39 protein-coding genes, 1 pseudogene and 1 riboswitch (1 of these 41 running past the window's edge) are annotated in these 44659 nt (G+C 73.6%); of the genes and pseudogenes, 21 read left to right on the top strand and 19 right to left on the bottom strand.

From position 1 onward, the window contains the following. Positions 1-995 (bottom strand): annotated as a pseudogene (locus AB0J12_RS17835) (Toxic cation resistance protein); the annotation flags it as partial. Between the two features lie 232 nt (positions 996-1227). Here AB0J12_RS17835 and AB0J12_RS17830 point away from each other — a divergent pair. After that, positions 1228-3288, top strand: a complete 2061-nt coding sequence (locus AB0J12_RS17830; RefSeq protein WP_363265233.1) for a PhoX family protein — start codon at positions 1228-1230, stop codon at positions 3286-3288. A gap of 65 nt (positions 3289-3353) precedes the next feature. On the opposite strand, the gene AB0J12_RS17825 is transcribed toward AB0J12_RS17830, so the two are convergent. Next, positions 3354-4292 (bottom strand): LysR family transcriptional regulator, encoded by a 939-nt coding sequence (locus AB0J12_RS17825; protein WP_363265232.1) that lies wholly within the window; start codon positions 4290-4292, stop codon positions 3354-3356. A 177-nt stretch (positions 4293-4469) separates the two neighbouring features. On the opposite strand from AB0J12_RS17825, the gene snpA reads away from it, so the two are divergent. Beyond that, a complete protein-coding gene (snpA, locus tag AB0J12_RS17820) occupies positions 4470-5126 on the top strand; it encodes a snapalysin (RefSeq protein ID WP_363265231.1) in 657 nt (218 codons plus the stop codon). 85 nt (positions 5127-5211) lie between these two features. Here the strand turns inward: snpA and AB0J12_RS17815 are convergent, their stop codons facing one another. The 3 genes from AB0J12_RS17815 to AB0J12_RS17805 are packed head-to-tail and all read right to left on the bottom strand — an operon-like array spanning position 5212 to position 7383. Beyond that, complete coding sequence (locus AB0J12_RS17815; RefSeq protein WP_363265230.1) at positions 5212-6144, bottom strand: endonuclease/exonuclease/phosphatase family protein; 933 nt, start codon at positions 6142-6144, stop codon at positions 5212-5214. Between the two features lie 52 nt (positions 6145-6196). Beyond that, positions 6197-6541 carry a hypothetical protein gene (locus AB0J12_RS17810; RefSeq protein WP_363265229.1) on the bottom strand — a complete coding sequence of 115 codons (345 nt, stop codon included), beginning with the start codon at positions 6539-6541 and terminating at the stop codon, positions 6197-6199. A gap of 50 nt (positions 6542-6591) precedes the next feature. Further along, positions 6592-7383: an alpha/beta hydrolase gene (locus tag AB0J12_RS17805; RefSeq protein WP_363265228.1), complete on the bottom strand. Its 792-nt coding sequence runs from the start codon at positions 7381-7383 to the stop codon at positions 6592-6594. A gap of 76 nt (positions 7384-7459) precedes the next feature. Here AB0J12_RS17805 and AB0J12_RS17800 point away from each other — a divergent pair, with 76 nt between their 5' ends. Next, complete coding sequence (locus AB0J12_RS17800; RefSeq protein ID WP_363265227.1) at positions 7460-8794, top strand: PLP-dependent aminotransferase family protein; 1335 nt, start codon at positions 7460-7462, stop codon at positions 8792-8794. 557 nt (positions 8795-9351) lie between these two features. Here AB0J12_RS17800 and AB0J12_RS17795 read toward each other — a convergent pair. After that, entirely contained in the window at positions 9352-10236 is an 885-nt protein-coding gene (locus AB0J12_RS17795) for a hypothetical protein (RefSeq protein ID WP_363265226.1), read from the bottom strand. A gap of 321 nt (positions 10237-10557) precedes the next feature. Continuing rightward, on the bottom strand, positions 10558-11046 hold the full coding sequence (locus AB0J12_RS17790) for a hypothetical protein (RefSeq protein WP_363265225.1): 489 nt from the start codon (positions 11044-11046) through the stop codon (positions 10558-10560). A gap of 129 nt (positions 11047-11175) precedes the next feature. Between AB0J12_RS17790 and AB0J12_RS17785 the strand changes: the two genes are divergently transcribed. From AB0J12_RS17785 to AB0J12_RS17765, 5 genes are all read left to right on the top strand, one after another. Then, complete coding sequence (locus tag AB0J12_RS17785; protein WP_363265224.1) at positions 11176-12483, top strand: PP2C family protein-serine/threonine phosphatase; 1308 nt, start codon at positions 11176-11178, stop codon at positions 12481-12483. A 237-nt stretch (positions 12484-12720) separates the two neighbouring features. Further along, positions 12721-13800: a hypothetical protein gene (locus tag AB0J12_RS17780; protein WP_363265223.1), complete on the top strand. Its 1080-nt coding sequence runs from the start codon at positions 12721-12723 to the stop codon at positions 13798-13800. Positions 13801-13877: 77 nt separating this feature from the next. After that, a complete protein-coding gene (locus AB0J12_RS17775) occupies positions 13878-14234 on the top strand; it encodes a hypothetical protein (protein WP_363265222.1) in 357 nt (118 codons plus the stop codon). A gap of 4 nt (positions 14235-14238) precedes the next feature. Beyond that, positions 14239-16791 carry a substrate-binding domain-containing protein gene (locus tag AB0J12_RS17770; protein ID WP_363265221.1) on the top strand — a complete coding sequence of 851 codons (2553 nt, stop codon included), beginning with the start codon at positions 14239-14241 and terminating at the stop codon, positions 16789-16791. Next, entirely contained in the window at positions 16788-18188 is a 1401-nt protein-coding gene (locus AB0J12_RS17765; RefSeq protein ID WP_363265220.1) for an extracellular solute-binding protein, read from the top strand. Before AB0J12_RS17770 ends, AB0J12_RS17765 begins: the two co-directional genes overlap by 4 nt. Before the next feature lie 22 nt (positions 18189-18210). Here AB0J12_RS17765 and AB0J12_RS17760 read toward each other — a convergent pair whose 3' ends face one another. Further along, positions 18211-18483, bottom strand: coding sequence for a hypothetical protein (locus AB0J12_RS17760; protein WP_363265219.1), 273 nt, complete (start codon positions 18481-18483; stop codon positions 18211-18213). A gap of 82 nt (positions 18484-18565) precedes the next feature. Between AB0J12_RS17760 and AB0J12_RS17755 the strand changes: the two genes are divergently transcribed. Continuing rightward, entirely contained in the window at positions 18566-19948 is a 1383-nt protein-coding gene (locus AB0J12_RS17755; protein WP_363265218.1) for a helix-turn-helix domain-containing protein, read from the top strand. A 67-nt stretch (positions 19949-20015) separates the two neighbouring features. Here AB0J12_RS17755 and AB0J12_RS17750 read toward each other — a convergent pair whose 3' ends face one another. After that, positions 20016-20795 carry a hypothetical protein gene (locus tag AB0J12_RS17750; RefSeq protein ID WP_363265217.1) on the bottom strand — a complete coding sequence of 260 codons (780 nt, stop codon included), beginning with the start codon at positions 20793-20795 and terminating at the stop codon, positions 20016-20018. Positions 20796-20991: 196 nt separating this feature from the next. Here AB0J12_RS17750 and thrS point away from each other — a divergent pair, with 196 nt between their 5' ends. Together thrS and AB0J12_RS17740 are read left to right on the top strand one after the other, a co-directional pair. Next, a complete protein-coding gene (gene thrS, locus AB0J12_RS17745; protein WP_363265216.1) occupies positions 20992-22272 on the top strand; it encodes a threonine--tRNA ligase in 1281 nt (426 codons plus the stop codon). A 45-nt stretch (positions 22273-22317) separates the two neighbouring features. Continuing rightward, positions 22318-23283, top strand: coding sequence for a nucleoside hydrolase (locus AB0J12_RS17740; protein ID WP_363265215.1), 966 nt, complete (start codon positions 22318-22320; stop codon positions 23281-23283). Here the strand turns inward: AB0J12_RS17740 and AB0J12_RS17735 are convergent. Continuing rightward, positions 23280-24383, bottom strand: a complete 1104-nt coding sequence (locus AB0J12_RS17735) for a HoxN/HupN/NixA family nickel/cobalt transporter (protein WP_363265214.1) — start codon at positions 24381-24383, stop codon at positions 23280-23282. The genes AB0J12_RS17740 and AB0J12_RS17735 overlap by 4 nt on opposite strands. A gap of 27 nt (positions 24384-24410) precedes the next feature. Then, positions 24411-24596: riboswitch (cobalamin riboswitch) on the bottom strand. A gap of 77 nt (positions 24597-24673) precedes the next feature. Between AB0J12_RS17735 and AB0J12_RS17730 the strand changes: the two genes are divergently transcribed. Next, complete coding sequence (locus tag AB0J12_RS17730) at positions 24674-25033, top strand: metalloregulator ArsR/SmtB family transcription factor (RefSeq protein WP_363265213.1); 360 nt, start codon at positions 24674-24676, stop codon at positions 25031-25033. A gap of 83 nt (positions 25034-25116) precedes the next feature. Beyond that, entirely contained in the window at positions 25117-26760 is a 1644-nt protein-coding gene (locus AB0J12_RS17725) for a glycoside hydrolase family 13 protein (RefSeq protein ID WP_363265212.1), read from the top strand. Between the two features lie 35 nt (positions 26761-26795). Here AB0J12_RS17725 and AB0J12_RS17720 read toward each other — a convergent pair whose 3' ends face one another. Then, positions 26796-27506 (bottom strand): DUF4142 domain-containing protein, encoded by a 711-nt coding sequence (locus AB0J12_RS17720; RefSeq protein ID WP_363265211.1) that lies wholly within the window; start codon positions 27504-27506, stop codon positions 26796-26798. Positions 27507-27715: 209 nt separating this feature from the next. Here AB0J12_RS17720 and dnaK point away from each other — a divergent pair, with 209 nt between their 5' ends. From dnaK to AB0J12_RS17690, 6 genes are all read left to right on the top strand, one after another. Continuing rightward, on the top strand, positions 27716-29572 hold the full coding sequence (gene dnaK, locus AB0J12_RS17715) for a molecular chaperone DnaK (RefSeq protein WP_363265210.1): 1857 nt from the start codon (positions 27716-27718) through the stop codon (positions 29570-29572). Positions 29573-29747: 175 nt separating this feature from the next. Continuing rightward, positions 29748-30467 carry a carboxypeptidase regulatory-like domain-containing protein gene (locus AB0J12_RS17710; protein WP_363265209.1) on the top strand — a complete coding sequence of 240 codons (720 nt, stop codon included), beginning with the start codon at positions 29748-29750 and terminating at the stop codon, positions 30465-30467. Between the two features lie 115 nt (positions 30468-30582). Then, a complete protein-coding gene (locus AB0J12_RS17705) occupies positions 30583-31245 on the top strand; it encodes a DUF6445 family protein (RefSeq protein WP_363265208.1) in 663 nt (220 codons plus the stop codon). A gap of 181 nt (positions 31246-31426) precedes the next feature. Continuing rightward, on the top strand, positions 31427-33739 hold the full coding sequence (locus tag AB0J12_RS17700; RefSeq protein ID WP_363265207.1) for a LuxR C-terminal-related transcriptional regulator: 2313 nt from the start codon (positions 31427-31429) through the stop codon (positions 33737-33739). A gap of 334 nt (positions 33740-34073) precedes the next feature. Then, a complete protein-coding gene (locus AB0J12_RS17695; RefSeq protein WP_363265206.1) occupies positions 34074-35261 on the top strand; it encodes an FAD-dependent oxidoreductase in 1188 nt (395 codons plus the stop codon). Positions 35262-35276: 15 nt separating this feature from the next. Further along, entirely contained in the window at positions 35277-36158 is an 882-nt protein-coding gene (locus AB0J12_RS17690; RefSeq protein ID WP_363265205.1) for an RNA polymerase sigma-70 factor, read from the top strand. A gap of 80 nt (positions 36159-36238) precedes the next feature. Here the strand turns inward: AB0J12_RS17690 and AB0J12_RS17685 are convergent, their stop codons facing one another. The 8 genes from AB0J12_RS17685 to AB0J12_RS17650 all read right to left on the bottom strand — a co-directional run bounded on the left by AB0J12_RS17685 (position 36239) and on the right by AB0J12_RS17650 (position 41784). Continuing rightward, entirely contained in the window at positions 36239-36427 is a 189-nt protein-coding gene (locus AB0J12_RS17685) for a hypothetical protein (RefSeq protein ID WP_363265204.1), read from the bottom strand. Between the two features lie 99 nt (positions 36428-36526). Further along, positions 36527-36859 carry a TcmI family type II polyketide cyclase gene (locus tag AB0J12_RS17680; RefSeq protein WP_363265203.1) on the bottom strand — a complete coding sequence of 111 codons (333 nt, stop codon included), beginning with the start codon at positions 36857-36859 and terminating at the stop codon, positions 36527-36529. Positions 36860-36873: 14 nt separating this feature from the next. After that, positions 36874-37359, bottom strand: coding sequence for an SRPBCC family protein (locus AB0J12_RS17675; RefSeq protein ID WP_363265202.1), 486 nt, complete (start codon positions 37357-37359; stop codon positions 36874-36876). A 1-nt stretch (position 37360) separates the two neighbouring features. Next, entirely contained in the window at positions 37361-37642 is a 282-nt protein-coding gene (locus AB0J12_RS17670) for an acyl carrier protein (RefSeq protein WP_363265201.1), read from the bottom strand. A 34-nt stretch (positions 37643-37676) separates the two neighbouring features. Next, on the bottom strand, positions 37677-38909 hold the full coding sequence (locus AB0J12_RS17665; protein ID WP_363265200.1) for a ketosynthase chain-length factor: 1233 nt from the start codon (positions 38907-38909) through the stop codon (positions 37677-37679). Then, on the bottom strand, positions 38906-40177 hold the full coding sequence (locus AB0J12_RS17660; RefSeq protein WP_363265199.1) for a beta-ketoacyl-[acyl-carrier-protein] synthase family protein: 1272 nt from the start codon (positions 40175-40177) through the stop codon (positions 38906-38908). The genes AB0J12_RS17665 and AB0J12_RS17660 overlap by 4 nt, the downstream gene beginning before the upstream one ends. Continuing rightward, positions 40174-40581 (bottom strand): cupin domain-containing protein, encoded by a 408-nt coding sequence (locus tag AB0J12_RS17655; RefSeq protein ID WP_361634879.1) that lies wholly within the window; start codon positions 40579-40581, stop codon positions 40174-40176. Before AB0J12_RS17655 ends, AB0J12_RS17660 begins: the two co-directional genes overlap by 4 nt. 72 nt (positions 40582-40653) lie before the next feature. Then, the gene (locus AB0J12_RS17650) at positions 40654-41784 is read right to left on the bottom strand and encodes a SchA/CurD-like domain-containing protein (protein ID WP_363265198.1); all 1131 of its coding nucleotides are present in this window, start codon (positions 41782-41784) and stop codon (positions 40654-40656) included. A 218-nt stretch (positions 41785-42002) separates the two neighbouring features. Here AB0J12_RS17650 and AB0J12_RS17645 point away from each other — a divergent pair, with 218 nt between their 5' ends. Both AB0J12_RS17645 and AB0J12_RS17640 read left to right on the top strand, forming a co-directional pair. After that, positions 42003-43667 (top strand): FAD-dependent monooxygenase, encoded by a 1665-nt coding sequence (locus AB0J12_RS17645; protein WP_363265197.1) that lies wholly within the window; start codon positions 42003-42005, stop codon positions 43665-43667. A gap of 560 nt (positions 43668-44227) precedes the next feature. Next, positions 44228-44659, top strand: the 5' end (the start) of a protein-coding gene (locus tag AB0J12_RS17640) for a peptidoglycan recognition protein (protein ID WP_363265196.1). It continues 1815 nt past the right edge of the window; only the first 432 of its 2247 coding nucleotides appear in the window; its start codon is at positions 44228-44230; its stop codon lies beyond the right edge, outside the window.

The raw sequence follows: 44659 nt of genomic DNA, 5'->3' as shown, positions 1-44659 counted from the left end.
GGCTTGTCGGCCTCGGCTTCGCCTTCGGCCTTCTCGTTCCCACCCGCACCACCCGTGCGGGATTCGTTGTCGGGTGCGGGTGGCCCCTGTGGGGCGTCCTCGCCGTCGGCGGCTGCGGGTTCCGGGGCGGCGGCCGACTCCGTCGGCTTGTCCTCGGTTGCCGTCGCCTCGGGAGCGGCGGCCGGTGCGGGATCGTCCTCCGCGGAGGCGGGCTCCTCCGCCGTCGGCTCCGCCTCCGGCTCGGGCTTCTCTTCCGCCGTCGGCTCCGTCGGCTCCGTCGGCTCCGTCGGCTCCGTCGGCTCCGTCGGTTCCGGCGTGACCGTCTCCGGCTCCGCCGTCACGGCTTCCGCCGTCGGCTCCGGGGCCGCCTCGGGCTTCTCCTCCGTCGGCTCCGCCGTGACCGTCTCCGGCTCCGCCGTCACGGCTTCCGCCGTCGGCTCCGGGGCCGCCTCGGGCTTCTCCTCCGTCGGCTCCGCCGTGACCGCTTCCGGCTCCGCCGTGTCCTCCGTCGGTTCCGCCGTGGCCGTCTCCGGCTCCGCCGTGACCGCTTCCGGCTCCGCCGTGTCCTCCGTCGGTTCCGCCGTGACCGCTTCCGGCTCCGCCGTCACCGCGTCGGGCTTCTGTTCCTCCGTCTTCGGCGTGGTCGCTTCCGGTTCTGTCGGGCGGGTGGGCTTGGGGACCGCGACGTTGTCGAAGGCTGCTGCCACCAGGTCGTGGATGCGGCGGGGTTCCGGGATGCGGGGGGTGGCGTCCGGGGTTGCCGTGGCCGTCGGGGGCGTCGGCTCCGTGGGCGTCGGCGGCTGTGCGGGGACCGCTGCCGGGGTCGGCTCGGCCGCCGCCGGGGTCTCTTCGGTCACCGTCGGCTCCACCGGCTCCGACGGCTTCTCCGCCGTCGTCACCTCGTGCTCCGCCGTCGGTTCCGCACCCTCTGCCTCGGCCGTGCGTCCCTTGCGTGATCGGCCGAACGCGTTCCGCAGGAGAGTGAGAATGCCCATGTGCGCAACCCTTCGCGTGAGTTGATGCCCGTAGATCCCTGGCCAGGACGGACACGTAAGGTTAGCGGCCCCGAGTGGTGATCTTGGGGAGGGGTGAGCAGGGCGGAAGCCCCGGTGTCAACACCCCCTCGGCCCCGGCGGGTTCACCCTCCGTTCATCCGGTCGCAGCGCTTCCGCATGCGCACGCCCCTACCGTCACGATCACATCAAGGGCACGCAAGGGGAGAGTAAAGTGCGCAAGCTGCTGCCGCTCATAGGGACACCGTCCGTTTCGCATCCGGGCGGGCGGTCCGCTCTGACCTGCCGGTTCCGGTGCGGTGACGCCTGTTTCCACGAGGTGCCCAACACCAGCGCCAACGCGTACGTCGGTGACGTGATCGCCGGTGCCCTCAGCCGCCGCAGCGCTCTGCGTGCCGCCGCCGTCGTCACCGTGGCCGCCGCGGCCGGGAGCGCCGGTGTCGCCGCCGCCAGGCCGGCCGCCGCCGCCACCGCGTCGTCGGCGCACCACGGCCGCGCCGCCCGCGGGCTGCGCTTCACGCCGGTCGCGCCCAACACCGCCGACCAGGTCACCGTCCCCGGCGGCTACGGGCAGAACGTCGTCATCCGCTGGGGCGAGCCCATTTTGCGCGGTGCGCCCGCTTTCGACCCGGAGCGGCAGACCGCGGCCGCGCAGGCCGGGCAGTTCGGGTACAACAACGACTTCCTCGCCCTGCTGCCGCTGCCCGGTGACCGGCACCGGCAGCTCCTCGTCGCCAACCACGAGTACACCGACGAGGTGCTCATGTTCCGCGGCTACGACCCCGAGAACCCGACCCGGCAGCAGGTCGAGGTCGCCTGGGCCGCCCACGGTCTGTCGGCCGTCGTCGTGGAGGAGGACCGCCGGAGCGGGAAGCTGACCGCCGTCCCGCGGCACCCGCTCAACCGGCGCGTCACCGCCACGACCTCCTTCCGGCTCACCGGGCCCGCCGCGGGCTCCGACCTGCTCAAGACCTCCGCCGACCCCACCGGCGCAAGGGTCCTCGGCACGCTCAACAACTGCTCCGGCGGGACCACGCCGTGGGGGACGACCCTGCACGGCGAGGAGAACTTCAACCAGTACTTCGCGCACGGCAGCCGCGCCACCGACAAGCGGTACGGGATCGGCACCGGGGCCACCGAACGCAAGTGGGAACGCTTCGACAAGCGTTTCGACCTCGCGCAGGAGCCCAACGAGGTGCACCGGTTCGGGTACGTGGTCGAGTTCGATCCGTACGACCCCTCCTCCACGCCCCGCAAGCACACCGCGCTCGGGCGGTTCAAGCATGAGGCCGCCACCGTGCGGCTCACCGAGGACGGACGGCCCGTCGTGTACACCGGTGACGACGAGCGGTTCGACTACTTCTACAAGTTCGTCGGCAGCAAGCGGATGCGGCACGGCGGCTCCCGGGCCGTGCGCGAGCACAACCTGTCGCTGCTCGACGAGGGCACGCTGTACGTCGCCAAGCTGACCGGCGACTCCCCGGCCGCGGAGTTCGACGGCACCGGGAAGCTCCCCGAGGACGGGGAGTTCGACGGCGGCGGGCAGTGGATCCCGCTGGCCACGGCCACCGCCGACGGTGCCGTCTCGCACGTGGAGGGGATGAGCGCCGAGGAGGTGTTCGTCTTCACCCGGCTCGCCGGTGACAAGGTGGGCGCGACGAAGATGGACCGCCCCGAGGACATCCAGCCCTCCCCGCACACCGGCAAGGTGTACGTCGTCCTCACCAACAACTCCAACCGCGGTAAGGCCGGCTACGCGCCCGCCGACGAGGCCAACCCCCGCAACGGCAACAAGCACGGGCACATCCTGGAGCTGACCGAGCGTCGCGGCCGGGCCGACGCCACCACCTTCGCCTGGTCGCTGTTCCTGGTCGCCGGTGACCCGGACGACGCGTCCACCTACTTCGCCGGGTTCCCCAAGGACCGGGTCAGCCCCATCTCCTGTCCGGACAACGTGGCCTTCGACCCGCACGGCAACCTGTGGATCTCCACCGACGGCAACCAGCTCGGCTCGCACGACGGCCTGTTCGGCGTGGCGACGCGGGGTGAGCGGCGCGGTGAGCTCAAGCAGTTCCTGACCGTGCCCACCGGCGCCGAGACCTGCGGTCCGCTCGTGCAGGACCGGCGGGTGCTGGTCGCCGTCCAGCATCCCGGTGAGGTCGACGGGGCGTCGGTGGAGCAGCCGGCCAGCACCTGGCCGGACGGTCCCGGGAAGATCGTCCGCCCGGCCGTCGTCGCGGTGTGGCGGGCCGACGGCGAGGACATCGGCGTCTGAGGCGTCCGAGAGTCCGAGGCGTCCGACAGGCCCACCATGACGGCACCGTCGTCCGGCGCCGTGCCTCACGCCTGGGAGAACGCGAGCGCGGCAGCGCTGCTTTCCAGCCACTCCCGGTACGCCGGGGACTGGCGCGCCGCCTCCCAGTACGCCTCCCGCAGTGCCGGGCACACCCCGTCCAGTTCCGTCTCCGTGCGGGCCGCGAGCAGCAGCCGTACGCCGAGCGGGTCGCCCCGCAGCCGGCGGACGGCCGATTCCGGGCGGGACAGGGACGTGGGCTGGCAGACGGTGACGACCTCGCCGGTCGCCACCAGGGAGGCGGCCGTGTGGTAGTCGCCGTGCAGGACGCGGGGGCTCAGCCCGGCCAGCCGCAGCATGCGGCGGACGGCGTCCCACTCGCCGTCCACCGTGGGGTCGACCATCCAGCGGTCCTCGGCCAGGTCGGCGAGGTCGACGACCGGTTTCGCGGCGGCCGGGTGGTCGGCCGGCAGCGACACGAACTGCGGTTCACGCTCGACCAGGACGCGGGTGCGCAGCCCTTCGGGGACGCGCAGCGGACAGCCCTCGACCTCGTGCACGAACGCCACGTCGAGCTGGCCGTCGGCGACCATGCGCAGCAGGGCGTTGGGGGAGACGTCCATGTGCAGGCTGGGCTCCTGACAGCGTTGCCGCAGCCGGCGCAGCCAGCCGGGCAGGGCGCGGCTGGCGGTGGAGCCGATGCGCAGGTGGGGTCCGCCGACGGCGGCGGCGCGGGCCTCGGCGACCAGGGAGCGCAGGTCGGCGACCAGGGGGCGGGCCCGGCTGAGCACCAGCCGGCCGAGCGGGGTGGGGCGGCAGCCGGTGCGGGCGCGCAGGAACAGCGCGCCGCCGAGCTCCTGTTCGATGCGGCGCAGCTGGCCGCTCAACGAGGGCTGGGACACGCCGAGATGGCGGGCGGCACGGTGCAGGCTGCCGGTGTCCGCGATGGCGCACAGCGCGCGGAGGTGCCTCACCTCGAGCTCCATGCCCACGGAGAGTAAAGCGGAAGCCAGGGTTTCACCAGGGTTTCAACTACCGGCGTAAAAGGGCTGGTTGAGCGGGGATAGGGCCGGGCTATCGCCGGTTGCCATCATCACAGGCGCCGCAGCGGCGCAGAAACTCACGGATGGCAAGTGACTCGACCCCCACCCCAGGAGTCATCGATGCGCATGCGTATGCCCCTGTCCGCCGTCACGGCGGCCACCGCGATCGCTCTCGGCCTCGGCACGCCCGGCCTGGCCGCGGCCTCCCCGGCGCCGGCCCCGCAGCAGTACCAGGGCTACACCGGCTCGGCGGCCGAGGCCAGGGCGAACCAGGCCTTCTTCGACGCGGTGGTGAAGTCCGTCGCCGCCAAGCGGGCCGCGAACCCGAGCGGCACGGCCGCCGTCACGGTGGTCTACGACCCGTCCGGCGCGCCGTCGTTCAGCGCGCAGATATCCCGGGCCGCCCAGATATGGAACAGCTCGGTGTCCAACGTCAGACTCGCGGCGGGCTCGAACGCCGACTTCGCCTACTACGAGGGCAACGACTCCCGTGGCTCGTACGCCTCCACCGACGGCCACGGCAGCGGCTACATCTTCCTCGACTACCGGCAGAACCAGCAGTACGACTCCACGCGGGTGACCGCGCACGAGACCGGGCACGTCCTCGGGCTGCCGGACCACTACTCCGGCCCGTGCAGTGAGCTGATGTCGGGCGGCGGCCCCGGCCCGTCCTGCACGAACCCCTACCCGAACGCGACCGAGCGCTCGCGCGTGAACCAGCTGTGGGCGAACGGCTTCGCCGCCGCCCTCGACAAGGCCCTGCACAAGGCCCGTTAGTCCGCTGCCGCTCTCCCCACACCCCCCACCGGGACGCGGGTCGCCCTCCTGCACAGGGCGGCCCGCGTCGCCGTTGTCCGGGGGGTCACCGGCGGTGCAGGGTGATGTCGGTGACGAGTGCGCGGTGGTCGCTGCCGGTCAGTGTCAGGAAGCGGGCCCGGGTGACGGAGAAGTCGCCGGTCAGCAGCACGTGGTCGATCTGCACGCCGAAGACGGGCGTGGTCCGGGACGGCCAGCTCGGGGCGCGGTCGTGCCCGGCCAGCCGGGCGGCGTCGTACAGGCCGGTGTCGAGGATGCGGCGGAAGGCGGCGTGGTCCTGGGAGGCGTTGAAGTCGCCGGCGATGATCGTCGGCGTGCCCCGGCCGGCCGCGGCGAAGTCGCGCAGCCGCTCCAGCTCGCGGCGCCACGGCCCGAGGCCACTCGGCACCGGCGGCATGGGGTGAGCGAGCTGCAGTCGTACGGCGTGACCGTGGACGTCGGCGACCGCGCCGGGCATGCCCATGGCGGCGGGCACGCCGGGGGCGGGCTCGAGCGGGAAGCGGCTGAGGATGACGGAGCCCTGCGAGCCGGCGCCGTCCACGGACTGCCGGTAGGGGTAGGCGCCGGCGAGTTCCCGGCGCAGTGCGATGTCGCACCGCCGGTTGTCGCACTCCTGCACGAACACCACGTCCGGCCGCTGCTGCCGCACGGCCGCGAGCAGGGCGTCGGTGGCCCGGCCGAACTGTGTGTTCGAGGTCAGGACGCGGAAGGAGGCGACGGCCGGCCCCGAGGGCTCGCTGTCCTTGCCGTACGGCTCGACGAACCAGGCGAGCAGCGCCAGCACGACCACGCCCCACACCACACCCACCCACCACCGGCCCAGCAGCGCCAGCAGCAGCCCGGTGCCGGTCGGCACCAGCAGCCACGGCAGAAAGGCCAGCAGCTGGGGCACGGGCGTGACGGCGTCGGTGTCGGCGATCCGGCACCCGACCAGGACACTCACTCCGGCCAGCAGCAGCCCCGCGAACCAGGCGCTCATCCGCCGCCCCGAACCGCCGGCGCGAAGACGCCTGGCGGCGCCGGTGTCCAGGTCACTGGAAGACGCGCACGACCTCGATGCGCCCCACGATGTGCGCGTTGAACTCGTCCAGCTCCTCGGCAGGCACCCACAGCTCCAGGATCGTCTCTCCACCGGCCTGACGCACGGGGTAGCGCGCGAGAAACGCGCTGTCCACCGCGAACCGGGTCACATATCCGGAACCGGAGGCCGGCACGTTCCAGTCCCGGGCGATGCGGACGGCGTACTCCTCGTTCAGCACCGGGTAGAAGATCGGCTGCTCGGGCAGCCGCGGCGGCCACGCCGTCCACCCGGACGCCTCGACCAGGGCGAGCTCATCGGGGCCGGTGGGGCGGTAAAGGATCGTCGTGCCGGTCATGAGGGTGACGGTAGTGGCCGTCCCGGGAGCCCTGCCAGCGGTTTCCGTCCTCAGACGGCGGCCGGGACGTCCACCTTCGCCAGGAACGCGGCCAGCGCCGCGTTGAACTCCTCCGGGCGTTCCAGGTTGGGCAGGTGGGCCGCGTGGTCGATCACCACCAAGGTGGAGTCGGGGAGGGCGGCGTGCATGGCCTCGGCGTCGGCGACCGGCGTGTACGTGTCGTCGGCGCCGACCACCACCAGCGCCGGCACGGCCACCCGGGTCAGCAGGGCCCGGTAGTCGGGACGTTCGGCACGGCCGCGCAGGGCAGCGGCGGCGCCCTCGGGCGGTGCGGACGTCATCATGCGGTGCACGTGCCCCTTGACGGCCTCGTCCGCGTACGGGGCGACCATCTTCTCCAGCACCTCGTCGGCGTATCCGCGCATGCCTTCGCGCAGCAGACGGTCGGCCATCGCGTTGCGCGCCACCTTGCCCTCCGCGCTCTCCGCCGCCGGGAACGTGTCGGCGAGGACCAGGCCGCGCACCCGGTCACCGAAGCGGTCGTAGCACTCCATGGCGATCTGGCCGCCCATGGACAGCCCCGCCAGGACGAAGCCGTCCACCGCCAGCTCGTCCAGCAGCGCCTCGATGTCCCGCGCGAAGACGGACAGCGGTGTGCTGCCGGGCACGACCGGGGAGGCGCCGTAACCGCGCAGGTCGGGGACGATCACCCGGCGGTCGGACGCGAAGGCGGCGGCCTGCGGGGCCCACATCGTGCGGTCGAAGGGATGACCGTGGACGAGGACCAGGGGCAGCCGCGAGGAGGGCGCGCCGTGGTCCTCGTGGGCGAGGAAGGGAGGCATGGCAGCGACCCTAGGAGCGGCCGACTGCTCGGGGCAATAAAATCTTTGCCCTCGGTGCAATGACGGGAGAGGCGGCATGCAGGACTACCGGCGGATCGCCGACCGTATCGCTGCCGACATCACCGCGGGACGGCTGAGCCCGGGCCGGCGGTTTCCGCCCCAGCGGGCGTTCGCCCGCCGCCACGGAATCGCCGCGTCCACCGCGGAACGGGTGTACGGCGAACTGGTCCGGCGTGGACTGGTGGTGGGCGAGGTCGGCCGGGGCACGTTCGTCCGGGCCGCCCCCGAGGCGCCCGGCGGCCGCGCGCTCGCCGAGCAGGCCACCGCCGCGCCGGTCAACCTGGAACTCAACTACCCGGTCGCCGACGGCCAGGCAGACCTGCTCGCCCCCGCTCTCACCGCCCTGATGCACCCCGGCGCGCTCACCGAGGCGCTGCGTCCGGCCGCCGCCGACGGCACCGCCGAGGCCCGCGCGGCCGCCGCCGACCTGCTCGCCGTGCCCGGCTGGCGGCCCGACCCGGGGCAGGTGCTCTTCACCGGCAACGCCCGCCAGGCCATCGCCGCCGCGCTGGTCTCCCTGGTCCCGCCGGGCGGCCGCGCGGGCGTCGAGGAATTGACGTACCCGCTGGTCAAAGACATCGCGGCGGGCTTGGGCCGCACCCTCGTCCCCTTGTCCACCGACACGCTGGGCGTGCGCCCGGACGCGATCGCCGCCGCGCACCGCTCGACTCCCCTGGCGGCGCTCTACCTCCAGCCGACGCTGCACAACCCGACGTCCGTCAGCATGAGCGGCGAACGCCGCGAGCAGGTGGCCGACGTGATCACCGATCTGCGCCTTCCGGTGATCGAGGACCGGATCTGGTCCTTCCTCCGCCCCGCCCTGCCGCTGGCCGCGCACGCGCCCGAGCTGGTGCACCTCGTCGACGGGCTGTCCAAGCGGGTCGCCCCCGGCCTGACCGCCGGCTTCCTCGTCGTCCCGCCCGGCCGGGTCGCCGCCGTGGCCGACGCGGTGCGCGCGGGCGGCTGGAGCGCGGGGCGCTTCGCGCTCCAGGCGGCGGTGCAGTGGGCCGGGGACGGGACGGTGACCCGCCTCGTCGCGGCCAAGCGGGCGGAGGCGGCACGGCGGCAGCAACTGGTGCGGCGGGAACTGGCGGGGTTCACGGTACGGGCGGATCCGCGGGCGTGTTACGCCTGGTGGGAGCTGCCGGCGCCGTGGCGCGCGGACACCTTCACGGCGGCGGCCGCGGCGCACGGCATCGCCGTCACCCCGGGCACGGCCTTCGCGGTGGCGTCCCGCACGACCCCGAACACGGTCCGCCTCGGCCTGGCGTCATCCCCGGAACCCGATTTGCTGAGGGCACTGAGGGTCTTGGCGGAGGTGGCTCGAGGGGGCCCGAAGGAGAAGGGCTGAGCCCCCGGCGTTGGGCGGTGCACGTCGATTTTGTGCGGGCCGGGGGTGGGACGCACAGCCCGGCGCTGACGGGGCGCCGCCCGCGCCCACCCGTGCCGCCCTGGGGGTCCCCCCTGCTCGAAGGGCTTGGGGGAGGCACGCATGCCCGCGGCTTGGCAGGACCGGACTGCCCGCCCGCGGCCGCGTGGGTTGGCTGGACGAGCCGTCCATCCGCAGCCGCGCGGGTTGGCGCCTGCCCCCGTGTGGCGGCTCGACGCCAAGCCGACGACGGCCGGCACCCGCCGACGGCGGGAAGGGGACGGGGTGGGGGGTGTCCGCCCGCAGCGGCCGGCACCGGGCAAGGGTGCCCTCGTCGCGGACGGGCGGCCGGACCGAGGACGGACACCCCCCACCCCGGCCCCGACCCACAACGCACCGCAGGCGCTACCGCAACCGGCCACCGGACAGCAACGGGCCGCCGCAGGCACCAAAAGGGGCGCGGGGCTGTATTCGACATGCGGCTCCGCCGCGTGGGCGCGACCAGCCACAACGCACCCGCAGACGAACCGAAGAACCACTCACACCGGCGGAGCCACCGGCTCGGCCACCGCCGCCACCCCCCGCCGCCTCCGCCCCGCCCGGGCCAGCAGCCACGTCAGCCCCGCCACCGTCAGCCCCAACGTCAGCAGCATCCACGACGCCGTACGCAACGTCTCCGTCAGCGCGTCGTACACCGCCCCCGCCGCCTGCGCGGAGACCTCCGCCGGCAACCCCCGCAACGTCATCCGCCGCACCACCGCCACCGCACCCCCGAGCAGCGCCCCGCCCATCGCCGTGCCCAGGGCCGTCGCGGTCAGCGCCCGCCGCCGGCAGGCGGCGAGGCCGATCCCGGCGGCGGCCAGAGCGACGGCCGCGACGGGCAGCCAGAACCCCGCGACTTCCAGCACGTCATAACCCTTCCGCAGCCGCGACAGATCCTCCGCCGGCAACAGGGCGACCTCCGTGTGCCGCACGGGGATCCGCGCGGCGAGCGGCACATGGTCCTCGGCGAGCTGCCGCTTGACCTGCGCGGTGACCGGCGCGAGGTCGACGGTCACCGCCCGGTCGTCGTCCGCCCGCAGCGCCCGCAGCACGGCGTCGTGGGCGGACCGGTTCGCCGTGTCCCAGGCGGCACGGAACGCCACGGTCTGCGTGAACGACCGCACCGCGTCGTGCACGAACGGCCCCATCGCGCCCTGGGCCGTCCCTGTGTCGACCTGCCGCAGGATGCCCTCGCCGACGGAGTCGGCGATCTGCCCCTGCACGGCGGGATCACCGGCCAGCGGCGCCATCGTGGCGACATACCGCCCGGTGTCGGTCAGGCCGTACGCCGCCCACGCCGCCAGCGCGCCGAGCGGCACCAGCAGGCAGGACAGGACTATGAGGACGGCCGACAGAGCGGTCCGCAGACGTCGGGACGACACGCAATCAAGGCAACGCGCCCGGCGTGCGCGCCGCCAGCGGGCGTGGGCCGTACGGGTGGCCCGCGGCAACTCGGGACGGCGCCTGGAGCTGGGCATTCCGCTCCCCGGTGGAGGGTTCACCCGAACGGGTGTTTCCTGGTGCTTGCGGACGTTTCCGTTACGGGGGAGAAGGAAGCGCCGCGTGCGGTTCGTCCGAGTCCTCTCCGGACGCCAGGAACGGGGTTCCGGCGCCCGGTGAGTGGAGGGATGAGGGAAACGTGGGCCCCGGTGCAACACACCGGGGCCCACGTGCGCGCGCAGGACGCGGCGCCTGCGGCGGCCTCACCGGATGCGGTGGCCCTCCGCGTCCTCCCGTGTGTAGTAGCGGTAGAAGAACACGAGGTAGATGGCCGCCCCGGTGATCAGCCCCAGGGCCACGGACCGCATGATGCTGTCGCCGGTCTGGCTGTACAGGAAACCGATGGCGAGGCCGGCGAAGGCCGATTTCACGCCCGAGTGCAATTCGCGCATGAGCCGCGGGGCGAAGAGGGCGACGCCGATGCACAGCACGATGAACGCGACCGCGGTGACGAAGCCGAACAGCAGGTTCCAGCCCGTGACGGGCCCGCCGTCGCGCCGGTTGGCCGCGGCCCAGTAGCCGTAGACGAGCCCGAGGACGACGGGGATGCCGTACCTCGCCAGGGTGTGCGTCCGTTCGCTGAGGACGTCGGGCAGTCCGTTGGGCGCCCGGCGGGCGCCGAGCGAGCCGAGGCGGGTGCCGATCGAGCCGCGCGTACGGCCGCTCCCGGGCGCGGGTGCCGCATGAGCCATGAGAGCGCTCCTCTCTCTCCTCGCCCCCACCTTCCAGAGCACACCTGGCGGGGACCACCGGCAAGTCGACGTGTGCCCCCGTGGCGGACGCTGATGCGAGCCGCGCGGGCCCATGTTTCGCTGGGGTGCGTGAGCGGCGGCACGGACAGCGAGCACCCGGACGGCGCGGGCCTGCACGGCGGCGGCACGGACAGCGAGCACCCGGACGGCGCGGGCCTGCACGGCGGCGGCACGGACAGCGAGCACCCGGCAGGCATGCACAGCGGCGCCACGGACAGCCCCGGCCCGGACCGTCATGCCCGCTTCCCTCGCACCGGGCGCCGCCGGGACGTCGTGCACCGCCACCAGCTCCTGCAGATCCGCGGCCGCAGCGTGGCCTGGCTGCCGCTGCTGCTGCTGCTCGCGGCGATCGCCGTCGTCGACATCAACACGCCCGGCGAGTTCCGCATCGTCTCCTGGATCGTGCTGGTGCCCGGCATCGCCGCGGCGATCTGCGGGGTGTGGGGCACGGCCGCCTTCGCGGTGCTCGCGGTCATCACCTACGTCGTCGTGGACGGCGCCTGGCCGAACCGGTACCAGGCCGGTCTGGCGGACTTCGTCCTCGTCACCGTCGGCGGTGTCCTCGCCACGCTGGCCTGCGCGGTCCGGGTGCGCGACGAGCGGCGGATGCTGCACATGATGCAGATCGCCGACACCACCCGCCGTACCGTGCTGCGCCCGCTGCCCCCGCACTGGGGCGGCCTCGACCACGCCGCCGTCTACCTCGCCGCGGACACCGACGCCCGGATGGGCGGCGACTTCTACGACATCCAGCCCGGCCCGCACGGCACCCGGGTGCTGCTCGGCGACGTACAGGGCAAGGGGCTCGGCGCGGTGGAGGCGGCGGCCGCGCTGCTGGGCACGTTCCGGGAGGCGGCGTACCACGAGCCGGACCTGCTGACGGTCGCCCGGCACCTGGAGACCCGCATGGTGCGCCACCGCGGGCACACGGCCGCCCTCGGCCGCGCCGACGCCGACCGCTTCGCCACGGCCGTCCTGCTCGACTTCCCGCCCGAGGCGCCCGACGCCGTCGACCTGGTCCTCTTCGGCCATGAGCCGCCGCTCGCGGTGGGCCCCGCGGGCGTACGGCCGCTGCCGGAGGGCGACGGGCTCCCGCTCGGCCTCGGCGACCTCACCGGCGCCCCGCCCCGCGCGCGCCGTGTGCCGCTGTCCCCCGACGAGACGCTGCTGCTGGTCACCGACGGGGTGACCGAGGCCCGGGACGACACCGGCTGCTTCTACCCGCCGGCCGAGGACGTGGCCCGCACCGTCCGGGCCGACCCCCGCACCGCCGAGCCGGACCGCCTGGTCACCCATGTCCGCGACGCGACCCTGCACCACTGCGGGGGCCGCCTCGACGACGACACGACGGTCTTCGCCGTGCACCGCCGACGCTGACCGCACCCCGGACGGGTCGCCGGACACGAGTGGCTGACCGCCTACCGAATCCGGGCCTCCACCCCGGTACCGACCGGCGTTGCACGCGGCCGAAGTCCGGCCGCCGCACCCCCTTCCCGGTCGCCTCGCCCGTCACCGGCCAGGTCCTCGCTGCCGTCCCCCGGTCCCCCTTTGCACCCGCAGCCGTTACGGTGCTGCCGTACGTGATCCACCACAGTCGTCAGGGGGGAGTGGCCGATGGCCGGAACCGCGCTGCTGCTCGCGGCCTCGCCGGTGGGGCGGGGATGTCTGGTGGACGCGGCCTCCGTGCTCCCCGTCCTGGCCGCCGTGCCGCCCGCCGTGCTCGCCGGAACGGACACCGCGAACGTCGTCGAACTCGCCGACCCGCTGGAGCCGCAGGCCGTGCTGACCCGGCTGCGGGCCGCCGCGGCCGCGCCCGGGCCGCTGACGGTGTTCGTCACCGGGCAGCTCCAGCTGGACCGGCGTCAGCGCCTGCCCCATCTGGCGCTGGCCCGCACCACCGCGGCCAGCGTGCGCTACACCGCCTTCCCCTGGCACTGGTTCCGTGAGGAGCTGCGGCTGCGGGCCGGCGGCAGCACCACCCTCGTGGTCGATCTGCACGCAGAAGCCGAGTGCTGGCAGTGGCTGCGCAGCTCGCCGCTCGACTCGGGCCGCGGCACCGCCGTTTACGGTCGCATCGCACCGCCGCCCGGCCGGCGCAGCGTGGCGGCACCCGCGTACATGAAGGCCGTCGCGACGATCCTGCGCAGCGGGCGGCGGCCGCCGCTGCCGCAGCTGCACGAGCAGGCGCTGGCCCGGATCGCCGCGGACGGTTCCCCGCACGACCTGGTGCTGAGCGCGCCCGGACCGGCCCCCACCGACCCGCACGTGGCGCTCAGCACCGCCGTGCGCGAAGGACGGCACGCCGACGCCGACGCGCTCGCCGCGCAGTGGGAACAGGCCGCCCGGCGGGCCCACGGCCCCGGCTCCGACGAGGCGCTGCACTGGACGGAGGTCCGCGCCGACCTCGCGATGTTCGCCGGGGACCCGGTGCGCAGCTGCCGGACCTGGCTCGCCGTCGCCGTGGCGCGGCTAGCCGCCGGGCAGGCACCCGACGCGCCCGCGGTGGAGGCCGCGGTGGACCGCGCGCACCACCAGTGGGCGTCGATCCGCGACGCGGACCGGGCGCGGGACCTCGGAGCGGCGCTCGCCGAGGTGCGGGGCCGGGTGCCGGGACGGCGGGAGGGCGCACTGGATCATGTTCTGGGCCAGCTGCGGCAGTTGGACGGCCGCCCCCAGTCGCCTACCCGGGTGTGAGCGGCCGCGCACACCGAGTGCGCGAGGTCCGTCCAAGGTCTCCCTTCACCACCTGAGCCGGTGTCATGATGAGGCACATGGCTGAGGGGGACGCAGTGGCCGGGGCGGGCGTGCGGGTCAGTTTGGACGCGAGCGCGAGCAGAACCGACGCGGGAGCGCTTCAGGCGTGGCTGGAACAGGAACAGCCGCTCCAGGACCTGGTGCGCCGGGGAACGCTGCACATCGAGGTGCGGCCCAGCACGGACGCGGCCGAGGAGCACATGGGCTCCGTGTGGGAGATCGCTCTCCGCATCGCCGGGGACGTCACCACGGTCGCCGCGCTGGCCGAGTACACCGCGCGTGCAGTCAGGGTCTGGCAGGCCAACCGCCGGCGCGTCGAGGACGGCGAACCGCCGAGGACACGGGTCGAGCCACTGGACTCCGACGAGGACTAGACCGGTGAGCTTCGACCCACGGGGGACGGCCAACCGGGCGCTCATCGTCGGCGTGTCCGAGTACGACCACACCAGGGCCGACGCCCCGGACGGCGTGCCCGGACAGCTGCCCGCCGTCCGCTACAACCGCACCACCCTCACCGAGGCCCTCTACCGCGGCGGGCTCTTCCGCGAGGGGGAGGTCGTGCCGTGCGTCTCGCCGGCCCACGACGAGTTCGCGGCCGCCCTGCACCGGGTCGCGCGGGACGCGCGCGGGCTGCTGCTGCTCTACTTCGCCGGGCACGGCATCGTCACCGCCGCCGGGGACGAACTCTTCCTGCAGATGCGCAACGCGCGCGTGGCACGGGGCCGGCACGACGTGTTCCCCGGCGCCGTCCCGCTGACCGAGGTGCTCGCGGTGCTGGCCGCCAGCAGCGCCGAGCGGATCGTGGTGATCCTCGACTGCTGCTACGCCGGCAACGCCGCCGGCGTGTGGCACCGCTTCGAGCCGCGCGAACGGCAGAAGATCCTGCTGCTGATGAGCGTGCAGGCCAACCGGCTCATCCACCCCGGCGGCGGCAACCGGGCCACCCCCTTCACCCGGCACCTGGTCCGCGTCCTGGAGAAGAGCGGGACGGGGGGTGCCGGCAGCGGTGACGAACTGTGGCTGACCGAGCTGTACGCCGCGCTGAAGGAGCGGATGGGCAAGGCGCGGGTCCCCACCGGGGCCGGCGACCACCAGGACCCGCAGGCGGCGTGGGAACCCGGGCAGGACGTGCTGATGCGGGCGGTCGCACGCGAACCGGTACCCCGCCATGAGCCGGAGTCCTTCCGGCGGCGCGCGTTACAGGCGCTCGCGGCCCTCTGGCATGAAACGGTGGCCCGGCTGCGGCGCCGGCTGCGCCTGTGGCTGATCCTGCTGCTCGCCCTCGCCGCCACGGCCGCCGGGGGCTACGCCGTGGCGGTGCTGGTCGACGACGGCGCCCCCTGCGCCCCACCGCTGGAACTGCGCGTGCTGACCGACCCCGACCTGGAGCCGGCCCTGACCGCGGCCGCCGACGCCTACCTCGCCTCCGACACCGGCGACGGCTGCCGCCGCACCGGCATCACCGTCGACAGCGCGGGCGCCGCCGACGCGGTCGCAGCCCTGCGGGACCGCACCGACGCCTGGCAGCAGCCGCGCGACGACGACGATCCGCAGCGCGACGTCGGCCCGCAGCCGGACGTGTGGATCCCGGCCTCCCCCGCCGACGTCACCCGGGTGACCGCGGGACAGGAGGGACGGGTCTTCGCCCATGTGGAGCAGCTGGGAGAGCCGTTGGCCTACTCACCGGTGGTGCTCGCGGTGCCGGGCGGTTCGGCGCAACAGCAGGGATCAGCGCCCGGCGGCGGGCTGGCCGCTCTGGTCGCCCGCTTCGAGGCGCGCGGCGGCCGGGCCCAGGTCCTGCGGCCCGACCCCGAGTTCACCGACACCGCGCTCCTGGCCACGATGGGGCTGTATGCCCGCGGGGGCGACACCCGGGCCGTCGAACGGACCGTGCGGCAGAGCGGGTCGCCCGCGCCGACCGCCGGTGAGCTGCTGTGCTCGCTGCCCTACGACCCCGCCCAGGACCGGCGCACCGCCGTGCTCGCCCCCGAGTTCCTGCTCAAGAGCGGCGTCGGCTGCGCTTCGGAGATGGTGCGCGCCCAGCGCGTCGCGCAGTACCCCGACGACGTGCCCGCGCTGCAGCCGACGTTCGTACGGGTGCGCTGGGAGGACGGCGACCGGGACGCGAAGGCCCGGGACGAGGCCGTACAGCGGTTCCACGCCTGGCTCGGCGGCGAGGGCGGCCGCAAGGTCCTCGGCGACTACGGCTTCCGGTCCGCCGGCGCCCCGCACCGCCTGCTCGGCCCGGGCAAGGCCGCACCGGGCGTGCTGACCGACCCCGGCGCCCCGCGCGATGCCGCCGAACCGACCGCGATGAACGCGGCGCTGGAGCGCTACCGCAGCGCGGGCGGCCCCGGGCAGGTGCTGTTCCTGCTCGACAGCTCCGGCTCCATGGCCGGGCTGTGGGAGGGGCCCAGCGGCGGGCCCGGCCTGCTCAAGCAGTCCCTGGGCGGGCTCGGCGACCGGGACGAGTACGGCGTGTGGGCGGTGGCCGGCACCCCGGGGCCCACCCACAGCGAGCTGCTGCCGTTCGGCACCCACCGGCGCGCCGACGGCGTCCGCGCCCTCGACCCCGGCGGACCGGCCAGGGTGCGCGACGCCGAGGCCGACCCGCACGCGGCGCTGCTGGACGCGCTGGAGTTCCTGCACGGGCGCGGCACCGACGACCAGCGGCCGCAGCTGATCGTCTATCTCACCGACGACGAGGACGACAACCGGCTGACCGGACGCAACCTCGACGACGTCCTGAAGCGGGCGCGCACGGCGCGGGTACCGGTCGTCATGGTGTCGCTGGCCAACGGCGGCTGCGACGGCGGCCGGCCCGACGCGCGGATCGCCGCGGCGAGTTCGGGGCGCTGCCTGGACCCGGGGGACGACCTGGGGGCGGCGCTGCACGACGAGGTCGCGCGGACCGGGACGGGGGAGGAATGAGACTGCGACGGATCGCCGCCGTGCTGACGCTGCTGGCCGTGGCGGCCTGCACCGGCACGGCCGGCCCGGACGACGGCGCGACGCCCGGGTCCTCGTCGTCGTCCCGCTGGATCGTGGTCGCCAGCGGGCGGGACGTCACCGGCAAGGGCGGCATAAGGCAGCAGCTGATCGACGCGTGGAACCGCACGCAGCCCGCCGACGGCTACCGGGCCCGGCTGGTGGAACTGCCCGGCTCCGCCGACGCGCAGCGCAGCCAGCTGCTCGGCGCGCTGCAGTCGGGCAGTGCGTCGTACGACGTGGTCAACCTGGACGTGACCTGGGTGCCGGAGTTCGCCGCGGCCCGGCTGATCCAGCCGCTGCCGGACAGCGCCGTGGAGCGCACGTCCGACCTGGTGCCGTCCGTGGACGCCACCTCCCGGTGGGACGACGAGCGCTACGCGGTGCCGTTCAACAGCGACGTCGGGCTGCTGTACTACCGGCGGGACCATCTGGCGGCGGTCAGCGGGCGCAGCGATCTGGGCACCAGCGTCAGCTGGGACGAGCTGCGGGAGCTGATCGAGGCGCTCAACCGCAAGCGGCCGACGGGGTACGAGGCCGGGTGGACCACCCAGCTCGACGGCTACGAGGGGCGGACCGTCAACGCCGTCGAGGCGTTCGCGTCGGCGTGGGGCGACGACGTCCGGCTCACCGACTCCAAGGGGCGCTACCTGGGGGACGAGGAGCAGCTCGCGGCCGGGATCGGCGAACTGCGCCGGCGCACCGGCACGGCGTACACGCTGCGGGACGCCTACGAGTCCGACGAGGCGCGCTCGCTCGACGACTTCGCGCAGGGCCGTACGACGTTCCTGCGGCACTGGCCGTACGTGTACCCGACGCTGTACGGGACGTTCAAGGACGACCTCGGGGTGACGCGGCTGCCGGGCAAGGCGGTGCTGGGCGGGCAGGACCTGGCGGTCACGTCGACGACGTCCGGCGAGCGGGCGGCGCACGCGTACGACCTGATCCGCTTCCTCACCGGCCCCGACAGCGAACGCTGCCTGCTGCGCGCCGGGTTCGCGGCGACACGGACGTCCGCCTACGAGGACGGCGCGACGTGCACGCACGCGCCGGTGTACGCGGAGACGCCGTCGGCGTCCCCGACCGGCGAGAGCCCCGGCCGGACGCCTCCGGACCGGCTCGGCGGCCTCAGCTACCGCCGGCAGATCCTGCTGCCGGCCCTGCGGGAGGCCGTGCAGCGTCCGCGCACACCCCTGTACGGCGCGGTGTCCCGCACGCTGATCACCACCCTGGGCCCGCTGTACGACGTGGGGCCGCGGGGCGGGGGCGCGCAGACGCCGAGCGACCAGGAACTGGCGGAGTCGCTGAACCGGGCGCTGAAGCGGGAGCTGCCCCACTGAGGTGGGGGTCTGCGACGGGTGTCTAGGGGTGGCCCGGCCAGCGGGGCTGCACCGTGGTGGTGGGATGGGACGCCGCCTTCGCCGGGCAGGCGTTGGCCGCCGTGACCAGGGCCGCGACGGCGAGGACGGCCGCGACGACGCCCCGGGTGACGGGCGTCGTGCCGGGCGGCCGCAGGCGGGCATGGGTGAGCTGGGTGGGGAGCGGGGAGGACTGGTCGTGGCGTGCGGAGGGGCGGACGTGCACGGCAACCTCGCAGCGGCGGGCGGTGACAGCGGCGGGCGATGACAGTCGCATGTTAAGTGGGTTTAATACGCCGTTTAACCTAGGGGGTGCCGGAAGCCAACGGCAAGAGGGACCGGGGGAGTTGGGGGTCGGGATGGGTGTCTCGGATGGCGGGTCCGGTGGTGGCGGCGGTGCCGGTGGCGGGGCGCGGGAGCGGGATGCGCCCGAGGTCATCGGGCGGCGCGTGCAGCGGTTGCGGAGCCGGAGGGGGCTGACGCAGCGGCAGCTGGCCGAGCCCACGTACACCCCGGCGTACATCTCCACGCTGGAGGCCGGGCGGGTGCGGCCGTCCGACGCGGCCCTGCGGTATCTCGCCGAGCGGCTCGGCGTCGGCTTCGAGGAGCTGGCGACCGGGCGGTCCGCCCGGCTCGTCACCGATCTGCGGCTGCGGCTCACCGAGGCGCAGCGCACTCTGGTCGGCGGGGACGCGGAGGCGGCGGCGGCGCAGTACGCGGCGCTGCTGGCTCAGGCGGAGGAGCACGGGATCGCCGAGGTGGAGGCCGGGGCGCTGCTCGGGCTCGGGGAGTGCGGGATCGACACCGGGGATCTCACGGCGGCCCGCGGATGCTTCGAGCGGGCCGAGGCGCGGCTCGCGGACGCGCCGCTGCCGGCGCGGGTGCCCGCCGTGCGGGGGCGGGCGGTGACGCACTACCTCGCCGGGGAGCTGCGGTACGCCGTGTACCTGCTGGAGTCGGCGATCGACGAGCTGAACCGCGGTGGGTTGCACGACCCGGACGCGCTGCTGCTGCTGTACGCGTCGGCCATCGGGCCGTACATGGACCTCGGGGCACAGGTGCGGGCCGCGCAGGCCGCGGAGTTCGCGCTGGCGCTGGCGCCGCGGGTGGACGATCCGGCGCTCGTGGCGCGGATGCACCGGTCCGTGGCGCGGACGATGCTCGCGGAGGGGCGGCTCGCCGAGGCGGACGCCTCGCTGGCCAGGGCGGCCGAGCTGTACCGGCAGCTGCAGATCCGGACCGAGCTGGCCCACTGCCACTGGATGCGGGGATACGTCTGCGCGCAGAACGGGCAACTGGAACGGGCCGAGGCGGAGTTGCGCGAGGCGCGGGCCATGCTGACGGCGGGGCGGGCCGGGCTGTACAGCAGCCAGGTCGCCGTGGAACTGGCGGACGTGCTGCACCGGCGGGGACGGTCGGAGGAGGCGGCGGCGCTGTTGCGGGGGGTGCTGGGGGAACTGTCCAGCGAGCGGGGGGCCGTGCATGCCGCTGCCGCGCATCGGTTGCTGGGGATCATCGCGGAGGACGCGCGGGACAGTGAGGCGGCGGAGGAGCACTATGTGCGGGCGCTGAGTCTGCTGGAGCGGGCGGGGGCGGCGGGGGATCTGGCGGATCTGTGCCGGTTGCTGGGGGATCTGCTGCGGCGTACGGGGCGGGTGGAGGCGGCGCTGGACGCGTATCGGACGGGGCTGGGGCACCGGGCTGCGCTGGGCACGACGACGTGGGTGGCTCCGGCGGGGTGAGGTGGTGTTTTCGTCTGCGGGTGCGTGGTGGACCGGGACAACGCCGTGGCGCGTGACGCCGGGTCGATCACACCTGTGCTCGGCCCTGTTTGCGGACCTCCGCGAGGCGCAGTGCTCCCAGTTGGACCGCTGCCTGGGTCGCATCGGAGGGGACGTCCGAGAGGCCGCCGTTGGTCAAGGTGAACGCGTCGGTGCCCTGGCGGACCGCCGCTACGTCGAGGGTGAGGACCGTCGGCTCCTCCGTGTCCTCGGCCGGTGGGGCCGTCACCGTGACGCGCAGGCCTTGCCTCGCGTCCCCGACCGGGGGCAGGGAGGCGGTGGAGATCTGGACGTCCTGGGCCACGCCCCGTGCCGTCGCCGCCGTGAAGTGCGCGCATCTCTGCGGCACCGTCGCGAGCCACGCCAGCGTCCGGTCGACGTCGGCGCGCGGCTGGGCCGAGACCTGGTAGCGCAGTTGGGCTCCGGTGTCGGTGTCGTCGAGGCCGACGAGCGCGCGGGCCGGGGAGCCGAGGAGGGCGTCGGAGTACAGGGCGTCCAGGAAGCGGGCGCAGTCGCCGGGTGCGCCCGTCGTCTTCAGCATGCCGTCCCGCCAGGTCGCCGCGCCCCGCGTGGGCGTCCACCCCGGGCCGAGGTCGGTGTCGGTGATCAGGACCGCCTGGGCCTGCGCGGCGGTGAGCGCGGGGGCGGTGGTGGGGGAGGCCGGCGCGGAGCGGGTGGCAGACGACGCGGTGGTGGGGGCGGAGGTGGGGCCCTCCTCCATGTCGAAGTAGCGGCCCGAGCAGGCGGTGGCGGTCAGGAGGGTGGCGGCGGCGAGCGTCAGGGCTGCGGGGAGCGGAGGTCGGGGCATCGGGGCTCCTGGGCGGGGCGGGGTGCGTAGGTCCAGGTCAGCACCGTGATCGCCGGGCGACCAGCGCACAGGACCGTCCGGGCGACAAAAACGCTCGCGGGGGGAGGTGCGCTTGGGTACCGTCGTCGTATGCAGCGCGTACAGGCCGTGTCCACGACGACGCCGGAGAGTGTCCCGGCGCGCTGACAGCTGACCGATGTCGCGAAACCCCGGGGCGGGCGCCCCGGGGTTTCGCGTGCGGGGGCTCGCTCCGTTCCAGGAGAAGGAGCCTGCCATGCACGACCACCGCCGTCTCGGCCGCGAACTGGACCTGTTCGGCACCGACCCGCTGATCGGGGCGGGACTGCCGTACTGGCTGCCCGACGGGGCCGTCGTGCGGCACACCCTGGAGAGTTATGTCCGGGACGTGGAGCGCGCCGCCGGCTACCGGCACGTGTACTCGCCCGTTCTCGGCAAACGGGAGCTGTACGAGATCTCCGGGCACTGGGAGCTGTACCGCGACGACATGTTCCCGCCGATGCGGCTGGGGGCGGAGGAGGTCGTGCTGCGGCCCAGTCTGTGTCCGCATCATGCGCTCGTCTACCGGTCACGGTCCCGCAGCTACCGGGAACTGCCGTACCGGCTGGCCGAGTTGGGCGGCATGTACCGGTCCGAGCTGTCCGGGGTGCTGGGGGGTCTCACCCGGGTGCGGGCCATTCAGCTGAACGACGCGCACATCTTCTGCACCCTCGACCAGGCCGTCGGCGAGGCCCGCGCCGCTGTGGAGCTGATCGCCCGCGCCCATGCCGACCTCGGCATCCGGGGCGCCCGGTACCGGCTGTCGCTGCCCGGGGAGGGCGGCAAGTACGTCGCCGACCCCGAGTTGTGGCGGCGCGCCACCGGCATGCTCCGGGAGGTACTGGACGGGATCGACCACGAGGAGGCCGCCGGCGAGGCCGCGTTCTACGGGCCGAAGATCGATGTGCAGGTGGCCGATGCGGCGGGGCGGGAGTCGACCCTGTCGACCGTGCAGATCGACCTCCATCAGCCGGAGCGGTTCGGCCTGTCGTACGTCGGCGCGGACGGGGCCAGGCACCGGCCCGTGATGGTGCACCGCAGTGTCATCGGCAGTGTCGAGCGGGTGGTCGCGCACCTGCTCGAACAGCACGGCGGTGCCTTTCCCGCCTGGCTGGCGCCCGTGCAGCTGGTCGTGCTGCCGGTGTCGGCGGAGCAGGAGGGGCGGGCCCGGGAGGTCGTGGAGCGGGCGGAGGCCGCCGGACTGCGGGCCGACGTCGCGGTCGAGGGGAGCCTGGGGGCGCGGATCCGGGCGGCGCGGCTGGTGCCGTACCAGGCGGTGATCGGTGCGCGGGAGGACGCGGCCGGGGAGGTGTCGCTGCGGCTGCGGGACGGGCGGCGGGCGGGGCAGGTGCCCGTGGCGGAGCTGGTGCGGCGGGTGGCGGAGGTGGTCGGGGCGCGCGGGATGGAGCTGTGGGGCTGAGCCGCCGGGGCGCTTATCGTCGGGGGACGACGGAAGGAGCTCCTGGTGGCCGGTCAACCCATCCCCGTGATCATCGACTGCGATACCGGTGTCGACGACGCCCTCGCCCTGCTGTTCGCGGTACGTCATCCCGGTCTGGATCTGCGCGCGGTGACGTGTGTCGCCGGGAACACGGACGTCGACGGGGTCGTACGCAACACGCTGACCGTGCTGGAGCAGGCGGGGGCGCCGCAGATCCCGGTGGGGCGGGGTGCCGAGCGGCCGTTGATCGAGCCGGCGCGTTCGGCCCGGCATGTGCACGGCCACGACGGCATGGGCGATCTGGGGCTGCCCGCGCCGGCCCGCCGGCCCGCCGACGTCGACGCGGTGACGCTGCTGCGGCGGGAGATCCTCGCGAGCGAGCGGCCGGTGACCCTGATCCCGACGGCGCCGCTGACGAACATCGCGCTGCTGCTGCGCACCCATCCGGAGGTGACCCGCAACATCGAGCGGATCGTCTTCATGGGCGGCGCGGTCACCACCGGCAACGCCACGCCGGTCGCGGAGTTCAACGTCTGGCACGACCCGGAGGCCGCGGCGATCCTGCTGACCGCGGGGGTGCCGATCACCATGTACGGCCTGGACGTGTTCATGCGGGTCGTGGTGCCGGGCAGCGATGTGCACCGGATGCGGGCGAGCAGTGAGCCCGGGACCCGGCTGGCCGGTGACCTGCTGGCCCACCGGCCGACCACGCAGGGCGGCGAGCCCGAGGCGGAGGAGGCGGGCGGCCTCGGCGACGCGGGCGCGGTGTGCGCGGTCGCCGATCCGGCGGGCCTGACGACGCGGCTGCTGCCGGTGGAGGTGTCCCTGGCCCCGGGTCCTGGCCGGGGGCAGACGGTCGTCGACCGGCGCCCGCGCCCCGGCGAGTCCGAGATCCACGAGGGCGCCCGCGAACAGCCCCTGGTGGACGTGGCGCTGGAGGTCGACGTCGACCGGTACGTGAAGCTGTACCTGGAGACCGTCGAGCGTTAATCGGCGGCGGAGGCCGCCCAGCGTTCCTCCACCCTGGCCAGCCTCCAGTACGTCAGCGCCACCGCCCACACCAGGACGAACAGGCCGACGATGAGATAGCCGACGCTGTCCAGGTCGATCCCGGCGATCCAGCCGGTGACGCCGTCGCTCAGGCCGAACTTGTCGTGCAGCACGCCGACCAGCTCGATGGTGCCGATGACGAACGCGACGGCGATGGACAGGCCGGTGATGGCGAGGTTGTAGAACACCTTGCGGACCGGATGGGAGAACGCCCACTGGTAGGCGAAGTTCATGAACGTGCCGTCCAGGGTGTCGAACAGGCACATGCCGGCCGTGAACAGCAGCGGCAGGCACAGGATGGCGTACCAGGGCAGTCCGGCGGCCGCGCCCGAGCCGGCCATCACCATCAGGGTGACCTCGGTGGCGGTCTCGAAGCCGAGGCCGAAGAGGAAGCCGAGCGGGTACATCTGGCCCGGCCGGGAGATCGAGCGGGTGAGGCGGCCGAGGAAGCGGTTCATGAACCCGCGCGAGTCCAGGTGCCGCTCCAGCTCGGACTCGTCGTACGTGCCCGCCCGCATCGACCGGAACACCTTCAGGATGCCGAACAGGGCGACCAGGTTGAGGGCGGCGATGAGGTACAGGAAGGTACCGGCCACGGTCGTGCCGAGGAAGCCGAGCACCTGGTGGGTGGTGGACCCCTCGTCGGTGACCCGGTCGGCGAGCTGGGTGCCGCCCGCGATCATCACCGCGAGGACGATCACCACGCTGGAGTGGCCGAGCGCGAACCAGAAGCCGACGGACACCGGGCGTTTGCCGTCGGCCATGAGCTTGCGGGTGGTGTTGTCGATGGCGGCGATGTGGTCGGCGTCGAAGGCGTGCCGCACGCCCAGGGTGTAGGCGGTGACGCCGAGGCCGATGCCGAAGGCCTTGGTGCCGACCTCGTAGTGGCCGGGTACCACGAGGAGGAAGAGGATCCCGAAGGCGACGACGTGCAGGGCGGCGATGGCGGCCATCAGCCCGGCGGTCTTCACGGTGTCCTCGCGGCGCCATGTGAAGGTGGCCTTCGCGGTCGTCGTCGGGGCAGGGTCGGGCAAGGTCATCCGGTCACGCTCCAGCACCTCGTGGATCTCTTCGTGAGCTGCCGTGGCCGGTCTCCTGGCTGACGAGGTGGTGCGTCCGCCGTCCCTGCCTTCCCGGTCGCACGACCAGTGGCCCGGCGTGAGCCGGACGGGACGAGAACTCCCCGATCACAGTGGCGAGGGCCGCGCCGGTTTCCCACCGGCTTCCCGAACACCACGGCCCGCCCACGGTAGGGGGGCCGAGGGTCTTCTGCATAGCTGCACAGCTGTGCAGGTATGCAAGATCACAATCGGGGCGGGAGAATGCGGGCATGCACCTCGTGCCCCCCGACCGCGCCGACCGCCGCACCATCGACGGTCACCGTGTCTGTGACGCCATCGCGGCCATCGGCGACGCCGCCCACGTGCGTGCCTGGGCCGACCGCTTCTCGCTGCTCGCCGACCCCAACCGGCTCGCTCTCCTGCTCGCCCTGCACCGCACCGGCCCCCTCGCGGTGTCCGACCTGGCGATCGCGACGGGCATGAACGACCCCGCCGTGTCGCAGGCCCTGCGGCTGCTGCGGGCGTCCGGGACGGTGGCGGGCGAGAAGCAGGGCCGGGTGGTCCGTTACCGGGTGGTCGACCCGGACGTGCGGACCCTGCTCGCGCGGTGCACCGCCGACGGCGCCTGACCCGCGCACACGGGCACGTTCCCTTGCGGGGTGAAGTGGACAGTCATCTCACTGTCGTGCCCGAACCGGCGAACGGAGACCGCGTGCCCGATCTCTCCTCCCGCGACCCCGACTGGTGGCGGCAGGCCGTCGTCTACCAGGTCTACCCCCGCAGCTTCGCCGACGCCGACGGCGACGGTCTCGGCGACCTGCGCGGGATCACCGACCGCCTGACCCACCTGGCCGCGCTCGGCGTCGACGCGCTGTGGCTGAGCCCGTTCTACCCCTCCGAACTCGCCGACGGCGGCTACGACGTCGCCGACCACCGTGCCGTCGACCCGCGCCTGGGCACCCTGGACGACTTCGACGCGCTCGTCGCCGAGGCGCACCGGCTGGGCCTGAAGGTCGTCGTCGACATCGTCCCCAACCACACCTCGCACCAGCACACCTGGTTCCAGGAGGCCCTGCGCGCCGGGCCGGGTTCGCGCGCCCGCGAGCGGTACGTCTTCCGGGACGGCCGCGGCGTCCACGGGGAGCTGCCGCCCTCGGACTGGCAGTCGGTGTTCGGCGGCAGCGCCTGGGAGCGGGTGCCGGACGGGCAGTGGTACCTGCATCTGTTCGCCCGCGAGCAGCCCGACCTGAACTGGGCCGACGAGGAGGTACGCGCCGACCTGCGCGCCACCCTGCGCTTCTGGGCCGACCGGGGCGTGGACGGCTTCCGCGTGGACGTCGCCCACGCCCTGGCCAAGGACCTGAGCGAGCCGCTGCGCGACCTCGGCGCACCCGAGCTGAGCGACGAGGCGGCCCTGACGGTGCTGCCCCCGGGCAGCCACCCCTTCTACGACCGCGACGAGGTGCACGAGATTTACCGGGACTGGCGCCGCCTGCTCGACGCCTACTCCCCGCCCCGCGCGGCCATCGCCGAGGCATGGGTGCCGGGGGAGCGCCGCGCGCTGTACGCCCGGCCGGACGAGCTGGGGCAGGCGTTCAACTTCGAGTTCCTGCAGGCTCCCTGGCACGCGGACGCGCTGCGCGAGGTCATCACCGCGTCGCTGGCCGGCGCCCGTGCCGTCGGCGCCACCGCCACCTGGGTGCTGTCCAACCACGACGTCGTGCGGCACGCCTCCCGGCTGATGCTGCCACCGGGCACCGACGACAACGCCTGGCTGCTGTCCGGCGGGCACGCGCCCCGGATCGACCCGGCGGCCGGGCTGCGCCGGGCCCGCGCCGCGACGCTGCTGATGCTGGCGCTGCCCGGCTCGTCGTACCTCTACCAGGGCGAGGAGCTGGGGCTGCCCGAGGTCGCCGAGCTGCCGGCCGAGGTCCTCCAGGACCCGATCTGGGAGCAGACGGGCCATGTCCGCAAGGGCCGCGACGGCTGCCGGGTGCCGCTGCCGTGGACGGTGAGCGGCCCGTCGTACGGCTTCGGGGCGGGCGGCGCCTGGCTGCCGCAGCCGCCGTCCTTCGCGTCGTACGCCGTGCAGGCGCAGGACGGCACGGAGGGCTCGACGCTGGAGCTGTACCGGGCCGCGCTGAAGCTGCGCCGCAAGCTGGCGCAGGGCGAGGAGCTGCGGTGGGCCGAGGACGTCCCGGACGGTGTGCTCGCCTTCACCCGGTCGGAGGGCTGGCGGTGCGTCGTCAACCTGTCGGAGCGCGCGGTACCCCTGCCGGCCGGCGAGGTCCTGCTCGCCGGCGCCCCGCTGGAGGACGGCCGGCTCGGCCCGGACACCACGGTCTGGCTGGGTTAGGCCCTGAGGTCTGGATCATCCCGGCGTCGCGGGTCCTAGCGCACCGTCGGGGACGGGTCGCCGGGCAGCGGGACCGGGGTGGCCGTCGCGGTCGGGGGCGGGGTGAGGACGACCTGCGGCTGGCCCCCGGGCGGGGGCGGCGGGGTGACGTCGTTCGAGGGCAGCTTCGGCGGGGCGGTCTGCTGGAAGAGGGCCTGGTCGAAGTTGACCAGGCCGGTCTTCTCCATGACCGTGATGTGGTCGAGGACGGTGTCGTTGGCCTGGTCGGCCAGCGCGCGCACCAGCGTGTTCTTCGTCGTGGAGCGGATCTTCGCGATCGTGTTGAAGATCGAGCCGTGCGTGATGCGCAGGATGTTGGCGAAGTCGGAGTCGAACTGCCGGCCGCTGTCCGCGTTGAGGGTGGCGATGAAGCCCTGCTGCTGCGGGCTGGGCAGGTTGGGCAGGGTGATGTTCAGCATGGGCGCGACCCTGCGGCAGGTGGTGTCCAGCGCCGCGTGCCCGTCGATCAGGTGCCGCCCGGCCGTGAGGACCGCCTTGTCGGTGCTCTTCTTCAGGGCCATCTGGCCCACGGGGTACTCCCACAGACCGGCCGCGCGCACCTTCACCACGAAGTCCCGGTCCCCCTCGGTGAGCGGCCCCCACTGAGTGTTGGCGATCACCCGTGAGGTGTCGCTGGACACCGTCTGCACGCCGAGCATGGCCGGATAAGCGAGCGCAACGAGGGTCAGACCGAGGGCTCCGCCCATGAAGAGGGTTCCCGTCGCTTTCCGCGAGAGTCGCACCGTGCCTCCTGTCACACCGTCCGGTCGGACGCACAGGAGTACGCAACGAACGGCGGTTGTGTTCGGCGGGGACCGAAAAAATCTTCCTTGACGGCGGTCGGCTCACGTTTTATGCAGGAAGGGAGGTGAAGCCCGCAGCCCCGCAGCTACGGCACCCGAGAAGGGAGAGCCCGATGGCGCGTTCGGTCGGAATCGATCTCGGCACCACGAACTCGGTGGTCTCGGTCCTGGAGGGCGGCGAACCCACCGTCATCGCCAACACGGAGGGGGCCCGCACCACCCCGTCCGTCGTCGCCTTCGCCAAGAACGGCGAGGTGCTCGTCGGGGAGGTCGCGAAACGGCAGGCCGTGACGAACGTGGAGCGCACGGCCCGGTCCGTCAAGCGGCATGTGGGCGACCACGCCTGGCGGTTCCCGGACAGCGGCGACATCGACGGCAGGCGGTACACCGCGCAGGAGGTCTCCGCGCGCGTGCTGCAGAAACTCAAGCGGGACGCGGAGGCGTACCTGGGCGAGGACGTCACGGACGCCGTGATCACCGTGCCGGCGTACTTCGACGACGCCCAGCGGCAGGCCACGAAGGAGGCCGGGGAGATCGCCGGCCTGAACGTCCTGCGGATCGTCAACGAGCCGACGGCGGCGGCGCTGGCGTACGGGCTGGACAAGGGCAACGACCAGACGGTGCTCGTCTTCGACCTCGGCGGCGGTACGTTCGACGTGTCGCTGCTGGAGATGGGCGACGGTGTCATCGAGGTCAAGGCGACCAACGGCGACACACACCTCGGCGGCGACGACTGGGACCAGCGGATCGTCGACCACCTCGTCACCGGCTTCAAGAACAACTACGGCGTCGATCTGTCGAAGGACAAGATGGCCGTGCAGCGGCTCCGGGAGGCCGCGGAGAAGGCGAAGATCGAGCTGTCCTCGTCGACCGAGACGAGCATCAACCTGCCCTACGTCACCGCCTCCGCCCAGGGTCCGCTGCATCTGGAGGAGAAGCTCACGCGGGCGCAGTTCGAACAGCTGACGGCGGATCTGCTGCAGCGCTGCAAGGGGCCGTTCCAGAACGCGGTGCGCGACGCGGGGATCTCGGTCAAGGAGATCGACCACGTGGTGCTGGTCGGCGGATCGACGCGGATGCCGGCCGTGACGGAGCTGGTGAAGGAACTGACGGGCAAGGAGCCGCACAAGGGCGTCAACCCCGACGAGGTCGTGGCGGTGGGGGCGGCGCTGCAGGCCGGTGTGCTCAAGGGTGAGGTCAAGGACGTCCTGCTGCTGGACGTCACCCCGTTGTCGCTCGGTATCGAGACCAAGGGCGGCATCATGACCAAGCTCATCGAGCGCAACACCACGATCCCGACCAAGCGCTCGGAGATCTTCACGACGGCCGAGGACAACCAGCCGTCGGTGACGATCCAGGTCTACCAGGGCGAGCGGGAGATCGCGGCGTACAACAAGAAGCTCGGCATGTTCGAGCTGACCGGTCTGCCGCCCGCGCCGCGCGGGGTGCCGCAGATCGAGGTGGCGTTCGACATCGACGCCAACGGGATCATGCACGTCTCCGCCAAGGACCTCGGCACCGGCAAGGAACAGAAGATGACCGTCACCGGCGGCTCCGCACTGCCGCGGGACGACATCGACCGCATGGTGCGGGAGGCCGAGCAGCACGCGGAGGAGGACCGGCGCCGGCGCGAGGCGGCGGAGACCCGCAACCAGGGGGAGCAGCTCGTCTACCGGACGGAGCAGCTGATCCGGGACAACCCGGAGAACATCCCCGCGGACGCCAAGAGGGAGACGGAGGAGGCGCTGGCCGAGCTGAAGGAGGCGCTGAAGGGCGAGGACACGGGGGCGATCCGCTCCGCGGTCGACAAGGCGGCTCAGGCGGCGCAGAAGATCGGTACGGCGATGTACGAGCGGGGGCGGGAGGCCTCCGGCGGGCAGGGTGAGAGCGCGGGTGCCTCCGGCGGGAAAGCCGACGACGACGTGGTGGACGCGGAGATCGTGGACGACGACAAGCGGGAGGCGGGCTGAGGACGGCGGCTGTCCGCGGGTGGGTGAGGGGGTGCACGCGCAGTTCCCCGCGCCCCTTGGGCGGGCTGTCGTCGCCGTCACTCTCATGGGTGCACCGGCGCGGCACGTGGTCTTTTGCGACCTGACAATCGGCGTGGGGGGTCGACACCCGTTCGTTCAGGGAGATCGCGCCACCATGAGACGCCCCCTCGTTTCGCTGGGCTGCTGCGCAGCTCTCGTACTGACCGCCTTGCTCCAGTCGCCCGCCGGGGCGCAGGAACGCGAGCTGTGGGGCTCGGTGACCATCGTTCCCGGCCGGCAGGGGCTGCTGGAGGTCGCCGGGTACGGCGGTCCCGCTCTCGGCGCCGGGTCCCGGCTGACGCTGACCGTCTCGGCGCCCGCCGCGGTCACCGGTACGCCGCTGGCCGACGGCGGCTACCGCGGGGCCGTCGCCGCAGACGGCGGCACCGGCACCTACACGTTCTCCGGCACCGCGGCGGGCGGCCCGTGGTCCGGCCGGACGTTCCCGTTCGTGCTCTTCGTTCCCGCGAACGCCGTGCCGGGGACCCGGCTGAGCGGGTGCGCGATGGTCGTCACCGACGCCGGCGGCAGCCGCCGCGACGAAGGGGCGTGCACCGTGACGGTGGGGCTGCCCGAGCCGACGCTGTCGCAGCCGCTGGCCGGTGTCCCGCTCGGCTCGCGGCCGCGGACCGCAGGCACCGCCTACCCGGGTGCCCAGGTCAGCGTCCGCGACCAGGACGAGAACGAGGTGTGCTCCACGACCGCCGCCGCCGACGGCACCTGGTGGTGCGTGCCCGGGACCGATCTGCCGGCCGGCGCCGGGCGGCTGCAGGCCACGGCGACCTTCAACGGGGTGAGCGCGGAGAGCGAGCAGATCCGTATCACCGTGACGTAAGGGGCCGTAACGGCACGGCGAGGCGGATGCGTTGGCCAAACATTGACCTTTCATCCGGGAGTGTTGACTCTTCCCCGGGAGAGTCCATAGCCGGGCCGCGCCTACATTCGGCCGCATGTCCGTGCCGCTCCCCGTCCTGCCGTATCGCAAGCCCACCAAGGGCCGCGACTACTGGGTCTTCGACGACGTCCTGCCCGATCCCGACGCCGTGCGGGAGCGGGTGCTGCGCAGGGACGACTGGGTCAAGGGGTATCCGTACACCTCCGAGAGCTGGCCCGGGCTGCGCACCATGCCCGGCCTGGAACCCGGTGAGCTGGCGGTGGTCGAGAACCTCGTGCGGCGGGCGACCGGTGCCAAGGAGCTGTGGGTGCAGCGGGCGCCGGGCGGCGGCACCCTGAACCACAACTGTGTGCAGGTCGTCGGGGAGGGCGAGAGCGAGTCACGGCCGCACACCGACTCCCGGGCGCTGTGCCGGTACGCCGCCGTGCTGTACCTCAATCCGGCGGTGCCGAAGGGCTGCGGTACGGCCTTCTACCGGCAGTCCCTGCCCGGCGGGCGGCTCGGCGGCAACGTCGTGCAGGCGCCGCACACCAACCTGGTCGAGGCCCTCGGGACGCGGTTCGTCGCGCCGGACGCCTTCGAGGAGGACGTGACGGTTGCGCACCGGTACAACCGGCTGCTGGTCTATCACGCCAACCTCGTGCACAGCGCGACCGGTTACCACGGCCTCTCGCTGGAGGACAAACGCATGACCGCGGTCTTCTTCTGGATGGCCTGACGTCCACATCGGACGCCGCCTCACCCCTCGGACCGCTGTGCGGACGGCACTACCGCTGCGGGTGATACCTAGGGGGCGAGTGTCCTCCGACCGGGCGGTGTGCGGACGTGCGGCATTCACGCTGCGCATCCGTGTCCCTACGCTGTGACGAGTTCCGGCAGCAGGACCGCACGGGGGTCGTATGGGATTCGGATTCGGTCAGCGCCGCGGCGGGCAACTCCCCGCCGAGGTCACCGGTTTCGTGGGACGGGCGCAAGAACTCGCCTCGCTGCGCGACGCGTTGGGACAGGCACGGCTGGTCACACTGGTCGGCCCCGGCGGCGTCGGCAAGAGCCGTACGGCGCTGCGGGCGGCCGGGGAGGCGGCCGCGCGGTACGCGGACGGCGTGCGGCTCGTCGAGTTGTCGGCGCTGCACGACGCCGAGCTGGTCCCGGCGACCCTCGCCGGGGTGCTGGAGCTGCCCGAACAGTCCGGCATGAGCGCGCTGGACGCGGTCGTGGAGCAGCTGCGCGGCAGGCGGACGCTGGTCGTCCTGGACACCTGTGAGCATCTGCTCGACGCGTGCGCCACGCTCTGCGACATCCTGCTGCGTGAGGCGCCCGGGCTGACCGTGCTCGCCACCAGCCGGCAGCCGCTGGACGTGCCCGGTGAGCACTGTCTGACCCTGGCGCCGCTGCCCCGCGAGGACGCGGTGGAGCTGTTCCTGCAGCGGGCCGCCGCCGTGACCGCCGGGCAGGGCGTCACCGAAGCGGACCGGGAGCGCACGTTCGCCCTGGTCGACCGGCTGGACGGCATTCCGCTCGCCCTGGAGCTGGCGGCGGTCAGACTGCGCGCCCTGCCGCTGGCGGAGCTGGTCGCCCGGCTCGACCGCCGCTTCGAGATCCTCACCGGGGGCCGCCGCACCGCGCTCACCCGGCACCAGACCCTGCGCACCGCCATCGACTGGTCCCACGAGCTGTGCACCCCGCGGGAACGCCTGCTGTGGGCCCGGCTCTCCGTCTTCGCCGGGCCCTTCGACCTGGCGGCGGCCGAGCAGGTCTGCGCCGGGGGCGGTCTGCCCGCCGAGCGGGTCGTCGAGGCCCTGGTGGGGCTGGTCGACAAGTCCGTCGTGCAGCGGATCGACGAGGACGGCGGCGCGGGGCGCTACCGGCTGCTCGACACGATCCGTGAGTACGGGCGCGGCCGGCTGTCCCTCACCGACGACCACGAGGCGGTCCTGGAGCGGCACTTCGGGCGTTACGAGCGGCTCGCGGGGCGCTTCTGGGACGAGTTCGTCGGGCCCTCCCAGGTCGCCCTGCACCGCGCGGTGCGGCGCGAGGCCGCCGATGTGCGGGCCGCCCTGGAGCACGGCTGCGCGAGCGCGGCGAGGGCGCCGCGGGCGCTGTGGCTGGCGGCCCGGCTCGGGCCGTACTGGCGGGCCGCGGGCACCCTGTCGGAGGGGCGGTACTGGATCGACAAGGCGCTGGAGCTGACCCCGCAGGACTGTCCCGAGCGGGCCTGGGGGCTGTTCATGACCGGTGTGTTCGGGGTGTGGACGGCCGACCTGGACACCGCGCTGGAGCGGTTCCCCGAGGCCCACGCGGTGGCGCGGCGGGTCGGGCAGCGGCGGGTGGAGCTGTTCGCCGAGGCGTATCTGGGCGCGATGACGGCGCTCGGCGGCAAGGTCGAGGAGGGGCTGGCGGAGCTGGAGCGGGCCCGGCAGCGGATCGTCGCCGCCGGTGACGCGCTCGGCATCGGGGTCGTGCACTACGAGGGCGCGCTGCTGCGGGCGGTGCTCGGCGACACGATGGGGGCGCTGGAGCTGTGCGCGACGGGTCTCGCGTATCTGGAGGGCACCGGCGAGCGGCAGATCTACGCCTCCACGCTGGCGGTGCAGGGGCTGATCCTGTCGCTCGCCGGGGACCACGACGACAGCGCGGTGTGCTTCGAGCGGTCCCTGGAGGCGGCCGCGGAGATGGGTGAGGTGCTGGTGGCGGCGCTCGCCTGCCTGGGGCTCGCCTGGTACGAGGCCCGGCGCGGGCGCCACGCGCGCGCGTGCTGGCTGCTCGGATACGCCGAGCACGCCCGCCGCCTGGGCGGTGACCCGGTGGCGATGCTGCCGCGGCTGCTGCAGGAGCAGGACGCGGTGCAGCGCGCGGTGCGGGCCGCGCTGGGGGCGGAGGACTTCGGCCGGCTGCGGGACGCGGGGGCGCGGATGTCGGGGCGGCAGGTGCTCGACGCGGTACGCGCGGGCGCCGACGAGCCGGGGCCCGCGGACGGCGTACGGCGTCCGCCGCGGCCCCGGGAGCCGGTGGAGGGGCGCGCCGCGGACGCCCTCACACGGCGCGAGCGGGAGGTCGCCGCGCTGGTCACACGGGGGCTGTCCAACCGGGAGATCGCGGAGCGGCTGGTCATCTCCAAGCGCACGGTCGACGCCCATGTCGAGCACATCCTCGCCAAGCTGCGCATCACCTCGCGCACGGAGATCCCGGCGGTGACCGTTTCGGGTACGTAGGTACGGGGCGGGGCCGCGCCGGGCGGGGCCTGGCGGGAGTACGTATACCGATCTTCCCGGGTTGTGGTGCGCGGTGCCCGTCCGGCGCGGCAGCCTGGGGGAAGCCGCCGGGGGGACGGAGCGCCCGGGTGCCGACAGTGTCGGATCCCCCGCGGCTGTCATGGCAGGCATCCGGCGCGGTACCTCCCCCCGGCGACTGTGGCGGGGCTGCCCCTGGTCGGCGGGGCAGCCCCGTCGTGTGTGAGGTGCGTCACTTTCGGTACCTGTCACGTCTGTTCCCCGTCCCTTGTCCCCTGGGCGTCACCGCTCCGGTGGCCCGGACCCGGGAGGGACCATGACGCACCAGGATCAGTACGCAGAGCACCGCATCGTCGTCCTCGGCGCCGGTTACACCGGCATGCTGGCGGCCCTCCGGCTGGCCCGCCGCACCCGCCGCACCGGCGTCCGCATCACCCTCGTCAACCCGTCGGCCCGCTTCACCGAACGCCTGCGGCTGCACCAGCTGGCCGCCGGACAGCAACTGGCCGACCACCGCATCCCCGACCTGCTCGCCGGCACCGGCGTCGCCTTCGTGCGGGGCACCGTCACCGCGCTGGACGCCGGGGCCCGCACGGTGACCGTGGACGAGGGTGCGGCGGTGCTGCCGTACGACACGCTCGTGTACGCCCTCGGCAGCGCCCCCGACACCGGGCGGGTGCCCGGCGCGGACGCCCATGCGCACACGCTGAACGGCCGGGACGCGGCGCTCGCCCTCGCCGGCCGGCTGCGCGCGCTCGCCGCTGCCGGCGGCGGCACGGTGGCCGTGTGCGGCGCCGGGCTGACCGGCGTGGAGGCGGCGACGGAGATCGCGGAGACCTACCCGGCGCTGACGGTGACCCTGATCAGCACGGGCGAGCCGGGCGCCCTCATGGGCGAGCGGGCACGCGCCCATCTGCGCCGCGCGCTGGAGCGGCTCGGGGTGAGCGTGCGCACGGGCGCCGCGGTCACCAAGGTGCTTCCCGAGGGCGTGGAGCAGGTGACCGGTGAGGTGGTGGCGGCCGACGTCTGTCTGTGGACGACCGGCGTGCGCGCGCCGCGCCTGGCCGCCGACGCCGGGATCGAGGTCGACGACAGCGGCCGCGTCGTCACCGACGGCACCCTGCGGTCCGTCTCCCATCCCGACGTGTACGCCGTCGGTGACGCGGCCGCGGTGCGCATGCCGTGGGGGCCGCTGCACGGCACCTGCCAGAGCGGGATGCCCACCGCCCAGTACGCGGCCGACGCGATCGCCCGCCGGCTGCGCGGCAAGCAGGTCAAGCCGTTCCGCTTCGGCTATGTCCACCAGCCGGTGAGCCTCGGCCGGCGCGACGCCGTCATCCAGTTCACCCACCCCGACGACACCCCGCGCCGGGCGTATCTGAGGGGCCGGGCCGCCGTCCTGTACAAGGAGACGGTCAGCGCCAGCCCGCTCCCGGCGTACCGGCTGGTCAAGCGGGCCGATGTGAACGTGGCCCTGTTCAGGGGCGGCCGGGCGACGCGGTGAGGGGAAGCGGAAGCGATGACGGAACCGACGACCGGCCAGGACCGGCAGGACCCCTACCTCGAGCACCGCCGGCTGCTGTTCGCCACCGCCTACCGGATGCTCGGCAGCGTCGCGGACGCCGAGGACGTGCTCCAGGACGCCTGGCTGACCTGGCACCGGGCGGACCGCTCCGACGTGCGCGACCCGCGGGCATACCTGGTCCGCACGGTCACCAACCTCGCCCTGAACCGGCTCACCTCGGCCCGGGCGCGACGCGAGAAGTACGTCGGACCGTGGCTGCCGGAGCCGCTGCTGACCTCCCCCGACGCCGCTGAGGAGACGGAGATGGCGGACAGCGTTTCGACGGCCATGCTGGTGGTCCTGGAGACCCTGACCCCGATCGAGCGGGCGGTGTTCGTGCTGCGCGAGGTCTTCGGCTACAGCCACGCCGAGATCGCCGAGACCCTCGACCGCCCGGAGCCGGCGGTCCGGCAGATCGCGCACCGTGCCCGGGAGCATGTGCGCGCCCGCCGCCCCCGCTACGACGCCGACGCCGGCCGCCGCGCGGAGGTCACCAGCCGCTTCATCGAGGCGTGCGCGGGCGGTGACCTGAGCGCGGTGATGGAACTCCTCGCCCCGGACGTGACCTGCTGGTCCGACGGCGGCGGCAAGATCACCGCGGCCCGGCGTCCGCTGTACGGCCCCGACCACGTGGCCCGCTGGATCCTGGGCGTCCTGGCCAAGCCGCAGTCCCGGGACGTGGTCATGGAGCGTGCCGAGATCAACGGCGAGCTGGGCCTGCTCATGGTGCTGGGCGGCACACCGGTGGGCGCGCTGACGTACGACGTGGTGGACGGCCGTATCCGGAACCTGCGGTTGCAGGTGAACCCGGACAAGCTCGCCGGGGTGCGGGGCTGAGCAACGACCAGCCGAAGATCGGGATGAGGCCGCGCACCGCACGGCAGCGCCTTGGCCGGCGGCCGCGCTCGCCGGCGCCGCTATCGCCGAAGCCGGCGGTATCGCTTCATCAGCGTCGTGATCCTGGCCGGGTCGGCCGGGCCGTTCAGCTCTTCCAGGAGGTCGTCGGGGCACAGCTCGTACAGCTCGCCCCACCAGCGGCGCCCCCGGTTGTCCCAGAGGCGGTAGCCGCCGGGCACGCCCCGGGCGACGTAACGCCTTCTGCTCATGGCCGACCCCCTCCGCCGCGGGAGCGCACGCACCGCGAGCTCCGGAGGCGACGGACATACCCGCGGACCCGGCCGGTTCCGGCCGGGTCCGGGCGGGGGTCAGCGGACCGTGGACGCGTCCCAGTGGTAGAAGCGGTGGGCCATCGCGTCCTTGGGGCTGCGCCAGGTCGCCGGGTCGTACGCGGAGACGAACGGCGTCAGACGGTCGCTGACGTCACGGAACTCCGGGTGGTCGACCAGGCGCGCGATCGCGGGGCCCGGGTCCTGCTCCGCCTCGATGAGGTGGAGGTAGATGTCGTTGAACTGGAAGAGGCTGCGCCGGCTGACGCCCACCAGGTGCGGCAGCTCGCCCCGGTCGGAGTCGGCGAAGATCTGCGCGATGTCGTTCTCCGAGCCGGGCTTCATGCGGGCGACGATCAGGGTGTGGTGCATCGCGGTGCGCCCCTTCAGTCCGTGGCCAGCGCCGGCTCGCGGCGCTCGTCGCCGGCCGCCTGCTCGATGCGGTCGCGGATCAGGGCCATCTGCGTCTTGGAGTTGCGGTTGATCATCGCGGTCATGCCCGCGTCGTCGACCGGCGCCTCCGGCTTCATCGCGAAGTCCTGGATCCAGCGCATCCGCACACCCTCGGGCGTCTCGCGGTACTCCCAGCGGATGTTCATGTACTGGAAGGGCCCGGTCTCCACGCGGTGCGCGCGCACGGTACGGCTCGCACGGTCGGCCGTGCGCTCCGACACCCAGCTCCACACCTTGCCCTGCTCGTCGGGGTGCATGGTGAGCCGGAAGGTGACCGTGTCGCCCTTGCGGTCGAGGACGTCGACCGAGGCGTACTCGCTGAACAGGTCCGGCCAGTTGTCCAGGTCGTTGGTCATGTCCCAGACCAGGTCGAACGGGGCGGCGATGGTGATCTCGTTCTCGGTGTGGCCGTCGGTCATGTCAGGCTCCACTCGTCAGGGCGTCGTTGACCAGCGCGAGGAACTCGGCCGGTGTCTTGCACTTCTCGGCGTTCTCCGGCAGGCCGGCACTGTGCCGCTTCTCCAGCTCGGCGACGATGCCGAGCAGGCCCAGCGAGTCCAGCCCGAAGCTGTCGAAGCCGGACGCGGACTGCCGTTCCAGCTCCTGCGGCTCGACGCTGACGCCGGCCGTGCGCTTCATCAGGTCGGCCAGGTCGGCGTAGGTGACCTGGGTGGTCAGCCGGTGGTCCAGTTGGTCGGTCATGTGCTGTTCCCTCTCTTGTGGCTCGCGTGGATGGTCACGGCGCGCGCAGGACGAGCGCCGCGTTGTTGCCCATCAGGCCCCGGCTGACGACCAGGGCCGTACGGACGTCGGCGGTCCGGGCCCGGCCGGTCACCAGGTCCAGCTCATGGCAGGGGTCGAAGACGTTCGGTGTGGGCGGGATCAGGCCGTGCTCCATCGCGAGCACCGCCGTCGCCACGTCCAGCACCGCCGCCGCGCAGTGCGCCCGGCCCCCGCCGGTCTTCGGCGCGGTCACCGGCACCTTGCGGGCGTGCGGCCCGAGCGCGTCGGCGAGGGCGAGCACCTCCGCCTCGTCGGCCTCCGGCACACCCAGCGCGTCGGCGAAGACGACGTCCACATCCTGTGGACGGCACCCCGCCTGCTCCAGCGCCCCGGTGATCGCACGGGCCAGCCCCTCGCGGGAGCCGGACCAGCGGGAGGCCCCGGTGAAGGTCGCCGCGTGCCCGGCCACCGTGGCCCGCGCCTGCGCGCCCCGCTCGCGCGCCGCCCGCTCGTCCTCCAGGACGAACATCGCGCCGCCCTCACCGGGCACGAAACCGCACGCACCCGAGGTGAAGGGGCGGTACGCGCGCTCGGGGTCCTCGCTCCGGCTCAGCTCGGGATAGCCGAGCTGGCACACCATGGAGTACGGCGCGAGCGGCGCCTCCGTGGCACCGGCCACCACCGCGTCCGTGCCCCGGCCGATCGCGCGGGCCGCGTGCGCCAGCGCGTCCAGGCCGCCCGGCTCGTCCGCGCACACCACCCCGCACGGGCCCTTGAACCCGCCGCGGATGGAGGTCTGGCCTGTGCTGGCGGCGTAGAACCAGGCGATCGACTGGTACGGACCGACGTGCTTGGGACCCTCGCCCCACAGCTTCTGCAGCTCCCGCTGGCCGAACTCGCCGCCGCCGGAGCCCGCGGCCGTCACCACACCCACCGAATACGGCGAGTCGAGGTCGGCCGGCGCCAGCCGGGCGTCGTCCAGGGCCAGTTGGGCCGCGGCCATGGCGTGGTGCGTGAACCGGTCCGTCTGGACCAGGTACGTCGCCTCGATCAGCGCCGCCGGGTCGAACTCCCGCACCTCGCCGCCCACCTTCAGCGGCAGGTGCGTGCAGCCCTCCCGGGTGATCGGGCCGAGGAAGCTGCGGCCGTCGGCCACCGCCTTCCAGTACGTCTCCGCGCCGACGCCCTGCGGCGCCACCACACCCAGCCCGGTGACGACGGCCCGCCGGGTATCCGGTCCGCTCATCGCAGCCTCCTTACCGGTCCTGTCAGTACGACCGCCGACTGGAACCCGCCGAACCCGCTGCCCACCGACAGCACCGTGGACAGCTGCCGCTCCCGTGCGGTGCGCGGCACGTAGTCCAGGTCGCACTCGGGGTCCGGCACCTCGTAGTTCGCGGTCGGCGGCACCACCTGGTGGGCCAGCGCCAGCACGCACGCCACCAGTTCGATGGAGCCGATCGCGCCGAGCGAGTGGCCCACCATCGACTTGATCGAGCTCATCGGGGTGTCGAAGGCGTGCGCGCCCAGGGCGCGCTTGACGGCGGCGGTCTCGTGGCGGTCGTTCTGCTGTGTGCCCGAGCCGTGCGCGTTGACGTAGTCCACGGCCGTGGCGTCCAGCCGGGCCTGGTCCAGGGCGTCGTCGATGGCCCGCGCCATCTCCAGGCCGTCCTTGGTCAGACCGGTCATGTGGTACGCGTTGCCGTACGTGGCGTAGCCGGCCAGCTCGCAGTAGATCTCCGCGCCGCGCGCCCGGGCGTGCTCCAGGTCCTCCAGCACCAGGACCGCGCCGCCCTCGCCCATCACGAACCCGTTGCGGCGGGCGTCGAAGGGGCGGGAGGCGTGCTCGGGATCGTCGTTGCTGGGCGAGGTCGCCTTGATCGCGTCGAAGCACGCCATGGTGATCGGGGATATCGGCGAGTCCGACGCGCCCGCGATCACCACGTCCGCGCGGCCCTCGGCGACCGCCTGCGCGGCGTAGCCGACCGCGTCCAGGCCTGAGGTGCAGCCCGTGGAGACGGTCTGCACCACGCCGTGCGCCCCGAACTCCTCGGCCACGGTCGCGGCGAGGGTGCTCGGCGAGTACGCGCGGTGCAGATCCGGGCCCGCCTTGGTGTGGTCCACGTCCCAGCGGGCGCCGTGCTCGCTGACCAGCACGTAGTCGTGCTCCAGCCGGGTGGTGCCGCCGACCGCGGTGCCGAGGAAGGCGCCCATGCGCCAGGGGTCCTCGCGGGCCGGGTCCAGGCCCGCGTCCCGGACCGCCTCGGCGGCCGCGACCAGGGCGAACTGTATGTACCGGTCACAGCGCTGGGTGGTCGCGAGGTCCAGTCCGTGCGCCGCGGGGTCGAAGTCGCACTCGGCGGCCATCTGCGAGCGCAGTCCCTCCGGGTCGAACAGGGAGATCCTGCGCGTGGCCGTACGGCCGCTCGCGAGCAGGTCCCAGAACGCGGGGACGCCGATGCCGCCGGGTGCGACGACGCCTATGCCGGTGACCGCGACCCGACGCCTGTTCATGACATCACCTCGGCGGGTTCGCCCTCTTCGGTGTCCACGTGCCCCATGTCGGGGCGCGGCGCCAGCGGGCCGAGGTGGAAGACGATCCGCGCCTCGGTGTCACCGACGTTGCGGAACCGGTGCCGCACGTGTGGCGGGATCAGCAGCCCCTGCTCGGTGCGCAGATGCTGCGGCTCGCCGTCCAGGTCCACCTCGAACACGCCCTGCGTGACGAAGACGAACTCCTCGGAGTACGGGTGGTAGTGCTCGGCGATGCGCTCCCCGGGCTGCACGATGGCCACGCCCATGAAGCCGCTGGTCGAGCCCGCGGTCGTCGGCGTCAGAAGCGCGCGGACGTCACCGCCGCGCCGGCGGTTGGGGGCGATCGAACCGAGGTCGACGATGCGTGCCTGCTGTTGCGTCATGACGTTTCACTCCGGGAGGGGAAGAGGGTTCGGGGTGAGTCGGGAAGGGCGGCGGAGCCGGGGACGCGCGGATCAGGAGGCCGCCGTGCGGTCCGTGAGCGGTCGCATCCGGGCCCGGGTCAGGAGGCGGGGCAGCGCCCGCTCGTCCGTCAGCGGGACGTCGAGGCCGAGGGCGTCGCCGTCCAGCAGCGGCGCGGCCGCGGCGCGCGCCTCGGGGTCGGCCAGGGCGAGGACGCGTCCGGGGGTGTCCTGCGGATCGCCCGTCACGTCGACCAGCCGCACCACGAGGTCGTCGCGGTGGAAGACGGTGCAGGACGTCACCGGGGTCTCCGGGTCGCCTGCGGCCGCCGCGTCCTGCCGGGCCAGCAGCCGGGCCAGCGCGGGGCCGGCGCCCGGGCGGGCGGGATAGAGCAGGGCCACCCGCTCCACGTCGGCGCCCGGGGTGACGGCGTCCACATGGTGTACGGCGGGCAGCGCGGCCCGGGTGAAGAAGGCCCGCGCCGACTTGGGGTCGTTCAGGTCGCGGTCCTGCTCCAGATACGGGTTGATCGCCTCCTCCACGGCCCGCACCTCCGGCTGGCGCGACACGTGCCGCAGCGCGGCCTGCAGGTCGCCGCGCACCTCGACCGCGCGCACCACCCGGTTGCCGTGCATGAACAGCGACGTGCGCAGCAGCCGGGTGGTGTCGTCCACCCGGGGCTGCGGCGAGGCGTAGTGGGACAGCAGCTCGGCGACGACGGCCTCGCTGCCCGGGGTGACCGTGAAGGTCAGGGCGTGCCGGACGACGTTGGCGCCGGTGCGGGGGGCCGGCTGCAGACCGCCCGTGGGAAGGGCGTCGGCGCTGCCGAACGTCTCGCGCAGCACGGTGTAGCGCAGCGAGCGGGTGTCGCGGACACAGCCGCTCATCGGCTCGACCATGTCCAGGTGCTGGTCGCTGTTGACCCAGGCGAGGAAGGGCTCGGCGCTCTCCCACTCGCTGGTGATGAGCCACTGGGTGGGGTTCTCCAGGGACTGGCACAGCTGGTCGCTGATGTGTCCCGGTACGGAGGCCACCTGCGCGCACATGCGCTCGTAGGCGGCCAGGAACTCCTGTTGGGTTCCGTCGTGGATGTCCACCATGAGCACGACCCGCACCCGGGACCCGTCGAACGCGTCCGTGGCGACGCGGTCCGGGACCGTCGACACGGCGGGGGAGACCGTCATCCTGCACACCTCTTCTTCGGGTGGGGAGTTTTCGTTTTCCGCGGTGGTTGGTGGGTGGGGGTCGCCCGGGGCGGCCTCCGCGGCCACGTAGGGACGATCCTGAGCCGAGCTGCACGAGTGCGCGATCCGGGCGGGGTGAGCGGGTGAAGCGTGAGCCGCCGGCGGCGGCGCGGGGCATGGATGTGAACCCGTGGGATCGACGCGCTGGAGGCGAAGCGATGAAGCAGCAGGCCGGTCAGGAGGCCGTGCACCGGGTTCCTGTCCTGATCGTCGGAGGGTCCCTGGTGGGACTGTCGACATCCGTGTTCCTGGGCCGTCTGGGGGTACGGCACACCCTCCTGGAGCGGCATGCCGGTACGTCCATTCACCCGCGTGGACGCGGCAACAACGTCCGGACGATGGAACTGTTCCGGGTCGCGGGTGTCGAGGGGGACATCCACCGGGCCGCGGCCACACTGGCCGACAACCACGGCATCCTGCAGACGCCGACGCTCGTCGGGGACGCCGGGGAGTGGCTGTTCAAGGAGATCGACCCGGGTGGCGGGCTGGCCCGCTTCAGCCCCACCGGGTGGTGCCTGTGCAGCCAGAACGACCTGGAGCCGGTGCTGCTGGACCACGCCGTGGCGATGGGCGGTGATCTGCGGTTCTCCACCGAGCTGATGTCCTTCGAGGTGGACGGCGACGGGGTGACGGCGGTCGCCAAGAGCCGTGAGACCGGCGAGCACCTGCGGGTGCGGGCCGACTACCTCGTCGCCGCGGACGGGCCGCGCAGCCCCGTGCGCGAGCAGCTCGGCATCGGGCAGAGCGGGCCGGGCGACCTGTTCCACAACATCAGCGTGACGTTCCGCTCGCGCGGGCTGGCGGAGGTGGTCGGGGACCGGCGGTTCATCGTGTGCTACCTGACGTCCGACGACGCCGACGGGGCGCTGCTGCCCGTGGACAACCGGGAGAACTGGGTGTTCCACGCACCCTGGCACCCCGAACGCGGAGAAACCGTCGAGGAGTTCACCGACGAGCGGTGCATCGCGCACATCCGGCGCGCGGTGGGTGTCGACGACCTCGACGTGGAGATCACCGGACGGGCGCCCTGGCACGCCGCCCAGCGGGTCGCCACGGCCTACCGGTCCGGGCGGGTCTTCCTCGCCGGGGACTCCGCGCACGAGATGTCACCGACCGGGGCGTTCGGATCCAACACCGGCATCCAGGACGCGCACAACCTTGCGTGGAAACTCGCGGCCGTGCTCGGCGGATGGGCCGGGGACGGGCTGCTGGACAGCTATGACGCGGAACGGCGGCCGGTCGCGGAGGCGACCAGTGCTAGGGCGGCGGTGCGGTCGGTGGAGCACGCCCATCCCGGGTTCGCGCCGGGGGCGGGGGCCGGGGCCGGGGCCGGTGGGGGGCGGCGGCCGGGTGGGATCCTCGATGTGGCGCTGGGGTATCGGTACCCGGGCGGTGCGGTCGTCGGGGCCGATGCCGGTGGGCCCGTGGTGCCCGACCGGCTCGAGCTGTCCGGGGCGCCGGGCAGTCGTGCGCCGCATCTGTGGGTGCGGCGGGGGGACTCGCGGCTGTCGACGCTGGATCTGTACGAGACGTCGCTGGTGCTGCTGTGCGACGCCTCGGAGGGGCGGGCCTGGTACGACGCGGCGCTTCGGCTGGCCGACGAGCTGCGTGTGCCGTTGCGGCCGCATCGGGTGGGGGCGGGTGGGGATCTCGTGCCCGAGGACGCGTCCGTGTCCTGGTCGGACGTGCACGGTGTCGCGGCGGGGGGTGCGGTGCTGGTGCGGCCGGACGGGTTTGTGGCTTGGCGTACGGCGCATGCGGTGCAGGACGCGGAGCGGGAGTTGCGGGGGGTGTTGGGGAGGGTGTTGTCGCTGCGGACCTGATGGCCGCGGGTTTGTTCGTCTGCGGGCTGTGGGGAGGGGGGCCGGTCGCGGCGGCCTGTGCGGGTTTCGTTGTGGCTGGTCGCGCCGTTCCCCGCGCCCCTTATGGGCCTGCGGCGGCCCGTTGCGGTCGCGTCGTGGCGTGCGTAGCGCCTACGGCCGGTGGGTGAGTCGGGGCCGGGCTGGGGGGTGTCCGTCCTCGGTCCGGCCGCCCGTTCCCGACGAGGGGCGCCCTGTGCCGGTGCCGGCCGCTGCGGGCGGACACCCCCCACCCCGTCCCCTTGCCGCCGTCGGCGAGTGCGACGACGCCGTGGCGCGCCCAGCACCCGGCGAAGTGATCTGTGTCACTGAAGTACCGCCCCCTGTGATGTCGGCGGAGCCCCCCGCGCTGTAGTGAGCGGCGCACCGAGTGACCGGTGTGCTTTCTGTGGCTTCACTTTCACTGCCGCCGGTCCGCGGCCTTCTTCGGGGTGGGATACGTCGTGAGTCGTCGTACGACGAGTGCTTCGCATGCGTACAGACCGCTGAGCCTGAAACGGCGGGCGTGGCTGACGCTCGGTGCCGTGGTGCTGGGAGGCGGGGGCGTCGTGACGTACGCCGTGGCCAGCCCCTCGCACGACTCCGGACCCGGTGTGCGGGCGAAGCGGCCGGTGCGGGTCTACGACCTGGCGCTGGGTGGTGCCGCGAGCGACAAGCGGGAGCTGCCGCGCACCGGTACCCGGGAGTTCTCGCTGGTCGGCGTCTCCTGGAGCGGCCCCACCGTGCGGCTGCACGGCACCGCGCAGGTGCGCACGCACAGCAGCGTCACCGGCGAGTGGAGCGACTGGCAGGACCTCGACGTGGACGCCGACCCGCTGGAGCACCCCGAGCAGGGTGAGCGCGGCGCGTCCGAGCCGCGGTGGGTCGGTGCCTCCGACGGGGTCGAGGCCCGTGTGCTGCGCAAGAACGGCACTGCCCGCGCGCTGCCCAAGGGGCTTCAGGTCAATCTCGTCGAC

The sequence above is a fragment of the Streptomyces sp. NPDC049915 genome, from assembly GCF_040656475.1.
Lineage (GTDB): Bacteria > Actinomycetota > Actinomycetes > Streptomycetales > Streptomycetaceae > Streptomyces.
Note: the sequence above shows the minus strand (reverse complement) of the source record. Positions and strands in the feature narration are given on the sequence as shown.

Bases quoted from the DNA above. Each gene is read 5' to 3' on its own strand.
- AB0J12_RS17825 (WP_363265232.1), bottom strand. From the start codon at position 4,292: ATGGAGCTCGAGGTGAGGCACCTCCGCGCGCTGTGCGCCATCGCGGAC.
- snpA (WP_363265231.1), top strand. From the start codon at position 4,470: ATGCGCATGCGTATGCCCCTGTCCGCCGTCACGGCGGCCACCGCGATC.
- AB0J12_RS17815 (WP_363265230.1), bottom strand. From the start codon at position 6,144: ATGAGCGCCTGGTTCGCGGGGCTGCTGCTGGCCGGAGTGAGTGTCCTG.
- AB0J12_RS17810 (WP_363265229.1), bottom strand. From the start codon at position 6,541: ATGACCGGCACGACGATCCTTTACCGCCCCACCGGCCCCGATGAGCTC.
- AB0J12_RS17805 (WP_363265228.1), bottom strand. From the start codon at position 7,383: ATGCCTCCCTTCCTCGCCCACGAGGACCACGGCGCGCCCTCCTCGCGG.
- AB0J12_RS17800 (WP_363265227.1), top strand. From the start codon at position 7,460: ATGCAGGACTACCGGCGGATCGCCGACCGTATCGCTGCCGACATCACC.
- AB0J12_RS17790 (WP_363265225.1), bottom strand. From the start codon at position 11,046: ATGGCTCATGCGGCACCCGCGCCCGGGAGCGGCCGTACGCGCGGCTCG.
- AB0J12_RS17780 (WP_363265223.1), top strand. From the start codon at position 12,721: ATGGCCGGAACCGCGCTGCTGCTCGCGGCCTCGCCGGTGGGGCGGGGA.
- AB0J12_RS17775 (WP_363265222.1), top strand. From the start codon at position 13,878: ATGGCTGAGGGGGACGCAGTGGCCGGGGCGGGCGTGCGGGTCAGTTTG.
- AB0J12_RS17765 (WP_363265220.1), top strand. From the start codon at position 16,788: ATGAGACTGCGACGGATCGCCGCCGTGCTGACGCTGCTGGCCGTGGCG.
- AB0J12_RS17760 (WP_363265219.1), bottom strand. From the start codon at position 18,483: ATGCGACTGTCATCGCCCGCCGCTGTCACCGCCCGCCGCTGCGAGGTT.
- AB0J12_RS17755 (WP_363265218.1), top strand. From the start codon at position 18,566: ATGGGTGTCTCGGATGGCGGGTCCGGTGGTGGCGGCGGTGCCGGTGGC.
- AB0J12_RS17750 (WP_363265217.1), bottom strand. From the start codon at position 20,795: ATGCCCCGACCTCCGCTCCCCGCAGCCCTGACGCTCGCCGCCGCCACC.
- thrS (WP_363265216.1), top strand. From the start codon at position 20,992: ATGTCGCGAAACCCCGGGGCGGGCGCCCCGGGGTTTCGCGTGCGGGGG.
- AB0J12_RS17735 (WP_363265214.1), bottom strand. From the start codon at position 24,383: ATGACCTTGCCCGACCCTGCCCCGACGACGACCGCGAAGGCCACCTTC.
- AB0J12_RS17730 (WP_363265213.1), top strand. From the start codon at position 24,674: ATGCACCTCGTGCCCCCCGACCGCGCCGACCGCCGCACCATCGACGGT.
- AB0J12_RS17720 (WP_363265211.1), bottom strand. From the start codon at position 27,506: ATGGGCGGAGCCCTCGGTCTGACCCTCGTTGCGCTCGCTTATCCGGCC.
- dnaK (WP_363265210.1), top strand. From the start codon at position 27,716: ATGGCGCGTTCGGTCGGAATCGATCTCGGCACCACGAACTCGGTGGTC.
- AB0J12_RS17710 (WP_363265209.1), top strand. From the start codon at position 29,748: ATGAGACGCCCCCTCGTTTCGCTGGGCTGCTGCGCAGCTCTCGTACTG.
- AB0J12_RS17705 (WP_363265208.1), top strand. From the start codon at position 30,583: ATGTCCGTGCCGCTCCCCGTCCTGCCGTATCGCAAGCCCACCAAGGGC.
- AB0J12_RS17700 (WP_363265207.1), top strand. From the start codon at position 31,427: ATGGGATTCGGATTCGGTCAGCGCCGCGGCGGGCAACTCCCCGCCGAG.
- AB0J12_RS17695 (WP_363265206.1), top strand. From the start codon at position 34,074: ATGACGCACCAGGATCAGTACGCAGAGCACCGCATCGTCGTCCTCGGC.
- AB0J12_RS17690 (WP_363265205.1), top strand. From the start codon at position 35,277: ATGACGGAACCGACGACCGGCCAGGACCGGCAGGACCCCTACCTCGAG.
- AB0J12_RS17685 (WP_363265204.1), bottom strand. From the start codon at position 36,427: ATGAGCAGAAGGCGTTACGTCGCCCGGGGCGTGCCCGGCGGCTACCGC.
- AB0J12_RS17680 (WP_363265203.1), bottom strand. From the start codon at position 36,859: ATGCACCACACCCTGATCGTCGCCCGCATGAAGCCCGGCTCGGAGAAC.
- AB0J12_RS17675 (WP_363265202.1), bottom strand. From the start codon at position 37,359: ATGACCGACGGCCACACCGAGAACGAGATCACCATCGCCGCCCCGTTC.
- AB0J12_RS17670 (WP_363265201.1), bottom strand. From the start codon at position 37,642: ATGACCGACCAACTGGACCACCGGCTGACCACCCAGGTCACCTACGCC.
- AB0J12_RS17665 (WP_363265200.1), bottom strand. From the start codon at position 38,909: ATGAGCGGACCGGATACCCGGCGGGCCGTCGTCACCGGGCTGGGTGTG.
- AB0J12_RS17660 (WP_363265199.1), bottom strand. From the start codon at position 40,177: ATGAACAGGCGTCGGGTCGCGGTCACCGGCATAGGCGTCGTCGCACCC.
- AB0J12_RS17655 (WP_361634879.1), bottom strand. From the start codon at position 40,581: ATGACGCAACAGCAGGCACGCATCGTCGACCTCGGTTCGATCGCCCCC.
- AB0J12_RS17650 (WP_363265198.1), bottom strand. From the start codon at position 41,784: ATGACGGTCTCCCCCGCCGTGTCGACGGTCCCGGACCGCGTCGCCACG.
- AB0J12_RS17645 (WP_363265197.1), top strand. From the start codon at position 42,003: ATGAAGCAGCAGGCCGGTCAGGAGGCCGTGCACCGGGTTCCTGTCCTG.